Raw genomic sequence first — 57,671 nt, forward strand, 5'->3', positions numbered from 1 at the left:
AGAATTTATCTCCGCAATCAAAGAATTTTTCGATGTGACCCTACCAAAAGTTGCAGGTTCGCTGGTATCCAGAATTACGGATAATTTTCAGCTACTCAAACCTGCATCTTCAAGTTGAATGGGTATAAGACCTAACTCTAGTTCATCAGTCGGACGGTATTGGAACACTGCGTTAATAGCTGTACGTTCACGTTGTTGTTGGAATGTTGAAGGAACAATGTCACCCCAACCTACTAAAGACTCAATACCATTGCGTTGATAATTTGTTTCAGAAAATGCTGCTGATACAAGCGCACCAAACGTTTCTTCATCATTTTTCCAACTATAAAGACCAGAGATTTCAGGATCTGTTTCTTCTGAGATCGTGCCGTAGTCAGCTTTCACACTTCCAAAAAGAGTATTAGAGTCAAGATCTAAAGGCTTACGAGTGTTTACGATTACCGTACCACCGATACCACCTTCAACGAGATTCGCTTGAGATGACTTATAAACTTCAATACCACCGACCATTTCAGGTGGAAGTAATGTGTAGTTAAAGCTTCTATCGATAGACTGTTGATCATACCACCCTGTTGAAGCAACTGAGTGTCCATTTAGTAAAGTACGCGTTAATTGTGCAGATGCACCACGAATAGACACTTGCTGGCCTTGCCCAAAAGCACGGTTAACAGCAACACCTGAAATACGACCAAGTGCTTCACCTACATCGCTATCAGGAAACTTACCGACATCTTCTGCAGAAACAGCATCGACAACGCTGTCAGCAAAGCGCTTAGTATTCATTGAAGCTTCAAGTGAACGGCGAATACCGCGAACTTCAATTACTTCAACATCTTCTTGAACTTTAGTTTCTTCTGCTGCGTATGCAGCGCCAGTGAACCCAGCACTCATTACGAGGCCGATATTAACTGCTAATAAGCTTTTCTTAAAATTTTTAGCTAACACAGGATTCCCCTTGAATCATTTTGTTGGTTTTTTATATCACTTCTGCCCAGTGATGATGACAACGCTGTCATCTAGTAACAAACCATACACTCTAAATTACATTTGTGCTACATCTTTTTGGTTAATTTGTGCAAAAAATTTACAACGAAATAATCAAGTAATTGATATAACTAATATTTAATATTGAGTTTTTAAGAATTGTTACAAATAAACGGCGCAAATATAGCATGAGTGATATTACAGATGAAAAGACCAAAAGGATGAGTTTTTGAAAACAGCTAAAAATAACGTGCATTTTTGTAAGCTTAAGTTGCCACTGTGCAACTATTAACCATAACTAAAAGTTATATAAAAACTGTTATCTAACAGTTGATTAGCTTAAGAAACTAGCTTGTTTCTAAAAGCACTCTGTCATGTACAATTTATTTTTAACTTTTTCTGGGCAGAGTAAGCTAAAGGGGTTTGAGAATAACAATCAATAACAATGACAGCGTTGTCATTTTTAATTATATAGGGCCATTTTGTACTTGTCTAACACTTTATGGCGCTATTTTAAGAAAGTGCGTTGATACGAAATGGTTTGTTTAAAGTGAATATTTAACAACAAAAAAGCGAGCCTAAGCTCGCTTTAGATAAGTTGGTTTGATTAGGCGATTAAGGTGCCCAATAAACTTCAATATTGATATGTGGGTGATTTAATACTGCACGCAAAGGCATGTCAGCAACTGCACCGCCCTCTTTAGCCTGTTTATATACTGCAAGTTTTTCTTCACCACTAATTAATAGCTTAACAACTTTAGAATCTGCGATTGCAGATAAAGTTAGCGTCATACGCTCAGTGATCTTGCCAGTTACATCACTTTCAATGGCGTTAATTGCACACACTAAATCATCTGTGGCTAAGCCATGTTCAAGGCCTTCGGCGTGTGGGAAAAGTGATGCTGTGTGACCATCAGGACCCATACCTAAAATAGTCACGTCAAAAGGACGCTTTAATGCTTTATAGGCAGCTTCACAATCAGCTACACCATTTTGAGCCGTTAATGCGTCATTTTTCATCGTTACGAAATTAGCTGCAGCGCCATGGTTTTGTAACAGCGTGCTTTTGATAAATGCTTCATTACTTTTTTCATGATCAGCATCAACCCAACGCTCATCAACCATAGCTACATCAATGTTTGCCCAGTCAAGTTCAAGGTTTGATAAATGCTTATAAGCTGGTGCCGGCGATGAGCCACCCGATACCATCAGTACCGCGCGACCATCTTCTTTAATACCAGCAACAAGGCTTTGTTCAAGGCTTGAAGAAAGCTCAGCTGTTAATTCGTCTTTGTTTGCAAAGAATTTTTCAACAATTGTTGCCATCTTAATTACGCCTTATCGCCTGTATTAAACCATACATGATTGTTTTCTTCTAACAATTCATCAGCATCGTCCGGTCCCCAAGTACCTGCTCGGTATAACGAAGGGGCGCCTTTTTCTTGCCAGCGCTCAATAATTGGATCAATCCATTTCCAAGCTTGGCGCACTTCATCACGGTGAATAAACAGTGATGGATTATTTGCCGCAGCATCTAACATTAAGCGCTTATAAGCATCTGAATGGAAACCATTACTATAAGCCTGAGATAACTCAATGTTCATTGTTACTGGCTCTAACTGCATCTCAAGGTTATCAAGACGCTTAGACATCAATGTTAATTGAATTGTTTCTTCAGGTTGCAGACGAATAACGAGACGGTTTGGCTCAATATTGCCTACGTTGTCTGTATAAACATTGTGTGAAACCTTTTTATATTCAACAACGATTTCAGCACAACGCTTTTTCATACGCTTACCAGTACGAAGATAGAAAGGCACACCAGCCCAACGCCAATTATCAATATGCGCACGAATAGCAACGAATGTTTCAGTTTTACTTGCACCTTCGTTTAATTCTTCTAAGTAACCAGGGACGATTTTACCGTCTAAGTTACCTGGCACGTACTGACCACGTACGATGTTCGCATCAACATCTTCAGCCACTAATGGACGTAACGACTCAAGTACTTTTAATTTTTCAGTACGGATGCTATTGGCGTTTAATTTGTTTGGTGATTCCATTGCTACTAAGCAAAGTAACTGCAGCAAGTGGTTTTGCACCATATCACGTAATGCACCGGCTTTGTCGTAAAAACCAGCACGGCTTTCTAAACCAACCGTTTCTGACAAGCTGATTTGGATATTATCGATTGATTTAGCATCCCAAAGGTTTTCAAACAGTGAGTTTGAAAAACGCAGTGCCATTAAGTTTTGTACGGTTTCTTTACCTAAGTAATGGTCAATACGGAAAATCTGTTCTTCATTAAAGTATTCAGCAATTTTCGCGTTGATTGCTTCTGCTGACTCACCACAGTAACCAATTGGCTTTTCAACCACTACACGTGATGTTTCTGTGATTAACCCTTTTGAAGATAAAATTTCACAGCAGCTACCGTATACTGCAGGTGGTAATGAAAGGTAAAAAACACGAGACTTATCAGCATCGTGTTCATTTAAAATATCTCTTAGCTTATCCCAGTCATCATCGGCTTCAGTAACGTTTGAAACAACAGGAACTAAGTAAGATGCAAACGCTTTCCAGTCTTTTGCGTTGTATTCGCCTTTACCTAAAAATTCTTGCAAAGCTTTATGAGCCGTCTCGATATATTCTTTGCATTTGTTTTGGTCACGTACCGTAGGAAGGATGCGCGAACCTTGAGGTAAATTACCTTCTTGATAAGCGCGATACATTGCAGGAAGCAATTTGCGTAACGCAAGATCACCACCGCCCCCAAAAATTACGATATCAAATGGATTTAGCATATATCACTCTCTACATTGGCAATGCCGAATAAATTAACTCCATGACTCTCATGAAATTTGGCAATGCTCGTTGTTATCTGGTTGATCTGGCTTTGTTTGATAGTTCCATTAACAAAACCTGTTGAATTTGTTTTGTGAGTAGCTTACTCATTATTCTTGTATTGGCTGAAGTAAATGAGTCTTAGGGGCTCTGTAAATCCTCTCACAAAAATACAGGCCCTAAGAACTCCAGCGCTACCCGTTCAAAGGTATCCGTTTTGCAGCTATTGCTGCGAATCTGTTACTGCTTACGATGCGTTTTATAGTAAGCGATCAGTCCATTCGTTGAACTGTCATGCGGATGACTTACTGTGTCATCAAATAATTCAGCTTCAATTTTAGAAGCAAGTCCTTTACCTAGCTCTACACCCCACTGATCAAAAGAACAGATTTCTAAGATGATGCCTTGGCAGAAAATCTTGTGCTCATAAAGTGCAATTAAGCGACCAACTGTTTTTGCATCAACCTTGTCTAATAACATTGAGGTTGTTGGGCGATTACCCTGATGAATCTTGTGATTCAATAATTCTGCAATTTCTGCTTCAGATTTACCTTTTGCGGTTAAATCAGCAGTTACTTGCTCTGCATCAACACCGGCCATCATTGCTTCGGTTTGTGCAAAGAAGTTTGATAATAAGATATCATGGTGCTTACCAACATTAACTTGCGGCTCAATTGAGGCAATAAAGTCCGCTGGTACAATTACATTACCTTGGTGCAGACATTGGTAAAATGCGTGTTGGCCGTTAATACCAGTCATACCCCAAATAATAGGTACTGTTGTGTAAGACACTGTTTCACCATCAAAAGTAACGTGCTTACCGTTACTTTCCATCTCACCTTGCTGTAAATATGCAGGTAACATGTGTAATGCTTGGTCGTAAGGTAAAATAGCTTGCGCCGTATAACCTAAGAAACTCGTATTCCAAACACTTAAAAGCGCCATTAATAATGGTACGTTGTTTTCAAATTCAGCATTTTTAAAATGCTCATCAATTTCAAACGCACCCTCTAAGATTTCTTCAAATGCTTCAAAGCCTAAATACAAGGCAATTGGTAAGCCTATCGCACTCCATAATGAAAAGCGACCGCCTACCCAATCCCACATTGTGAATACGTTTTCATTAGCGATGCCAAAAGCTGCTGTTTTCTCTAAATTTGTACTAACAGCAACAAAGTGCTTAGCAATGTGCTCTTGAGCCTGTGCTGTTTGCAAAAACCATTCAACCGCTGATTTAGCATTAGTCATGGTTTCTGATGTTGTAAACGTTTTAGATGAAATAACAAATAACGTCGTTTCAGCGTCTAAACCTTGTAAAACTGATGCAATCTGAACACCATCAACATTTGATACGTAATGAACATTTAATGTGTCATCAGCGTAGGCTGCAAGCGCCTCAGTTGCCATTTGCGGGCCTAAATTTGAACCGCCTACACCAATTGCAACGACATCTTTCACCGCTTTACCTGTGTAGCCTAACCACTCGCCACTGCGAACCTTGCTAACGAACGCTTTCATTTTAGCAAGCTCAGCGTTTACTGCGTCTGTTACGTTTTCACCATCAACCATTATAGCTGTATTAGCACGGTTACGAAGTGCAGTATGAAGTACAGCACGGTCTTCAGTAATGTTAATTTTTTCACCACTGAACATTTTTTCGCGCCATGCGCTAATGTCACACTCTTTCGCTAAAGAGATTAATTGTTCAAAAACTGTTTTATCAATTTGTTGCTTCGAGTAATCGAATAATACGCCTGGGATCTGAGCTGAGAATTGCTCGAAACGCGTGCTATCTTTGGCAAATAAATCTTTAAGATGAATTTGTTTCATCTTCTTGGCACTTTCAGATAGTGCTTGCCAACTAGCTAATTGCGAACGGCTGCTCATATATATAATCCCCTCAAAACTTGCAACAAACTGATTTTTAACTATCTTTTTATTAATGTTGAATAAAGACAGCAATTAAAAACACGATGAAAATTAACACTAAGTTAAAATGACAACGCTGTCAATGTTCTACTTTTACATTTTATAGTCGAGATAATAGCGCAATTTTTCTCTTTTGACACCGGTATCATAAAAATTATCTCAATTATTTTACTGCTAATTTGGTAGAACATTAGATACACTAACTAACTTATATTAAATATTAATGTACCTATTAAGAAAAAGCGCTCTGGTGAACACTTTTCGATATTATTATAATACAAATATAACTAACTATAAAGTAACTGTATGAAAGTAACCATAAATGATGTAGCCAAACTCGCTGGTGTTTCAATGAAAACTGTTTCGCGAGTGATCAATAAAGAGCCATCTGTCAGAAAAAAAACGTACGACATAGTGATGGACGCTGTAAACACGTTGAACTATCAGCCAAACCTTGCAGCTCGTAACCTTGCAGGCACATCGTCTTTTACTGTTGGTCTAGTATATGACAACCCCAATGCATACTATGTTATCGACATGCAAAATGGGGTGCTATCACGCTGCAAAGAAGAAGGCTATGAGTTGGTTATTCATCCATGCAGCTATCTTGATGCGAATATGCAAGAAGACTTTAAAACCATGATCAAGCGCTCGCGTTTGGCAGGCCTTGTATTAACGCCACCTCTTTCAGAGCAAAACAGTATCATAGAAATGCTTGACGAAATGGGCATTCATTATGTGCGTGTGCTTTCTGGTCGTCCTACAGAGGAAGATCAAGACACCTGTATTTATGTAAATGACTACGCGGCAGCGTACGAAATTACTGCTCACCTACTCTCGCTTGGTCATAAAAATATCGGCTTTTTATGCGGCGACAAAGAACATAAATCAACAACTGAACGCTTAGAGGGTTATCAGGCTGCGCTAAGGGATCACAACATCCCATTGAATGATGATCTGATCTACGAAGGCCAATATTCTTTTGAATCTGGTGTTGAAGGTGCAAAAGCATTGCTTGGTGAGAATAACCCGAAAAACATTACAGCCTTACTTGGCGGAAACGATGAGATGGCTGCGGGTGCGTTATTTGCTTCACGATTAATGGGCATTGAAATTCCACAGCAACTCTCTATCACTGGTTTCGAAGACTCGCCATTCTCGCGTCAAACTTGGCCGAAACTAACAACAGCCCATCAAGCGAATGATGTGATTTCACAGCATGCCGCTCGGTTATTGTTTAGAAAAACCCGTGGTGCACGTAATCAAGATAAAGACATCATCACGACCTTTACCCCTTCATTAGTGGTACGGGAAAGCTCAGGCCCAACCTCAGCTTAATTTATTCAAGTTACGAAAAAGCCGCTATTTAGCGGCTTTTTTGTTTGATGAATGAATTGTTCTGATACCAATCAAAACAATGCTAAACCGCCATTTAAGTTATACACATTTTCAAAACCTAACTGCGACAAATTGTTTGCGGCTTGTTTTGAACGGTTACCACTACGACACACCAAAATGTAGTTATGTGCTTTATCAAGCTGCCCTTGGACTATAGCATTAGCCATACGGCTTAATGGAATGTTGATCACTTTGCTATCTGCAACTGTGAATAACTCAGCTAAATTATTCGCACCATGTTCATAAGGTTCGCGCGTATCGATAAGGTAAGTTGTCTTATCGTCTAACATTGCTTTAGCGTCGGTTGCTGCTAGCTGTTTCATCGGCGCACTTTCAAGTGTTTCAACATAGCCACATAAAGAGTGACTCTCTGCATGCTTTTGTTCATCCGCTTGTTGCTTTAACTCAACAAACTGAACATCTGATACTTGCTCATTTAATAGTTTTGCTAATAATGGCGTCGTTGCTTTTTGTGCGTGCCAATCCATTGCAAAGCATTGTTGATAATCATGACCTGAACAAATCACTGTTGAATCTGTGATTGCCATTGCAAGCTGTTTTAGTGATTGTGCCATTTTTGCTGCATCGCCACCGCTAATTGCCGTGTTACCTAAGCCACCTGGTAAGATTAAATCACCACAGAAACAATAGCTGACCTCACCACTTTGCGTATTTGCTAATAAATAGCTAACACTGTCTTCACTGTGACCCGGTGTCGCTACTTTAGTTAAGCGTGCATCGCTTAATTCGATGGTTGCTGAATCTTTAGGCCAGCCAAGTTCATCTATTTCATTAGCAACATAACGCTCTGCTAGCTCTTTTGATAATAAACAACGAGCCGATAAACGCTCTTGGTGATTATGGGTATCTAAAATCGCTTTTACTGTTAGACCTTGTGTTGCGACTATTTTCGCCATACGTGGAATAAGCTCGATAATAGGATCAATCACCACTGCGTTTTTATCGCTGTCGACATAAAGCCAACAGCACGCAGCTTGATGACGTAGCTGTGTTAAGCCAATCGCACAGACTTCTTGCTGAGGCGATGTGCTATCAGAGACAACTAGGCAGTTAGCTTCTAGAATCGGTTTTAAAGAACGGATTTTTTCACAGGCAAAGTCAATTTCTTGTTGGCTTGCAGCTGGGCCAAACGACATACGAATCGCATTTTCACTTTGCCAATTACTAGCGCCCATTGCATCAAGAACAAAGCTACGATTAGCACCAGAGCTACATGCAGAGCCACCGCTTACTCGGATGCCCGCAGCATCAAATAAGTCCATCACTTCTTTACTGGTTAGTTCATTAACTGCAAAGTTTAACGTAGTGGGCACTGAATGCTCAAAACTATGGTTAAAAGTAATGCTACCAAACGTATCTAAGAGAGCTGCATGTAACTGCTTACGATAATCATGCAACTGCTCAAGAGGCTTAAATGTCTGGTTTTGTTTATCAAGTAATAGTGAGAACAGTTTATTTAAACCAGCAATACCTGGTAGGTTCTCGGTGCCTGAGCGCATTCCGCTTTCTTGGCCGCCACCCGCTATAAATGGTGTGTACGCACTGCCTTTACGAATATACAGCACACCGATACCTTTCGGTGCATACAATTTATGACCAGAGAATGGCGCATAATCTATCGTTGTTTCGCTAAGTGCTAAATTGGTTTTTCCTAATGCTTGAACACAATCTACCATCCAGGCTACATTATTGTTCTCACTGCGAATTACTCGCTCAATGGCGGTTAAATCTTGGAACACACCGGTCTCGTTATTTACTGCCATAGTACAGATCATCAATGCATTAGCAGCATGTTCACGAATAAACTCAAGATCTAAAATACCGTTTTTATCAACTGGAATAGCTAAAACGCGTGCGTTGATATCAAGCACATTATTCCAATGCTTTAAGGTATTTGGCACCGCTTTATGTTCTGTAGCCCCATAAAGTAATACAGGGTTCTCGATTTGGTGATTTTTAGCAGCAATAAGCGTTGAAACAACCGCCGTTTGAATACCTTCGGTCGCACCTGAGGTAAATAAAATATCGCCATCGGTAGCACCTATCACTTCGCGTGCTTTGGTGCGTGTTTGTTCTAATAGGTGTTTAGCTTGAATACCTGTAATGTGAGAGCTCGATGGATTACCAAAGCAAACTTGCATCGTGTGCGAAACAACATCGGCAATGTCAGAAAGTACAGGAGTCGTTGCATTCGCATCTAAATAAATTTGTTGATTAGCATCGTCAGAAAGGAAAAAACTTGCCATGTAAAACGCACCATATTACTAAAAGATATATCTTATAACCTATTTTACAGTTTTCACGGCTAAATTATAATAATCAATTAGTCAGTAAAGTGCGTTTTCTATACTTTTTAAGACTAAGCTAGCGCTCAATCAACTCTTCTTTTTTAGATGACCATGCATTTATAAGTGCTTTTACTAATGAAGCTAGCGGGATTGCGAAGAACACCCCCCAAAATCCCCATAAACCACCAAAAAACAACACTGCAACAATTATAAACACCGGATTTAAGTCAACAGCTTCAGAGAACAGTAAAGGCACTAACACATTGCCATCAAGTGCTTGAATTACACCATAGATGATTAGAATGGTCCAAAACTGCGTTTCTAAACCAAATTGGAACAACGCCACCGCAGCCACAGGAATAGTCACCAGTGCCGCCCCCACAAAGGGTATCAATACAGATAGACCAACCAAAACACCTAACAAGGCCGCGTAACGTAGATCTAAAACGGCAAAGGCGATAAAAGAAGCTGTACCAACAATTAAAATTTCAAATACCTTGCCACGAATATAATTCATTATTTGCTGATTCATTTCTTGCCAAACTTGAATGATTAAGCGGCGCTGCTTAGGTAATAAACGTTCAGCACTTTGTGTAAGTTCTAACTTATCTTTAAGCATAAAGAACACAAGTAGCGGTACTAAAATCAAATAAATCAACCAAGCTGCCACATCTTTTATAGACGTTAATGACACTGATAGTACTAACTGACCAAACTCAATAGCTTTGGTTTCAACACTGGTAACAATTGATTTAACCTGATCTTCAGTGATCAAACTTGGGTAATCCTCAGGAAGATGTAAAAGCAGCGCTTTACCTTTTTCAATCATATAAGGGGTTTCTTGCACAAGGTTACTGGTTTGCTGCCAAAGCACAGGGCCCATGCCGACGATAATGGTGATCATTAAGCCACTAAACACTAACATGACAATAATTGTGGCAGTGAAGCGTTTTAAACCTAGCCTTTCTAAATGCGCTACAGGCCAATCCAGTAAATAAGCAATTACCAGCGCGACTAAAACAGGTACCAGTAAGGAGCCAAAAAAATAGAAAAATGCAAAGGTTGCAATTAACAGCAACAATAAGGTTACTGAATGGGGATCAGAAAATTTATTTTCGTACCAAGCTTTTACATATTCAAACACAAACGGGCTCCACGGTTAACACACCTAATTCTAGGTCAATTTCAAAATGGTAATGATGTTTTTCTAAAAAGCGCTGCATATCATCACTAGAGTGTGCAGCATTAAATGTAAAAGTGACGGGTTGATTAACAGATTGTGCCTTATTTAACCCTAATTTAAACTGAATAAATTGTTGTGGGCACTTATAGTCCCTCAAATCAACCATTAACATAGCGAATCAACTGCGTTATTAATATGAATAATAAGTATAAGATGTCAGCATCTTGGAAAAATAATCCTTTATAGTGAGAAGAACTCATTTTTTTCTTAAAACACGCAAAACAATAGTTTATCCTTAATCAATAACTGGTAGTAAAGGAAACACGATGCCTGGCTCGCATAATAAAGCGCAATTGCCTGCGAATCCAACTCTTAAAGAGATTAATTGGTATAAAAAACAAATAAACTGGGGGGAGTTGCCGCCATTTTACCATTTGGTAGCATCGTCAGTGAGTGAATCTGAAGGTATTTTAGATCATGGCTTTGACAATGCGGTAAAAAGATTAATAGATCCTAGAAATTGGAACCTTGAGCTACTAGGAGGCTACGAAACCGACATGGGTGAAATTGTCTGTGAGCAAAAGCCACGCATCGCATTGCACCAGAGCTTTACCGATCGAGGTTTCGAATTATGGGCCTACCCCTTTGCTAAAGATGTCACTGTTGACCAATACATCAAAGACAATCGATTTATGGAGTTTAGAGTCTGGGATCCGCATTCAATGAGGAACCTTATACGCTTTAATCAACTACACAAATTTATAGCTTTTTATTTTGAACGTGGCGATAAAGCTGATAAAGCCTTAATCTTACACGCACACAAAGTCGTACATAAAATCATAACTTTTTTACAACGGGAGTTGAACGTTGTTAAGCTAGACGGAGTCACAATAAAAGATTTCTATCAATTGTGTGAAAAAGATAGCCGAGCATGCAGCGACGAAATAGACATAGCAAAAGTCATGTTAGGTGAGCAAATCAACAAGGAATAAGATGCGACTAAAATCAGCCTTTATAACATTATGCAGTGCTTTACTAACATTTTCGATACTGCATAGTGAGCCGTTGAAGGCGCAAACTAATTTTAAGCTGCCCGATTTAGGGACCTCGGCTTTACAAGCCTTGCCTATTGAAAAAGAGCAAGCAATAGGCGAAGTAATGATGATGCAAATTCGTGGCTCATCACCCGTCGTCAATGATCCTGTGCTTGATGAATACCTAACGACATTAGGTCGTCGATTAGTTGCTAACGCAAACGATGTGCGTTTTCCCTTTTCATTTTTTTGGATAAACAACCCAGAAATAAATGCTTTTGCATTTTACGGGGGTCATGTGGGTGTTCACACAGGCCTCATCGCTCAAGCAGACAACGAAAGTCAGTTTGCCTCAGTGCTCGGCCATGAAATTGCCCACGTCACACAGCGCCATTTAGCGCGTCGTATTCAGCAGCAGCAAGATAACAGCGCACTTACTATTGCAGGTATGATTGCGGGGATATTAGCAACCGTTGTTGCTCCAGATGCTGGGATAGCGATTATTTCAGCAAACCAGACTCAAGCCGCATTTAGTCAACTTACTCATAGCCGTGCAGCTGAACAAGAAGCTGACCGCATCGGCATGCAAACTCTCAACAATGCAGGGTTTGATCCGCGCCAATCAAGCGAGTTTTTAACCAAGCTCGCTGCGCAAATTCGCTATAAATATAAGCCACCTGCATTTTTGCTTACCCACCCACTACCCGAAAGCCGGGTATCAGATGTGCGGTTACGTGCAGAGCAATACCCAAAGAGACATTACTCAGACAGTCTCGACTTCAACTTAGCCAAAAGCAGAGTTATAGCAAGGTATCACCAAAAACCTAAAGCGGCAGAAGATCTTTTCCGTAAGCTGATGCGTGATAATAGCGTACATAACGACACCGCCTTGAAATATGGATTGGGTATTAGTTTATTGGATCAAAAAAAGCTAGATGAAGCAGCCAGCATTCTTAATCCTCTGCTTGAGCAAGATCCAAAGAATTTATTTTATATCGATACCCACACCGACTTATTAATTGCCCAAGGTAAAGCCGATGAAGCGGTTGAGTTTTTAGCTAAGTTAGATATCGACAGACCTAACAATCAGGTTATCGCCCTTAACTACGCTAATGCCGCCATTGAAGCAAAACAATTTGATGTTGCTGAGCGTATTTTAAAGTCTTACTTACTCGCAAAGCCTGATCACAACCTTGCTAAAGAGCTCATTGCTGATGTGTACAAAAAACAAGAAAACATGGCCTCCTACCATGAAGCCCATGCAGATGTACTGGCCCAATATGGCGCTTATTTAAAAGCGGCCGATGAAATTCAAAAAGCGCTCAATTTTGTTGAGCCCGAAGAGTTAGTAAAACAGCAGCGCTTAAAAGCCCTACTCACGCAATACCGACAGTTACAAAAAGAGCTTGCGAGACTTTAAGTCTTGCACTGCTTGCCCTAAAATAAGCCAAATTATTAAAATCAGAGACCACGCTATGTCTGTAACTATTTACCACAACCCTCGTTGTTCTAAATCACGTGAAACCCTTGCCCTATTAGAAAGCAATAATGTGCAGCCAAGTGTTGTTGAATACCTTAAAACACCACTTAATGAACAACAAATTGCAACGCTTGTGACACAGCTAGGCTTTACCTCAGCGCGTGAGTTAATGCGCACAAAGGAAGATATCTACAAAGAGCTTGAACTGAAAAACGAGCAAGACGAGAACAAGTTAATTGCTGCGATGGCAGCCAATCCAAAACTAATCGAGCGCCCTATTGTTGAGAACAATGGCAAAGCTGCTCTAGGTCGTCCACCAGAAAACGTATTAAGCGTACTTTAATGGCTATAAACATTGTTGTGCTATACCACTCAAGCCATGGCTCTTTGGAAGCTATGGCACATGAGATAGCCGAGTCTATTGAGCAGCAAGGTGCTACAGCCCTACTACGCACATTTGTGCAGCGTCAGCCGCACGATATTGTGATCAGCAAAGATGATCTAATTAATTGCGATGGTTTGGCATTTGGCACCCCGACACGATTTGGCATGATGGCCTCACAAGCAAAGAGCTTCTGGGAAACCACCAGCGACTTATGGTTAAAAGGTCAATTAATCGACAAACCAGCTTGTGTGTTTTCGTCATCCAGTAGTATGCATGGTGGTAATGAAGCCACTCTATTAAATCTATCGCTGCCATTATTACACCACGGCATGATGTTGCTCGGTGTGCCTTATGAGGTGCCTGAATTACTCGCAACTGAAACTGGTGGAACGCCTTACGGGGCCAGTCATGTTGCTGGTAGCAACAACAGCAATGTATTAAGTAAAGACGAAATTAAAATATGCCAAAGTGTTGGAAAACGTTTGGCGCAAATTGCGAGTAAATTACAATGAGCGTGGACACTGAATTAAAACAGCCCGTAGCCAAAAAGCCTATCACTAAACGATTTCAACGTTTTGCGTTAATAGGTTATGTTGGCTTGTTAGTTTTGATGCCGATTTGGTTGTTTTTAATTGCCCCAAGAGAAGGACATAGCAATGCCTTTATCTTTGTAGTTTATATACTTCCCCTGCTGCTACCACTTAAAGGCATTATTCAAGATAAACCTTATACCTATGCATGGGCCAACTTTATCGTAATGTTCTATTTTATCCATGGTTTTACATTACTGTGGGTGGCACAAGAGCAGCTGATTTGGGTGTTACTTGAGTTAATTTTTGCTAGTTTGATGTTTATTGGCTGTACCTACTATGCACGCCACCGTGGACAAGAGCTTGGTCTTAAGATACGTAAATTAAAAGAAGAGCTGGCTGAAGAAAAAGCCGCTCACGAGCACGATAAATAATACCGATTCTTTTATCTAAAGATGAAACAAAAAACGGCAACCAAGGTTGCCGTTTTTTTATGTCATATTTGCTAATCGTTAACTAATCACACTAACTCAGCTAAGGTAGCTAAAGCGACGATACTTGCCAGACCAACTTGCCCGATTAAGCTAAGTAACGAGAACATTCTTAATAAGAAAAGTCCCCATGGATGGCGTATATGCGGGTAAAGTGCGCATCGCTTCAAACTGGTAGCAAAGAAAAAGCACAGAATAGAAACCAGCGTAAAGCTAAGTGTTAACTCACTTTTAATGGCAATACTGTCATCAAAGAAGAAAAACAATTGCACAGGAAATAGCAAGGTAACTATGGCGTGCAAGAGGTGCACTTTTTTAACGCGGTCAAACTGCCCTTCAGGCGAAAGCTCTTTAATCCCGAAGTCATGTTCAAGAACCTTGACTAAATTATCAGCTTTAATACTCACAGCTAACCGATAACAACTTAAGCCATCTTTATTACGTACTCTGAAGTCAAAACCATTTTTGAGTAACAAAACGAGTAAAGGCGCATTTTCAGCGAACACTGCGTAATGAAGAGCTGTGTTGCCTTTATTGTCTTGAATGGTTTTATCTTGGTGCTCAAGCAGGGTTTCAACAACATTGACATACCCTTTCTCTGTTGCCCACATAAAAGCTGTTTTACCATTCTCATCAGCTAGGGTGCCAGTAGCCCCTTGTTCAATAAAGCGCTTAGCCATGGTTTGTTTGGCGCTTTCATGGCTTAAGTGAGCAAGCAATGCTTGTTCTAAAAGAGACACCGAATCAACATCCGGAGAGATCAACTTAAGTAACGTGAAATAATCCTCACCGTGCGCAACTTTTTCAGCGGCTAACGCAGTTAACTGCTCTAAATCAGCCACAGAGTCAGGGATAAATCCGCTAAAACGTTCTCTAAAGTCTACTTCGGTCCAAAGAGTCAGCACATCTTCTGCAGACATTTTAGCCCCTTGCTCCAAGACATGCTCAATCACCGTAAAGTATCGGCGATTAAATAACTGTTGAATCAATGTAATGGGCGTTTTTACCGCTGATTGGGCAAATGCACTTGCGTATTTTTCTAAACGCTGGCACAACATCAGCACTAAGCTCTCAGGAGTATATTCATTTTCTAAAAAGTGCTGTTTCATCGCATTGATATAATTCAATGCAGCTTCGTCAAACTCAGAAATATGTTGAAAATAGCACTCTTCGAATGGATCTAGTGGAGTTAACCAAGAAAGATAATAAATAGGCGGAAGGACTGTCGCACAGACACCATCATCTTCATTGGTTGAACGACATGCAGGCCAAGCTTCTAAAGCGTCTAAAATATAAGCCCCGTTTTGCTCAGCTAATCCTTTGATCAGTAACGGGTACTCCTTTGGCCAAATTAGTACATTTTCCATTAAAACAACACAACTCCGCTCACGCATTATTAGGTGACTTATTAAGCTCTACGTTATAGCAAAAACTAACTGACACTGAGCTTAATAATGAAACAAAACAACGAGTATCTAATTCGATACTTCAAGATGAAAAAACTAGCTTGATTCTACCACAGAGGGCAATTGGTGCTAGCGCAAAGTAGGTGATTTTTAAAGAAAATAGAAAAGCAGTGGTACATTGGTAATACTCACTGCTTGGTTGGAGACTGCTACTTACTTGCTAACTCTTGAGTCACTTTATCAATGCCCACTTGGCTGATACGTTGAAGTACTTCTTTTTGCTTAGCACTTAATAAAGAAATACCTTCAGCAACAATATCGTATACCTTCCATTGCTTGTCTTTACCTTGGCGAAGTTTAAAGTGTAAATCAATAGTCGGCGCATTATCATCAATGATCTGAGTTTTTACCGTTGCATATCCGTCATCTATCAACTGTGATGGATCGAACACTACTTTTTGCCCAGTGTATTTCATCAATGCACCCGCATAAGTTACTGTTAAGTAATGCTCTACAGCTGCGATAAAATCGATTGCTTGCTCACGGCGCAACCCTTTTATGTGTTTACCCAACAACTTATATGATACGAACTTGGTATCCATATGGGGCAGCAAACGTTTTTCAACAATACTAGCCATTGCCTCAGTGCTAGCGTCACCTTTGGAGTTTACATTAGCAATATCAACAAATAAGTCTGCTGTGACTGTCTCTAACAATTGCTTTGGCGAACGGTCTTCGCTAGCAAACACGCTTGTAGTAAGTAACGTTGCAATTAGCAAAAGTGAGTTAACTAATTTGGTCATCATCGTATTCGCTTGTGATTGAAAATTTCCGCCAATATACCGATATTGAAACCACAAAAAAAGAAACAATACGTCAACGTTTTAATGCCAAATTGGCATCAATCGGTTTTTACCAAGTTTTTCAATGAATTGCTTAAAAAAGCGAGAATATGCACAAGTTCTGTGTGTTTACGCACATTGAAAAAGCAATGTCACCACCCCTATCTACTTGCTCAAAGTCATAGTAAGAATTACCGATATGAAATTAACACACTCACTAAAAGCGCTTGCATTAAGCACAGCATTACTATTAGCACCATCGATTGATGCCGCCCAAAATCATGGCTATGCCATTGATTACATTCAAGGTGAAGGTGATGTGAAAGGGTTAAAACTTGCCTATCAATACCATTTACCAAACGAAAAACTGCCTTTTGAACATGCTCGGGTATACTTCGAATCAAGCTTTAATGTTTGGCAGTATGGCAAAGACAACAGACATCAAACGAATATCGTGTTAGCTATTTCTCCAGTGATCCAATACCCGGCGTTTAATGTGAAAAACATACCTGTTCATGTGGAGTTTGGTATTGGGGTTTCACTGTTGGATGACACCCATTTTGCAGGCAAAAATGTTAGTACTCACTACCAGTTTGAGGACAGATTAGGATTAGTAGCAGACCTAGGAAACAACACAAGCTTAGCACTCAGGTATTTACACTATTCCAACGCCGGATTTAAAAGCCCTAACCCTGGACTTGATTTTATTTCACTGTCTTATGCCAAACGATTTTAAGTGCTACTATTGTGCTGCATATATTTACAGGATTTCAAGATGGAAACATGGCAAATTATAGGCATTTTTGTTGCAGTATTTGGTGTAGTAATTGGGAACCTTATGTTGCTAAAACATGCTGCGAAAATGGACTTCAAGGTACCTAAAGATGACACTGGTAAAGATAAAAAAAGCCCTGATGAATAATCAGGGCTTTTTTAAAAAGGCTTAGCTTATTTATACTAGCCAATGCGCCATTAAGACAATAACCGGTAATGTCACTAAGGTTCTCAAAATAAAGATGAAGAATAGCTCAATAATATTTACCGGAATTTTACTTCCTAAAAGCAAAGCACCGACTTCAGACATATAAATCAATTGGGTTACACTCATTGCTGCAATAATAAAACGTGTAACGTCACTTTCGATACTACCTGCAGCAAGAATTGATGGAATAAACATATCTGCAAAACCAACCATAATAGTTTGTGCTGCAGCTTCGGCTTCAGGTACTTGAAGAAGCTCTAAAAATGGTACAAATGGTTTACCCATATACTCAAATATTGGCGTGTATTCAGCAATGATCAGAGCAAATGTGCCCACCGCCATAACCACAGGTAATACTGCGAATACCATATCAAATGCGTTGTGAAGACCTTCTTTAATTGTACCTACAAATCCCGGCGCAGTGCGCGCTTTAGCAAATGCGACATCTAACGAATGCGAAATTAAGGTTTTACCTTCAGGTACCAACTCAGCATCTTTATCGGGCTCGCTACCATCAAAATATAAATCTTTCTTAAACCGTAATGGTGGTAAACGAGGCACAATTAGTGCTGCCACTAAACCGGCTAAACACACAGTTAAATAAAACGGTGCAAATAAGTGCTCAAGCTTTACTTGACCAATAACAACTAAACAAAAGGTAATTGATACAGCTGAGAAAGTGGTACCAATAATGGCAGCTTCGCGTTGTGTATAGTGTTTATCTTCATACTGACGAGCGGTCATCAAAATACCCACACTACCGTCACCTAACCAAGATGCCACACAGTTGACTGCACTTCGACCTGGCACACCAAAAAGTGGGCGCATAACTTTAGTTAATAAGGTACCCACTAGCTCAAGTAGACCGAAGTTTAATAATAACGGTAATAATAATCCCGCTAAAACAAACACAGAAAACAACACGGGCAATAAGTCGTTTAACACCAATGCACCGGTATTACTGGAAATAATCATTTCTGGCCCTTGTTTTGTATAAGTCAGAATAATAAATACCATACCCAGTAATCGAACACTCAGCCAAAGCCAACTAACATCAAATAAATGTTTAATTATAAAGTACTTAAGTAATGGCTGTGGTTTAAACAACTTTATCACTAAAGATAAAATACCGGTGATACAAACAATACTGGTAATCAAACCCAGTGCAAAAGGTGCAATCCATTGTTGCACTGCTTTTGCCATAACAGCAATTGGGATGGTCATTGCTTCACCTATGGGTACCGGCGTCATGAATAAGAAGACACCTATAAGTGAAGGAACGAAAAAGGTGAACAAGGTTCGCATGTCGATGCGATTTGTTGCGTTTAAGTTAGACATATTTTCAACCTGTAGAAACCACAAAAAGAGCGGCTAGGCTCTTTTTGTGGTGGTTTAATTTTTTTAATTATTAAATATTAATTCCACGCTGACGCAGCGCGTTTTCTAATGCTTGTTGTAAGTCATTCATTGTACCAGGCTCTAGCGTAGCACCTTGCGAGTCCATCCACGTTAAACTTGTACCACCATCATTAGTGCGGCTAACGAGAATTTGGTACTGGCCATCTTCAATTGGTAACTCAGCAACTTCTTCGCCCCAAATTGAATCCCAAACACTTGACTCTGGCTTTTTATAATCAGCAGTGATCAAACCACGCTCTTGGTCAATCTCAACAATTGTGAAAGATAAACGCTCTAAGAAACCAGAAAAACGATCGAATACCATGCTGTATTCTTGCTCAGTTACAAGCGCAGCGTTGCCTTTGTTATCAAAGCCCATTTCAAGAGAAATAATGCCTTGTTGCTTACGCATTTCCACTTCTAACTGACGGTAGCGGTAATCAAACTCAGCAATAATCTGGTTAAGAGCACGCACTTCTAGTTGTTGCTGTAAAAGTGGCGTCAATTGTTGCGAACCGCTTTTATAATCAACAAGTTTTGAGGTTAAAGAAGCTGTACGTTGATGCGACTTCTCTTCTATTGTAAATAAAAAGCGTTGTTGAGATACTTCTTTTTCACTTTCCCAAAACCAACCATCTTCAGGTTTAATAATTGTATACCAGCCTGTTTCGATGCTATTTGTTGCTTTGTCAGCTTTTTCTACAGAAGTGTTTTTCTCTGCTAATACCGCTTTTATAGAGTCCCAAATGAATGTATCTAGATCTTCAATACCATCATTTTTATCAAAATAAACCCGAGCTAATTTATCACCTTCTTCCACCCAAGTTCCTTGCGCGATGGTAATAACCTGTGCTGGCGGACGATAATTTTTTGCTTCAGGGTTGTTGTCGTATTGTGCAACATCCATTTTGTAAGTCGGATCTTGAGTCGGTTGCGCAAGGCCTGCTGGCGCTTTGACCGGTTCATTTGCACGATAATTACGCTTGTGGTGTGCTTCATCAGTGAACACACTGCATCCTGTTAAACTTACCATTACGCTTACAGCAAGCGCCTTTGAGATCCAATACTGCACAGATATTTCTCCTTAGCAAACCCTTAATTTTTTAACAAATATATGAGTGGGTAATGCCGATTTGGTTCACTGTAAAATCATTTATAACTTTACATTTATTGTTTTTATGCAAATAACCCGAGCAATTTGGGTTAACGCGTCATGTATATGTTTACTTATCGCCTTGCAAAATTTTAACTATGGTACTTTCTGATGCCCCTAAAAACAAGAAAGAGCACACTTTATTAACGGCTTAATTAATCGCAGCTACCGTTAACGATGTTAATTATGGTAAACTTCGCCGCCGTGCAGTATTAAACTCACGTGAAATCAAGGCTTATTGGCTTATACCCATTGGTATTATTTAATTACTAGGTACTTAAAATTCCATGACTGCTTTTTCAAATCATCAGATAGTGCTCACAGCGATTGGCGAAGACAGGCCCGGTATCGTTAGCGAATTAACTCAGCTAGTGAGTGATTGTCATTGCAATATTATTGACAGTCGCATTGCTATCTTGGGTAATGAATTTACTTTTATTATGTTATTAGCAGGCGATATGTCTGCAATTAGCCGAATCGAGCATACCTTGCCTACAAAAGGAATGGAACTTGGTTTATTAACCATGATGAAACGCACAGCAAGTCATATTGCATGTGAATTTTGTGCCGGATACACCCTTGAATATACGGGTATCGACACTCCGGGTACATTAAGCAAAGTTACTCGTTTTTTTGCTGACAACAACATCAGCATTTGTTCACTTAAGTCAGACACTTATGAAGAAGACAATGAACTAAAAATGCGCTGTGAACTAGAGTTTAATATCCCTGTCGACGTTGATATTGATAATTTTAAAGTGAGCTTTGAAGATCTTTCTCGTAGTTTGAACGTAGATTATATCTTTAGACGCATTCGTTAAGGAGCACAGTATGAAGAAAATTAATCCTCTACAAGCAGGTGACACAGCCCCTGCTTTTAGTCTACAAAATCAAAACGATGAAACAATCGTGTTAGCCGATTTATTAAAAGAGCTGCAAGTACTGGTTTATTTTTATCCGAAAGCATCAACACCAGGTTGTACTGTACAAGCAGAGAACTTACGTGACGAAAAAGCTGAGCTTGCTAAATTTAACACCCGTATCGTTGGTATAAGTCCAGACCCGATCAAGCGTTTAAAAAACTTTGAAACCAAAAAAGAGCTGAACTTTGATTTATTAGCTGATGAAGATCATGCCATAGCAGATGCTTTTGGTATTTGGGGCTATAAGAAGTTTATGGGTAAAGAATACGAAGGAATTCATCGTATTAGCTTCCTTGTAGGTCAAGACGGTAAAATCAAACACGTGTTTGATAAGTTCAAAACCAAAGACCATCATCAGGTTGTTTTAGATTATCTCGCGCAAAACTAATTTTTAAACAAAAAGCGTTACTTTTGGTAACGCTTTTTGCTAAAAATACTATCTTCACGTACAAAAAACCCAGCAATCGAGCTAGGTTTGTAATTTTAAAGCAGCAAAACAGATTATTAATCCATGATGTCTTCAGGCATATCGCCACGAATTTGCTGCCAAATCTCACCTGTTTGATGACCATATTTACGCATCATCGAAATTGCACCATCATGTTCACGTCGCTCAGCAAGTTCTGTTAGGTCTTTATAGAACTGACGTGCTAATTCGCGTGTACGTGAGTCAGAGAAGTAGTGACAGCCAATTTTAGAGTAAAAACCTTTAAAGCCATTTAGTATCAACACGTAAATACGGTTATTACCAGCCACAGCAAGCTCATGGTGAACTTTGTAATCATAATCAGCAAATGCCTGAGCGCTGTCTTCTAGCTCTTCGCTCTGCGAAAGAATTTCAATTACACGCTCAGGTGCTAATTTAATAGCTGCACGCGTGTAAATAGCACTGATATTGGTTCGTGCCGAAAGAAGTTGATCGGTAAGCTCTGGCATTTTATCTTCATCAAGACGTGCGAGTGTCTCTAAGATATTAAGACCAGACGTCTCCCAGAAATTATTAACACGTGTTGGTTTACCGTGTTGGATCGTTAGCCAGCCATCACGCGCTAAACGCTGAAGTACTTCACGTAAGGTTGTACGTGTTACACCAATCAGCTCTGACAATTCACGTTCTGCCGGAAGAATCGATCCCGGCGGAAAGTCACCATTCCAAATAGATTCAACAATGTATTCTTCAGCAAAACCTGCTGGGCTTTTCGCTTTAAAAATTCTCATTCATTTTCCACTTGAGTTAGCAACTTTTATTATCGCAATGTGCGAACAACCCACTGATTGTACCAGATGATCCGCAACTAACAAGTAAACTAAGTCCGGTGTGCATAAAAATCTATTATTTATAGCTAAATAAAAGCCCTTTCGGCCCAATAAGACACCAAAAGAATAATACTTTAAGTATAGTAAATATACCTAGTTAACAATTCAAATAAGCTCTAAGCTTAGTTAACTTGAAATAACAACAAGCACAAATAATAAGGTACAGCGATGCAGCAGCGGATTTTACCAGCGATCTTTAAAAATTTTTTGGGGACCTCGCCTCAATGGTATAAATACACCATTGTCGCCTTTTTACTAATAAACCCTATATTATTTCAACTTAACCCCTATCTTGCGGGTTGGGTTTTAGTGTTAGAGTTTATTTTTACTCTTGCTATGGCTTTAAAGTGTTACCCTCTTCAGCCTGGAGGCTTACTTGCCATTGAAGCCATGTTCATTGGGATGACGTCGGCTGGGCAAGTTGAGCATGAAATAGTACAAAATATTGATGTTATTTTGCTGCTTATCTTTATGGTGGCAGGTATTTACTTTATGAAAGACTTGCTTCTGTATATCTTCACAAAGCTTGTTGTTTCAGTGCGAAGTAAAACTGTATTGTCGCTGTCGTTCACGATTGCTGCAGCTTTTTTGTCTGCTTTCTTAGATGCGCTAACTGTTATGGCTGTTGTCATTGCTGTAGCGATGGGTTTTTACAGCATTTATCATAAAGTTGCTTCGGGAAAGGACTCGAGTAGTGAACATGATATTAATGATGATAATCAAGTACGCCCGGTCAATCGTCAAGAGCTTGAAGAATTCCGTGCTTTTCTCCGTAACTTATTAATGCATGCTTCTATAGGCACAGCTTTAGGAGGAGTGTGTACGATGGTAGGCGAACCACAAAACTTAATTATTGCTGAGCGAGCTGGCTGGCTATTCGGCGAGTTTTTCTTTCGCATGTTACCAATCACCCTGCCGGTTATGATTGCGGGTATATCCACAACTATTTTATTGGAAAAAACCAAAGCGTTTGGTTACGGTGCGAAACTGCCCGCCCCGATTCACACTATTTTATCTGATCATGCGAAGAAGCTTGAGAAAAAACGCACAACACGCGATAAGGTAAACCTAGCTATTCAAGCTGTTATTGCAGTTTGGCTTATCATTGGCCTTGCTTTACACCTTGCCACTGTTGGTCTAATTGGCTTGTCTGTGATTATTTTTGCCACAGCCAGTGCAGGAATTATAGAAGAGCATCAACTTGGCAAAGCCTTTGAAGAAGCATTGCCATTTACTGCTTTGTTGTGCGTATTCTTTTCTATTGTTGCCGTCATCATTGACCAACATTTATTTACCCCCGTAATTGCTTGGGTTCTGACCTTTGAAGGCCAATTGCAACTTGTTATGTTTTTTATTGCCAACGGTATTCTGTCGATGGTCAGTGATAATGTGTTTGTGGGTACTGTTTATATAAATGAAGTTGCAGCTGCACTCGAAGCTGGTCAAATTACTCGTGACCAGTTTGATTTATTAGCTGTAGCAATTAATACCGGTACCAACCTTCCAAGTGTTGCCACACCAAATGGACAAGCTGCGTTCTTATTCTTACTTACTTCAACGTTAGCCCCTGTGTTGAGGCTATCTTATGGGCGCATGGTTTATATGGCGCTACCTTATACCATAGTGTTGACAGTTGTCGGTTTAAGCATGACCTTATTCAGCCTTTCTGATATGACTGATTTACTGTATCAATGGGGTCTAATTAATCACCACACAGGTGCTTTACCAGGCTCCTTAGGTGGCCATTAGGGCAATTATTGCCAACAACACATTTGAAACTAAAAAGCCCGCTTGATGCGGGCTTTTGGTTTAATTAAACAAAATTATTAATCTAACACTTTCGCATCGTTTGCTTTATTAAGTAAGCTACGGCTTTGTGTTAAGAAATGTGCAGTTGCATCAGAGAAATATTCTTTTGCGTTAGCAAAGGCATTTATTAATGACTCTTTATCACCAGCTTTTAGCTTCTCAAGAGTGTCTGCAAAGGTGTCTTGATAACTCGCAAGTAACGGCTCTACATCATCAAATTGCGCCAGCATGATGTCAGAGTACAACTCTGGTGACTGGGCAAATAAACGCCCTACCATCATTAACTCTAACTGATAAATAGGTGAAGAGCAGCTACGTAGCTCTGCTAAAGTATGGCTTTGTTTAGCTAAGAATTGTCCGTACACAAACGTTGTTAAGTGGCGCATTACTTGGATGATTTGCATCGCTTCATCATGCTTTTTGGCATCCATTTCAACTACTTGACAACCCCAGATCTGTAATTGTGCCATTAGCCCTTTTGCTACTTCATGATTTCGCCCTTCACACACTACGACCGTTTGTTTTACCCAGTGCGAAATATCTGGACCAAACATTGGGTGTAAACCCACCACAGGGCCGCTGTGAGCCGCCATGAGGGCTTTTAAAGGCTTTTGTTTAACTGAGGTAATATCAACTAATAAACAGTCATCATCGAGTGTTGGTAATGCAGCAACGACTTGCTCAAGTGCATTAATTGGCACACTTACAAGTACAAGTTTTGCACCAGCTAATATCGCTTCGCTGTCGGCTTGTTGCTCTTTATCTAAAATTCGTACATCGTATCCTGAGCGAATGAATTGTTGTGCAAACAATTGACCCATCGCACCTTGCCCACCGACAATCACAATAGGAGATAACTGAGGAGCTGAACAAGCCAAACTCCCTTGTTGATTTTGATATGCTTCACGCATCATACGACGCAGAATATCTTCAACTAACTCAGGGTTAACCCCTTGTGCAATCGCTTCTTGTCTTCGCGCTTCAAGTAAATCAGCTTCGCGATCCGGCGCATGCAAAGGGGCGCCAATTTGCTGCTTAATTGCACCAATTTTAGCCGTTATACTGTTTCTTTTTGCCAACAAGGAAACTAACTGCGCATCGCATTCGTCAATTCCTGTCCTTAATTCATCAAGCTCATTCACTGTTACCACGTTAATACACCTCAAACCCAAAAACGTACAAAAATATATACAAAAAAGTAAAGCTTTCAATACGAATTATAGTAACAGGATAAACAGCAAAGCACAAAGCCCTAACACTTCTACACGGCTTGAATCACAAGGGAATATTTAAATTAGAAAGAGATATTAAGAAGTGCTGACAACTAAATTTGAAAGTCGTACCTAGATATTTTTTGCTATAAAAACCAAAACGGGTTGCAACCTAAGGCTGCAACCCGTTTTATTTTGCGTTGTAAAACAGCGCGTATTAGTTAAGTTTTTCTCTAATACGTGCAGATTTACCAGAACGCTCACGTAGATAGTAAAGTTTCGCACGGCGAACAGCACCGCGACGTTTAACTGAGATACTATCGATAAGAGGGCTGTGCGTTTGGAATACACGCTCAACACCTTCACCGCTCGAAATTTTACGAACTGTGAATGCTGAGTGAAGACCACGATTACGCTTAGCGATTACAACACCTTCAAAGGCCTGTAGACGCTCTTTGTTACCTTCTTTTACACGTACCTGTACAACAACTGTATCACCAGCGCCGAATGCTGGTACGTCTGATTTAAGCTGCTCTTCTTCAAGCGCTTTAATAATATTTTGGTTTACTTTTGCCATTATATTTCTCACTTTCCTAGGTGTAACTGTCTTCTAGCCACAAGCTTGTTGGTACTCTTGCTGGAACTCAGCAAGAAGTGCCGCTTGCTCCTCAGTCAGAGCTAGGTTATGCAACAAGTCAGGACGACGTAGCCAAGTTCTGCCAAGTGATTGTTTTAAACGCCACTTTGCAATTTCTTGGTGGTTACCACTGAGTAATACAGCGGGAACCTGCTTATCATCCAATGTCTCTGGCCGTGTATAATGAGGACAATCAAGCAAGCCATCCGAAAATGAATCTTGCTCAGCTGACTGGTTATGCCCTAACACCCCTGGTACTAATCGTGCTACTGCATCAATTAGCGTCATAGCGGGTAGTTCACCACCACTTAATATAAAATCGCCTATTGACCATTCTTCGTCAACGTACGACTCTATAATTCGCTCGTCTATACCTTCATAGCGACCGGCAATTAGAATCAACTTATCTGAGTTGGCAAGCTCGCTTGCCCCTTGTTGATCTAATTTGCGCCCTTGCGGGGACATATAAATTACTTTTGCACCATCACCTGCCGCTTTTTTTGCGTCAAGAATGGCTTGTTTCAATGGTTCAACCATCATTAACATGCCTGGACCACCGCCATAAGGGCGATCATCCACGGTCCTATGCTTATCAGTTGCATAGTCACGTGGGTTCCAGCAATTAAAGTCGATTAGACCATTTTTAACTGCACGACCTGTAACCCCTTGGGTAGTTATCGCATCAAACATGTCCGGGAAAAGGCTAATCACCCCTACCCATAGTGAACTTGTTTGTGACATTAAAACCCTGGATCCCAGTCTACGGTAATTTCTCTTGCATCATGTTTAACTTCTTTGATAACAGAGTCTGTTAAAAAAGGAATCAAACGTTCTGCTTGGCCAAATGCATCTTTTTTGTTTGCTTTCACAACCAAAACATCATTTGACCCTGTCTCCATTAGGTCATCAACAATGCCTAAGTCGTAGCCTTTATCGGTTACAACTGACATGCCGATGAGATCTCGCCAATAGAATTCACCTTGCGGTAATTCTGGAAGCTGCGCTGCATCCACGGAAATTTCTACATTGGTCAAAGCCATTGCTTCGTCTCTGTCGTTTACTTGCGCAACTTTAGCGATAAAGCCTTTGTTGTGGCGACGCCAGTCGACCACTTCTAAGGTCTGCCATTTACCTTGTTGCCCTATCAACCATGGGCTGAAATCGAAGATCCCTTCGGGATCATCAGTAAATGAATGCACCTTAAGCCAGCCCTTTATACCATACGGGGCACCGAGCTTTCCTACTGTAATATACGAGGTGTTCTCTTGACTCATGGTTACTCTTACGCCTATTAAGCCGCTTTACGAGCGTCTTTAACTAATTTAGCTACGCGATCTGAAAGAGATGCACCTTGACCTACCCAGTGTTCAACACGAGATAAATCTAAACGTACTTTTTCTTCCTGACCAGAAGCGATTGGGTTAAAGAAACCTACTTTCTCGATGAAGCGACCGTCACGCGAGAAACGGCTATCCGCAACCACAATTTGATAGAAAGGGCGTTTTTTAGCGCCACCACGTTGCAAACGAATAGTTACCATACCGTCCTCTACATTAGATTGACTGTTTTCATTAATAAGATTTACTCCCCAGTACGGGAAGCTGGGGAATTGTACGAGTTTTTTGCAACATTGCAAGTAAGAACTGCTGCAAAATGTAAGTTTAGTTGATTAAACACTGATCTGGGCTTTAAATCTTACACTCAGCTAACAACTACGCATAATTTATCTACAAAAAAAGGAGCTATATGCCCCTTTTTTGTACACGCTTTATAATAAGCTCAATTAAAATTTAGGACCGCCACCCATCATACCCGGTGGTAACATACCTTTCATACCGCGCATCATTTTCTTCATGCCGCCCTTGCCTTTCATCTTCTTCATCATTTTTTGCATTTGCGTAAATTGCTTAAGCAGTTTATTGATCTCTTGTACTTGGGTACCAGAACCAGCAGCAATACGTTTTTTACGAGAGCCTTTAATGATTTCAGGACGTGCACGTTCTTTTGGTGTCATTGAGTTAATGATCGCTTCCATTTGCACGAAAGTTTTATCGCCCATTTGACCTTTTACAGCATCTGGAAGGTTTTGCATGCCCGGCAGCTTATCAAGCATCGACATCATGCCGCCCATGTTCTTCATCTGACGAAGTTGCTCTGCAAAGTCATCTAATGTGAAACCGTCGCCTTTAAATACTTTCTCGGCAACTTTAGCAGCTTTCTCTTTATCTACTTTCATCTCGACTTCTTCGATTAATGAAAGTACATCACCCATACCTAGGATACGAGAAGCAATACGGTCAGGGTGGAATGGCTCAAGTGCATCTGTACGCTCACCCACACCCATAAACTTAATTGGTTTACCGGTAATATGACGAATCGATAAGGCAGCACCACCACGAGCATCACCATCGGTCTTGGTTAAGATCACACCACTTAAAGGCAGTGCTTCATCAAATGCTTTTGCTGTATTTGCCGCATCTTGACCTGTCATCGCGTCAACCACGAATAAGGTTTCGATTGGATTAATGGCACTATGAAGTGCTTTGATCTCGTCCATCATGTCGTTATCGACGTGTAAACGACCCGCGGTATCGACTAATACCACATCAATGAATTTCTTCTTCGCGTGCGAAATAGCGCTGTTGGCAATATCTACAGGCTTTTGTGAAATGTCGCTTGGGAAGAACTCAACACCCACTTCATCAGCCAGTGTTTCAAGCTGTTTGATTGCTGCCGGACGATAAACGTCGGCACTCACAACTAATACAGATTTCTTTTTACGCTCTTTTAAGAATTTAGCTAGTTTACCAACACTGGTTGTTTTACCCGCACCTTGCAAACCTGCCATCATCACTACTGCTGGCGGCTGTGCATTAAGGCTAAGCTCTTCGTTGGCTTCGCCCATGGCTTTTTCAAGTTCTTCACGAACAATCTTAATAAAGACTTGGCCTGGGCTTAAGCTTTTCGTTACTTCAACACCAACGGCACGTTCTTTAACTTGCTTAACGAACTCACGAACAACAGGTAAGGCAACGTCCGCTTCCAAAAATGCCATGCGGACTTCGCGTAATGTATCTTTAATATTGTCTTCAGTTAGGCGTCCGCGGCCACTGATATTTTTTAAGGTTTTACCTAAGCGTTCTTGGAGATTCTCAAACATGTAAAGTTTCCGATAAAACGAGTTTCACCTAAATTGCTTGTAAAACGTACAGTTTATTCGGCAATAAAGGCAATATTAAAATTTAATTCCTAGCAGTATACCGTAAATGATGGCCGACAATACAGTATTCAAGTGCGCTGTTTGAGTTTCTTTTTACAAACTCTATGCTTTTGCCTTGCTATAAAATACAATGGCATCAATGAGACAAGGATTTATCGAATAAATTAAGTGGCCATAATACGATGATTATTAGTTTAACAATTATTGCTAGTTTGTTTTATGTGTTAGCGACATCGCATGTGCTTTCACGCCTTTTTCACAAACAAGGTCCAAGCCAGAAACTCACCGTGATTTTGAGCACCGTTGCTATTCTTGCTCATATGCTACTGCTGGTGAATTCTGTTTTTCGCGCTGATGGCCAAGACCTAAGCATTGTAAACGTTGCCTTATTGACCTGCTGGGTTATTGTGGTGTCGGTTACGGCCGTGTCACTTAAATTTCCTGCGACCCTTTTGTTACCTGTAGTCTACGGTTTTGCAGCCATACTAACGCTCGCCAGCTTATTTATTCCACATCACGTTATTTTACAATCAATAAATGTTGAGCTCGGCTTGGTAACACATATTTCGTTATCTCTATTAGCTTACTGTGTACTAATCATCGCCACTTTATATGCTGTGCAGTTTTATTTTATCGACAAGCGTTTAAAACGCAAAGACTTGGCGATTGTACATAGCCATCTTCCGCCATTAATGGTGGTTGAGCGTCAGCTGTACCAATTACTGACGTTAGGTACTATCTTACTTACCTTTGCACTGCTTTCTGGGTTTATCTTCTTAGAGGGAATGTTTGCAAGTGAGTTTATCCATAAAACAGTGTTATCGTTAGTAGCCTGGTTGATTTTTACTGTGGTCACTGTTGGACATTTGCGTAAAGGCTGGCGTGGTAAGCCTGTTGTGTTTTCGATCATGATAGCCGCATTTGTCTTGTCACTTGCTTATTTTGGCAGCCGTTTCATTCAAGAAGTGATTCTAAATAAGTTTTAACTTGACTCAGCAAGCTGTCTCTAGCTTAATATGCACTGATTTATAAAAAAAGGATCCATCGTTGGACGACATATCGACTAGTACCCTGTTTATTGTATTGGGATTATTGATACTTATTTCTGCTTATTTTTCTGGTTCTGAAACTGGGATTATGTCAATTAACCGCATTCGCCTGCGTCATCTTGCTAAAGAAGATCACCGTGCAGCGAAGCGCGTCAGCAAACTGTTAAGTCGCCCTGACAGACTTATTGGTCTGATCTTGATTGGTAACAACTTAGTTAATATTGCCGCAGCACAGGTTGCAACAATCATTGGTATTCGCCTGTATGGTGATCTTGGTATCGCAATTGCTACCGGTGCACTAACGCTGGTTGTTTTAATCTTTGCCGAAGTAACACCAAAGACACTTGCCGCGCTTTATCCAGAGAAAGTCGCTTTTCCAAGCTCAATCGTGCTCAAAGGGCTGTTAAAAATACTTTTCCCATTTGTGGTTATCGTTAACTGGATGACCAACGGCATGTTGCGTTTGTTTGGTATTACCACAGCACAAATTGAAGAACATAGCCTAAGTAAAGAAGAATTAAAAACCGTGGTGAACGAATCAGGTGCTCTTTTACCTGCCCGCCACCAAAGCATGCTAACTTCAATTTTAGATTTAGAACAAGTTACGGTTGAAGATATCATGATCCCACGCAACGAAATCGTTGCGATTGATATTAATGACGATTGGAAACTTATCAGCCGCCAGCTTACTCATGCACAGCACACACGCGTACTGTTATATCGTGACCAAATTGATGATGCTGTTGGCTTTATTCACTCACGTGATGCACTGCGCCTATTAACTAAAGAACAATTTGATAAACCGTCATTGTTACGTGCAGTTCGTGAAATTTACTTCATTCCTGAAGGCACATCACTAAACACGCAACTACTTAAGTTCCAGCAATCGAAAGAGCGTATTGGTTTAGTGGTTGATGAATATGGCGATATTCAAGGCTTAGTAACACTTGAAGATATCTTAGAAGAAGTAGTGGGTGATTTCACAACAACGCAAACGCGTACACCAAGTGAGGAAGTCACCGAGCAAGATGATGGCTCAGTACTTGTAGATGGCGGTGCTAATATTCGCGATTTAAATAAAGAAATGGGTTGGGAGCTACCAATTGATGGCCCGAAGACCCTAAGTGGTTTAATAGTTGAATATTTAGAAGATATCCCAGACTCAAACCTCAGTTTGCGTATTGCTGGCTATCCAATCGAAGTTCTCGAAGTTAAAGAAAACATGGTTAAACTTGTTAAAGTACTGCCAAGTAAGCGTACTACTTAATCATCATTAATTTTCAACAAAAAGGAGTGGTCATCCACTCCTTTTTTGTATCTAAATTCTTATTTCCTTTCTGAAGTTTCATATTTACAACGTACGCTCCCGCAAACCGCTAGTGTTTCGGCTACTATTAGTAGCTATTTAACTGCCGCATTTAATAAGGAGCAATCATGGACGAAATATCGATCGAAAACATTTATAATCAAGCAATTGAGCTACTGCTACTCTATGGACCTAAATTCATTCTCGCTATTGTTGTTCTAATAGTTGGGTGGTGGCTCATCGGTCGTATCTCAAATATGGCCGAAAAATCAATGACCAAGGTTAAGTTTGAAGTGGGACTTACACACTTTTTGGTGTCATTTATTTCGGTCATTTTAAAAGTACTTCTGCTGATTTCAGTTGCGTCAATGATAGGAATTGAAACGACTTCATTTATTGCAATGCTTGGTGCAGCCGGTTTGGCCGTTGGTATGGCCTTACAAGGCAGTCTTGCTAACTTTGCAGGTGGTGTGCTTATCCTGTTCTTTAAGCCTTTTAAAGTGGGTGATGTTATTGAAGCCCAAGGCTATATGGGCACAGTAGTTGAAATTCAAATTTTTGTTACCGTTTTACTTACCTATGATAATGAAAAAATTATTATTCCTAATGGCACTCTTTCAAATGGTTGCGTTAAGAATAAGTTCTCAGAGCCATTACACCGGGTTGCGATTGAATTTGGTATCAGCTACGGCGATGACGTACATAAAGCCCGTGATGTGTTAATGAAGGTATTAAATGACTATGATCTAGTTTTGAAAAATATCGAAGAGAAAAAGCCGGTTGTACATGTCAGTCAACATGGTGAGAGCCATATTGGTATGCTCGTTTGGGCTTGGGTTGAAACAGACAATTATTGGCCGGTCTATTTTGGTTTATACGAACGTGTGAAAATAGCATTTGATGCTGAAGATATTACCATTCCGTTCCCACAACGCGATGTGCATATACACCAGTTCCCTGGTAAATAACCATTAAAAAGCCCGCATATTGATGCGGGCTTTTTAATATGAAAACCTTAACTAAATAAGCGTTCAAACCAGTTTTTATCTAGATCAGCTTCGCACTTTTTAAGTTGTGCGCCATACCGGCTAGCTCGGTGTTTTACTTTATTGGCAACACTCATCAACCACTTTTTACTTTTATAAGTACCGCGTTTATAGCCGCCCCACCCTTCATGGTAATTCAAGTACTGCGCGTAGGCGTCCCATTTTGATATTCCGTTTACTTTATGAGTTTTATAAACAAACCAAGCCATAAAGTCTATCGCATCATCAAAATCGTCTCTGTCTGCCCCACTATTACCAGTTTCGCGAATGTAATCTGACCAAGTTGGCGTTTTTGCTTGCGAGTATCCATACGCTGAACTGGCTCGGCCAATAGGAATGACCCATAAGAAATATTCCATAGGTGGCGCTGCATCATGGCGAAATGAGCTTTCTTGATACATCATACTCATGAGTACGTGTTTAGGTGAGCCCCACTTTTCTTGCGCATCACGCGCATCGTAGTACCAGTCAGGCTTTTCCTCAAAAATCTTACAAATATCATGAGGTTGCTCTGGAGGAGCCGTTGCGCAACCCGCCATTAAAGCGGCCAGCGATAAAATAATTAAACTTTTTTTCATTTTTTTATGTATCTCGCTGAACTTTTTCTCATCAGGTCAGTCTGAACTTATGAATGCAGCAGTATAGCATTGTTTCATCCCTGAAGAATCTTTGACGCAGCCTCCCTAGGCTGCGTTTTTTTATGTACTCACCTTACTAAGCTTTAGCAAAATAATCATCTAAAAACGCAGTAAAAGATAGCTTGTCAGCTGCTTTTACTTCTCGCTCTTTAAGCACTGAATCAGATGCCTGTTTAGTCAAAAATGCATGATCATAAAATTGATAATCAGCCTCGACATGGTTTTGCTTGTATTTTTGCGCAAGTGTTAAGGCAAAAAGACCATTATCTTGATTTTCTTTTGCAAGTGCACTGACATACCGACCAGAGAAAGTTTTATTAGGGTTTTTGACCCAACTTGCAAGCTCTGCGATTGTTTCGCTGTAATAGCTCACACTATATGCGTTATCCATATAGTTAGCCACAGCAGCTAGATTAGTAAATATAGATTCAGCCCAGTCAACAAGCAGAACCTTTTCACCTTGCTTATTCAACGTAAGCTCAGGGTCTCGGCCTTCATTTACAACCGCATCAAGGTTAGCTGTACTTAACTTTTGTTCCTGCCAATCCATTTCTGGAGACTCAGACAATAAACAATAGGTCAAAAATACGTCTAAAAAGCGAATTTGCTGTAAATCAATACCGGTTTCACTGAATGGGTTAACATCTAGCGCGCGTACTTCTATATACTCGATCCCACCTCGTAATAAGGCATCAGTAGGTGTTTCTCCTGAGGCAGCATTACGTTTAGGACGTATCGGTGAGTAAAATTCATTTTCAATTTGTAGAATATTTTTGTTCAGTTGTTTTGGCTGCTCACTACGGTAGTCATCAAGGTGGCCATATAGGTCTGATGGCGTATGAATCGCTTCTTTTAAACCTGCTACATATTCTTCTAATGAATTGTACATAACTCGTAAAGACGATTGTGCGCTATTAGTATAACCAAGGTTGCCTAATCGCAGTGCCGTACCGACTTCTAAATAAAGTGTGCCTTTACCTAGTTTCTTAAACGGTAAGTCTGTTTGACGACCCTGCAAGAAAGAATTACACAACGCAGGCGAAGCGCCAAATAAGAAACTAATTAACCATAACTCGCGCTTAAAGTTGCGAATGAGCCCTAAGTAACCATTCGAAATTGAATCTGCAAGTGTGTCTTGGCTGCCGTTTAAACTATACAGGCTTTGCCATAAGCTTTCAGGAAAGGAAATATTGAAATGAACACCCGCAATCGCTTGCATCATACTACCATAGCGATTTTTCAACCCTTCTCGGTAAAGAGTTTTCATACGGCCGATATTTGAATCACCAAACTGAGCTAGTACGATATCATCTTGGTGCTCAATAAAGCATGGCATACTAATCGGCCACAGTAGTTCGTCACCCATTTGAGATAAGGTGAACTTTTGTAAGTCTTTAAGTTGAGCTAGGGTTTCCTCGGCTGAGGTGCTCACTGGAGTAATAAATTCTAATAACGATTCTGAAAAGTCAGTGGTGACATGATCATTAGTTAAAGCGCTACCAACGCCTTGTGGATGACCTTGCCCTGAGATAACACCATTTGGTTTGATCCTTAATGCTTCTCGCTCGATACCACGTTTAATCCCATTAATTGCGTTAGGAAATTGTGCCGTTAACGCTTCTAGCGTTTTATTTAAATCATGTTTTATCAAAAATGCTTCCTCGAGCCGCGTGGCTGTAATCCTAAGGGTATGGGGGCAAAAAATAATTACTCAAGTGCGAAAAATAACATTCAATTACCACCTCACCACTTGAAGCACAATCTTGCCATTGTGAATAGCATTATACAATTGCTTTAGTGGCACTTAATTAATGCTAAATCTATTCATCTGTATAATTTTTATCACTAACTTGTGAACATTAGACCTTTTGCCTAATATGAAAAGGTGAGGCTAAACACAATAATTCTCGCAAGATATTGTTTTAGATCAAGGGAAAGGTGAAATTTTTAAAACTTTAACAGTTATCAATATGTTCCCCCTTCCCTTACATTTTTCTGAGACTATAATCCGCACACCATAAAAAAGTACATTTCAAGGACTCATATGCGTCGTGGGCAAGAAATAATCAATCAAGAAGTGACATACTCCGAACATCAAGAGCTTGTCTCTACAACAGATTTACGCGGCATCATCACATACGTAAATAAGGAATTTTGTACCATTGCTGGTTATACCGAAGAGGAGTTACTCGGGAAAAACCACAATATAGTACGCCACCCTGATATGCCAAAAGCGGCATTTAAAGAGATGTGGGAAAAACTAAAGCAAGGCCATTCATGGCGTGGCATGGTAAAAAACCTCTGTAAAGATGGTCGCTACTATTGGGTTGATGCGTTTGTTACACCTATATACGAACACGGTCAGCTCGTTGGCTATCAGTCAGTGCGAACAAAACCATCTGAACAGTTAAAAACTCGTGCAATGGCGCTTTACACTAAAATTAATAACGGCAAGTCTGTCGCGTCATTTCGTGAGAATATTTCGCTAAGACAAACATTTTCTACGGTATTATTAGTTGCTGGCATTGTTGCTTTGGCGCTTACTACGTCATGGATTGTTGCCTTAGCTGCAGCTGCCCTCATTGCAGCACTTTTTGTACTCAATTATGACGAACTCATTGTAACGCCTAGCCATTTAAAACAGCAGCGTGCTGAGTTTGACTCGGTATCTCGCTATGTGTATTCGGGCTCCCACCCATTTAGTATTGCGACTTATAATCAGCAAATGTTATTTGCTAAGCTACGAACCGTACTTGGCCGTGTTAAAGACTCTACTTACTCATTTAAAGATATTGCCACCAACCTAGATAAGCAATCATCACTAACAGAGCAAGGAATTGCAGCACAGGGTCATCGTTTAAGTGATATTGCTGCTGCGATGAGTCAGATGAGTACAACTATTGGTGAAATATCTGCAAACACTCACCACACTGCTGAGAAAGTCAATACAACGTACCAAAGCTGTAATGATATAAAACTTCATATTGAAGAAAATAGCTCTATGGTGTCTGATCTGGCTAACCAAGTTGAGCAAGCAGCGAGCACCGCTAACTCTCTTGCCAGCGAAGCAGACAAGATTGGCCAAGTAATGAGTGAGATTGAAGGTATTGCTGAACAAACAAATTTATTAGCGCTCAACGCAGCAATTGAAGCAGCTCGCGCTGGTGAACATGGTCGTGGTTTTGCGGTTGTAGCTGATGAGGTACGTGCGCTTTCATCACGCACTCAAAATGCTACATCACAAATTCACAGCTCAATAAAAGAAATTCAAGATACCTTGTTTAGCTGGTCGAAAGTAATGCAGTCAACTAAAACGCAAGCTGATAGTTGTGTTAATACAACGGCCCATACTAAAACTGAGTTAGCGAGTATTTTTGCGCAAATAAATGAAATTTCAGGTCTTGCTGCAGAAATTTCGACAGCAGCTGAAGAGCAACAAGTTGTGAGCGCTGATATTCGCGAAAATGTCGACAGCATCAAAGAACACAGTGAGGAAAACTTAAAACTTAGCTACAACGTCGCTAAAGACGCTGCAGGGCTGGTTGAAGGTTCACGCAAAGTAAATGATATGCTGTTAACGTTTAAAGTTTAAACTTAGTTAATACAAAAAAGCCGCATTGTATTAATGCGGCTTTTTGCTTTTAAAGCATATTAACGACTTGAGAAAACAAGGCCATTTTCATCGGCGTCAATATGAATAATGGCACCAGGTTGATAATCGCCCCCTAACAAGCGCTGTGCTAATGGGTTTTCAATGGTATGTTGAATAGCACGTTTTAGCGGTCTTGCACCATAAACAGGATCAAAGCCACTTTCAGCGATACGATCTAATGCTGCATCCGTTACTTCAAGAATGTAGCCTTTTTCTGTTAAGCGCTCGCGTAGCTTGCTTAATTGAATATCGGCGATTTCTTTAATATGCTCATTAGCAAGCGGATGGAATACCACAGTTTCGTCGATTCGGTTAATAAACTCAGGACGGAACTGACTCACCAATACGCCCATTACTTTTTCTTTTAACGTCGCATAATCATTTGAACCGGCTTGCTCTTGAATAATATCTGAGCCTAAGTTAGAGGTCATAATGATCACCGTATTTTTAAAATCAACGGTACGACCCTGACCATCCGTTAAGCGACCATCATCAAGTACTTGCAGCAAAATGTTAAATACATCTGGGTGCGCTTTTTCGACCTCATCCAATAAAATAACTGAATACGGACGACGGCGTACAGCTTCAGTTAAATAGCCACCCTCTTCGTAGCCGACATAACCTGGAGGCGCACCCACTAAACGTGCCACTGAGTGCTTCTCCATAAACTCTGACATATCAATGCGCACCATGGCATCTTCGGTGTCAAACATGAAGCTAGCAAGAGCTTTAGTCAGCTCTGTTTTACCCACCCCTGTTGGACCTAAAAATAAGAATGAACCGATTGGACGATTAGGATCAGCAAGTCCTGCGCGAGAGCGACGTATTGCATTAGCAACAGCCACAACAGCCTCATCTTGTCCAATCACTTTATGGTGTAACTGATCTTCCATTTGCAGTAACTTTTCACGCTCACCTTGCAACATTTTCGATACTGGAATACCTGTCCAACGCGATAAAATTTCCGCAATTTCATCCTCACCGACCTGATTTTTAAGCAAACTCATTTCTTGCATTTCGGCTTGTGAAGCAAGGTCTAGTTTGCGCTCAAGCTCAGGAATTCGACCATATTGCAGCTCAGACATGCGTTGTAAGTCGCTGGCACGACGTGCCACTTCTAAATCTAGACGCGCCTGTTCAAGCTCAGCTTTGATTACTTGCGTGCCTTGCAATGAGGCCTTCTCAGCATTCCACACTTCGTCTAATTCACGGTATTGAGCTTCAAGTTCAGTGATCAATTCTTGCATTTCGGTGCGGCGTTTTTGGCTCGCTTCATCTTTTTCTTTCGCCAACGCATTGTCTTCAAGCTTTAACTGAATAATACGTCGCTCAAGTTTATCTAAAGACTCTGGTTTTGAGTCAATTTGCAAACGAATTGAAGAACCCGCTTCATCAATTAAATCAATCGCCTTATCTGGTAATTGGCGATCGCTGATGTAACGATGCGACAGCTGCGCCGCAGCAACGATAGCGGGATCGGTAATATCAACTGAATGATGCAGCTCATAACGCTCCTTTAAACCACGTAAAATTGCGATGGTGTCTTCAACCGACGGTTCATCAACAAATACTTTTTGGAAGCGGCGTTCAAGTGCAGCATCTTTTTCGATGTATTGACGATACTCATCAAGTGTTGTGGCACCAACGCAATGTAACTCACCACGGGCAAGTGCAGGCTTTAACATATTACCCGCATCCATCGCGCCATCTGTTTTCCCAGCGCCTACCATAGTATGGATTTCATCGATAAAGAGGATGACTTGGCCTTCTTCTTTGGCAAGTTCATTCAAAACTGATTTTAAACGCTCTTCAAATTCACCACGGTATTTAGCACCGGCAACCAACGCACCTAAATCGAGCGATAATACTCGCTTGTTTTTTAAGCCCTCAGGTACTTCACCGTTGATAATTCGCTGCGCAAGACCTTCAGCAATCGCCGTTTTACCTACACCCGGCTCACCAATTAACACCGGATTATTTTTAGTGCGGCGTTGTAATACTTGAATAGTGCGACGAATTTCGTCATCACGGCCAATAACAGGGTCAAGCTTGCCTTGCTCTGCTCGCTCAGTTAAATCGATGGTGAACTTTTTTAATGCCTGACGGGTTTCTTCAGCATTGGGATCATCAACTTTTTGGCCACCACGAATAGCTTCGATTGCGGCTTCAATTTTGCTAGAAGTAATATTCAGTGCTTTGAAAATATCCCCGAGTGGACCTTTATCGTCACACGCAGCAAGGACAAATAACTCACTCGAAATGAATTTATCTTTGCGCTTTTGGGCATATTTGTCACACAAGTTGATTAACGAAATCAGGTTATTTGACAGCTGAACATCACCGCCAATACCTTCAACTTTAAACAGCTTCTCAATTTCTTGTGATAACTTGGTGTTTAACTCATCTGCACTGACGCCTGCTTGTGCAAGTAGCGCGCGCACACTTGAACCATTTTGCTGTAGCAATGAATACATTAAATGCACAGGCTCAATAAATTGATGGTCGCGCCCAAGTGCTAATGACTGCGCATCTGAAAGCGCAGATTGAAATTTACTTGTAAATCTATCTAAACGCATAAGGGTTTACCTATTAAAAAATCTAATTGCTTAATTAATGGGTATGCTTAGTGATTTGTTCAAGTAAAGAAGAAAATTTAATCGCAAAAAAGGCGTATTAATTGCGCCAGATCAAGCTAGCCATGCGGCCAGTTTGCCCGTCGCGGCGATAAGAGAAAAACTGTGATTTATCAGTGACGGTACAATGCTCACCACCGTAAACGTTTATTACACCTAATTGTGTTAATTGTTGACGTGCGAGCAGGTAAATATCCGCTAAATACTTATTGCCCTTAACTTTAAATGCTCTTTGATGCTCAGGATTCAATTCACAAAAGCATTCTTTTACTTCTGGGCCCACTTCAAATTGTGATGGGCCAATAGCAGGGCCAAGCCAAACAATTATCTCGCTTGGTTTTGCTTTAAAATGTGCCACTGTATTAGCTAAAATGCCCTGAGCTAAGCCTCGCCATCCGCCGTGTGCTGCAGCAACTTCATTACCCGAAGCCGAGCAAAATAGTACGGGTAAGCAATCTGCGGTCATTATCGCAAGCGGTTGTTTTACTGAACGAGTATAAAGTGCGTCAGCAGAGCGCAACTCACTTAGCTCAGACCTTTCATCAATCACCACCACTTCGCTGCTATGTGTTTGGTTCAACCACACAGCAGGGTTTGGCAGCTGATTTGTAAGTAACGCGCGATTTGCAAGTACGGCTTGCTCATCATCACCAACATGTAAACCCATATTAAAACTATCAAAGGGTGCAACGGATACACCGCCCTGTCGGGTGGTACTCAGTGCGCTAACAGTTTTTGGGGCTGTCCATGCTGGTGTGATCATAATGCTTAAAACTCGATATTTGGGTTTGCTTTAGTATCAGCACGAAGAGCTTCTGTCATCGCTGCCATATCATCTGGAATTGGCGCTTGCCATGTCATTAACTCACCCGTTATTGGATGCGCGATAGAAAGCTTAACTGCATGTAATGCTTGGCGTTTAAAGTCGCGTAACATTTGGAACAGTTCAGGTGTTGCGCCCTTAGGCGGACGCGGGCGACCACCATAAAGTTGATCGCCAACTAATGGGTGATTCAAATAAGCCATGTGCACACGAATTTGGTGAGTTCGACCTGTTTCTAAGCGTAAACGTAAGCGCGTGTGAGCACGGAATTTTTCTGCAACACGGTAGTGCGTTATCGCTGGTTTGCCCATTTCATGAACAGCCATATGAGTACGCTTTGTAGCATGACGGCCAATTGGTTTTTCAACCATACCACCTGCAGTCATAGTGCCATTACAAATTGCTTCGTATTCACGGGTGAAGTTTTCGCGCTTTTGCAATGCCGTCACTAAATGTGTTTGCGCGGGAATAGTTTTAGCAACCACCATTAAACCTGTGGTGTCTTTATCTAGACGATGAACAATACCGGCACGTGGCACATTGATAATGTCTGGGTAATGATGAAGTAAAGCATTTAAAACAGTACCATCAGGGTTACCTGCACCAGGGTGAACAACTAGCCCCATCGGTTTATTGATAACTAATATATCATCGTCTTCATAAACGATGTTTAATTTGATATTTTGTGCCTTATATTCTCGAGGAGCCTCAATGGTTGTTTCTACACTGACCATTTCGCCACCGAGTAATTTTTCGCGAGGCGTGTTCAATATTTCGCCGTTTACCGTGATTTTGTCATCCAAAATCCATGTTTTTATCCGTGAACGCGAATAATCAGGGAACAATTGCGCCAATACTTGGTCTAGACGTTTACCGCCAAGGTCTATTGGAACCTCGGCTTGGAGAGAAATTTGCTCTGACATTAGTAACTTTACCCAATTTACCAGTGCAAGCTGTGCTCGACTGGGTTAGAATCGCTTTATTAAGCATTGTATAATACGTATAGTTTACTCGGTTTTCCTCTGTTGGCCTAGCCGAAGACATCGAAGGTAATAAATAAAATGATAAATAAAATAGGGAAACGTGCGTTCGCCATTGTTTTTTCAGTTACAGTACTTGGTTTAGGGGCTTGCTCGTCAGCACCAGATCAAGAAGATATCCAACGCGTTCCTAATAAATCTGCGCAAGCTTTATATGAAGATGCGAAACAAACATTAGATTCAGGCTTATACGCTCGAGCAATTGAGTTGTTGAGTGCTATTGACTCTCGCTATCCTTTTGGTCCGCTATCAAAGCAAGTACAAATGGACCTAGTGTATGCTCACTATCAAGCAGGTAATACTGAACAAGCACTTGCAACTATTGACCGCTTTATTCGCTTGAACCCAAACCACAAAGATTTAGATTACATGTACTACATGCGTGGCTTAGTGAACATTAAAGCAGACCAAAATGCTTTCCAAGAGTATTTTGGCGTAGACCGTGCGGATAGAGATGCAAATCGTACCCGTGTTGCTTTCACTGACTTATCAACATTATTAAAACGCTATCCCAATAGCGCTTATGCGCCAGAAGCAAAAAAACGCTTAGTGTGGCTTCTCAACAAAATGGCGCGCTACGAGTTAAAAGTGGCTGAATATTACTATGAACGCGAAGCATATCTTGCTGCCGCTAACCGTGGCAAATATGTAGTTGAGCATTACTCACAAAGCAGCTACTTAGATCAAGCTTTAGAAATCATGGAAAAAAGTTACGACAAACTCGGCTTACCTGAGCTAAGCGCGCACGCTAAAGCAACGCGTGAAGCGAATAAACGTTAATCCATCACATTTACATTAAAAAAGGCGCCATAGGCGCCTTTTTTAATGTTTGCGATCGAATATACCCAAACCACCTCAAGGTGCGAGTTTCAGTTGGAATTAAAAGCGATTTAGGCAAGGCATTGATTGCAAGTAATAGTGGTTCTATTGTTAAAATCAATAACGCAGTATAAATCGCTTTTAAACCAACCCTTTGGGCGCTCACAGGCACTTACTCTCATCGTTGTTACTTCTTAAAAGGGACTACCATTCTTGCAAAGTAACGCCTTGATATTAAGCACCTGTGAATCGCTGAATTCTGCATCTTGAGGTGGCTTGGGTATACTAATTAAATCGCATCTTCATCTTCTTCGGCGGTTCGAATACGTACTACACGTTCCACATCAGTGACAAAGATTTTACCATCGCCAATTTTACCTGTTTGCGATGTTTTAACGATCACTTCAATCGCTCTATCAACATCTTCATCGCTAAGTACAATATCAAGTTTAACTTTCGGTAAAAAATCAACCATGTACTCAGCACCGCGGTAAAGCTCAGTGTGCCCCTTTTGACGGCCAAAGCCCTTAACTTCGCTAACCGTCATTCCTGTGATACCCACATCTGACAACGCTTCACGAACATCATCAAGCTTAAAGGGTTTTATAATTGCTTCTATTTTTTTCATAGTAACCAGTTAGTTTAAAACATATTTGCCTCGATTTTAGACAATCCATGTCAGCATAGCAAACAAACTGAACAAATAGGTGCACTATAAACAAAGCGTGATATTATTATTAAACTACTTGTAAGTGAGGTACAAGCAATGAAAAACAACAGGAAACATAAAGGCTTCACGCTTTTAGAATTAATGATAGCAGTTGCGATTGTAGGCATTGTTGCCACAATTGCGTTATGGGACAGCTCAGATACATTAGAAAGAAATAGAGCAGAAAATTACTTACTCGACTTGCAGCGTGTTATAAGCTTTGCTCGGGCTAAAGCTGTTAGTACAGATACCCAAGTAACAATATGCAAAGGGTGGCATAGCCGTTTAAAAGATAACCAAGTGAGTATCTGCCACCCACTATCAAAAAATAACGCCCAAGAACAAGTTATCTTTATGTTTAGTAACGATAAAGAAAGATTTCCACGTAATGTAATTCAATGGTTCGAACCTTATTATGGTGACGAGGTCTACAGAGTGCTTCCTCCGCCTAGCAATAAGGATGTGATCACTTATAATGGTGGCGAACAAATTATTTTCGATACCAGTGGCAGTATACTTACTCAAGTGGGAACTTTTGTATACTGTCCAAACCCTAATAATAATGACAATAATAAAGCCCTTCAAATAAACCAATCAGGTAGTGCGTTTTATCTTGGTGATACAAACCTCAAATGTAATTAAATAAACACTTGACACAATTATAGGTACATCTATATTTAAATAAAACATATCAATAGGGAGTCTTCAAGGATGAAGACACATCTCTTTTATCGTCGAGTACTCGGCGCAACACTCATTGAGGTTTTAATAGTGGTATCGATTGTTTCGATACTTTTAAACCTAGCATTGTTCGAGTTAAAACCTTTCTTAGCGCAAAACCGTCTAGATAATCAAATACATCTTATTAAACGCGCAGTCGCTATTAGCCGCTTAAATGCACAAGCAAACAATGCGTATGTCACGTTTTGTGCATTACACAATAACCAGTGTAACTATCAATTCTGGCATAAAAAACTCACTGTCTTTATCGATCATGGACAGATTGGCGTGTTTGATAGTAATGACACTAAAATAGTACAGTTTGAGGCAATCAATAAGCTTGATATGCTCACTTATAACAAACGCAATGCACTAACCTTTTTACCTAATGGAAGACTGATGGGACTCAATAATGGGACTTTTGTTTATTGTCCTGAATACAAAGAAGCAAGCCTAAGTGGGCTTGCTATATCGGTAAATAATGTTGGCAGGGTGAAAGTAATAGATACTGATAAATGTCAGCAATAAGCTAATTAGCGACCCCAGCAAACATCAGGAGACGCTGCTGAGCCTCCATGACGCTGAATACCACGGTCGTCTATTGTTAGTCTCGAGCATTCAGAATCTTTGGCAGGAGGGCCTGCAATAGCTACAGCTGATGCAAAAAACACTGCACGTCCAACAGAGTTATTTACAGTAAGTCTTAACTCATAGTAACCATTTTCTGTTTTTGTATCTAAACCCAACTGGTCAAATGTGGTAGCGTATTGACGATTATCCGCAAAGTATTGCTCCTGCTTATTTGCTATATCTAATAAAGCAGTAACAGCTTCACTTCTTGCTGCACGCTTAACATATTCGAAATAATTAGGTAGCGCAATACTTGCTATAATTCCTAAAATAGCAACCGTAATCATTAGTTCAATTAAGGTAAAACCTAACTGCTTATTTTTCTTTCTTGATCTTATATATTTTATACCCATCAAATATTTCTCAAAGACTCGCTATACATTTAATTATAATAGGTTCAGTTTTTTATGATTGCAATTAACTTTATTTTTATACCTTTCTAAAAGGTATAAAAATGTAGCAATAAAACCACAATCAAACTTTATCACTGCACCGAATAATTAAATTAATTAATTTTTACTAGTAGGTTAGATCGAGTTTTTCTTGTTTATAAATATACATCTGTTGGGTTTTAAAACCAAAACCAATTGGTACTTTATCACTAACAAGTTTTATTTTACCGTTTTCAATTGTTAACCCAGGGCCTAAGATTTCTTGTACTTTGAATGGGTTTTGAGCCCCCTTAACTCCAGGTCCAATCGATAAAAACTGGCTTTGTTCTCTCACTTTTTCGCTAGTATTGTCATCACAAAAACCATCGCTATTTCCATCGACACAACTATCACCAACGCCAAAATAAAGTTGAGGCGTGTCTGGAACATCGTTCGAAGTTGTGAATTTTAAACTGTCATAGACTTTGGTGCCATAATGTAAATGAAAAGCATAAAGACCGCCAGAACCACCAGTCAATGAACATTGGTTTGCAGTGGCTGTCGCAGGAGAAAAGCTAGTAAAATAAGCTACACCACCAATAACCGTACTTGCAGCTAGTGACTTTTCTCCCGAGGCCGGCAAGTTATAGTACCAACCTTTAAACTCCCCGAGCGTTACTTCTAGTTCTGTGAATTTTTCGACATCGTCAATAGCTTTGCCAAAAGGATCCGAATCTACATTCATTAAGTCTGCTTGAGTGATCACGTCAGGTACATCAGCACCTTTAAATGATTTTGTCACGGTATTAATATCACGGATCATAAAAAGTTGATCGTTGGCTGTCGAAGAAAGAGGCTTAGCGCGGTTTCCGCTACCAATTAATACTGCGTCAAATGGCGTATCAATTCGCGTTTTAATCGTTTTCCCTTCAAAAGTGGTTTCTGATACTTTGCTGAACATTGTACGAGCAATCATTGGTTTATAGAAAAAACGACGATCTTGAGTAGACAAAGCACCACCTAGGCTCGCTAATTTAAAATGCGTCCATGGTTTTTGTGAATCATTAGGGTTATTTGAGGGCATATCAACACGCCATATATCTCCACCTGTATCCGCTGCATACAATCTATCTACATAGCCATCATAATCTGAATCAAGAATGCTAATATCAGAAGCAATGCTGTGCTTTCCTAAAAAGCCATTTTCAGTTGGAGTCAGAGCCCAAATTTTCTTACCTGTTTGCGCATCAACAATAAATATACCCCGCCCTTTACTATCATTGGAGCGCGAAACATTATCTTTATTTGTGTCATATCCGCCCCCAAAAACTAATACAGGGCGGTCCTCATAACCTGCTAAATTAATGTAGGTTACGATTGGCTTTGACCAGGTTTGACCAAGCTCTAAAAAGTCACCAGTTCCCCCTTTGATAGGCTCATCCCACAATAATTTAGGAGAATTAGGATTTGTAATATCAAGGCCATAATAATAATTACCGCCTCGTCTTAAACCAAAGAATGCCCAAACACGATCACTATCATTAACAACACCGTCTCCATTTTTATCATCAAAGAAAACAGAGATAGGTCCGTCTACACCATAGACTTTTGTGTCTGCTTGATTATCACGTAGCGGCTTAATAATTTTATATAGACTTCTAGGTATAAATGCCCAACTTTCGCTTAATACATCATTTTTATCTTGGAACATATGCAAGTACCCAGCATTAGTGCCAATTAAAATTCGGATATCATCATTACCGTAATCAATCGTTACAGGTTTTGAATGCAATGGATCACCGAATATGTCATTACGCGAATCACTGGTAGATCCATCTTTATCTTCATCATCTACATCTACACCACGCGACCAGAAAGCAAGATCATACAACTCTTGTCTGGTTGCCCCACTAACACCGAATGCTTCAGCTGCCTTTTCAACACTACCGTAGTAATCTATTGCATTCCAACCAGAAAAATGACGTAGTACATTCCCTTTTAGATTTGATAATATAACCCGCCTTCCCTGTGCATAAGGAACGCTATCTTGAAGTGCCAAATATGCGTTCACCCCACCGAGTTCTACTGAGCTACCATCTGCTCCTTCGCCACTTGGTAACCAAAATGTTTTCGCATTTTTATCAATTAGGCCATCTTCATTTAAAGCAGGTTTTCCATCTTTATCAGTGATTTTGTCGCCAGACACTTTTAATTTTTTCAAATTTCCGCGCCAACGAGCTCCTGTTTTAGGATAAAACATCGCATAATAAATCGACTCTCTGCTACGTGTTTGGTCAACATTGTTACTCGCAACAGAAGGAGAGGTAAAACTATCGTTCACTTCCCTAATTTGAGTTATCGTATTTTTTAGTGCATCAGAAAGCTGATCAGCAGTATTTGCGTGAAGGTATTTCCCCCCCCCTAACTTTGCTGTCTCAGACAGTAAACGCTTACCGTTTTCGCTCATACCACTTCCAAATCCGATAGTATAAACGCGGCCTGTCTCATGGATCTCACTAGTCGAAGGAAATAAGTCAACTTTAACATTTTCCGAGCCATGAATTATTTGCGCAAGCTTGTGGAGGTATACACCCGCGATACGATCTGAGTCGCCCAAATAGCGGCCAAAATACGATTGATACAGATTACTGATAGTGCCATCTTGTTCATTATCCGAACCTGAGCTAGGATCGCCATCAGTCATGTAGATGACATTTACAGAATGGTCACAGCGTTTAACTTCTTCTGTATTATCAAAGGGAGAGATGTATGAATAGGTATAGTAACGATTCCACCATGGACCTGAAACCGTTTTGTTCTCAATTGAATTATCACGTAGCGCCTCAGCCACCTTTGCACCGTAGTAAAGGCTTTTCCCAGTGATATACAAATAAGCTTCCCAGAGTGTTTCGGTTAAGGGCGTCCCTCCATTAGCAGGTAATGTAGCAATCGTTTGCTTTAGAAAAGAGTTAGAAGAACCGATACCCGCAAGAACATATCCCCCATCAAGTCCATTAAAACGCATTAAGCCAAAATCTATATCGTCATTTCCATCAATTAAATTAGTTATAGCATCTTGAGCGATACCTAACCGGCTATCAGGGCAAAGAATATATCGCCCATACGAAAAACCACAGTTAAAACCTGAGCTTGTTGAGAATGCCATACTACCTGAGGTATCGAAAACTATCAGAACACGGGGTTTCTCATCGAGCTTTACATTATGATTAACGTACAGTTCAATGTCTTCAGCATGGGCCATTGAGCTGAAAATAACAGCACTACCAAGCAAGATTTTGCTGATTAATTTTCCTATATTCATTACAACCCCCACTAAACACTAACGTTCAAAACCAATAACCTAATTGAAAAAAGTTATCTCGAAAGCTCAAGAGTAAGTTACCTTCTAACAAAACGATGAGTAAATACTTGTAGCTGACGTAATGCAAATAAATTTAAAATTGATACAAGTTAAATTATAACTAATTATTTTGAATTAAAACATAAGTGCTACAAATAAATTAATTATTTGCACCATTTTTTCTTAGAATTTCACTAAAAATAACTAGAGCTTTGGCTATTCACTGAATTCAATACATATTTTGCAGTGTATTGCTTTAACTATTAACAAAAATAATAAAAAAGAGCCAACTTTAAAAGAAAGGTAAGCGAAAGGGATTGCTTTCTACAAAGTAAAGTAACACATTGAATCTTAATGGAAATTTATGGACTTACAATTATAAAAAGGACACCGCTTTAAAATTGGTGCCCTTATTACAGCTGCATTATACAAGTATAAAGCTGCGACTAAATAATATGATAAAAACATTGCATATACTATTATTGAGTTCGGTCATACTTCTCTTGTTTATATATATAAGTTTGTTGAACTTTAAATCCAAGAACCTCATCACTCAGTAATTTAATTTTACCATTTACGGTATGTAAGCCAGGGCCCAATACCCCTTTGGCAACAAACGGATCTTTTTGGCCAACAATCCCGGTACCAATCAACATAAACTGACTTTCACCTTTATCCGATTCACCAAAGAATAGTTGCGGAGTATCAGGTACATCATTCCCTGTTTGGAACTTAAGTTCATCATATACTTTGGTTCCATAATGTAGGTGAAAAGCATAAAGACCACCAGTACCGCTACCTAGACTACACTGGTCGACAACATTGGTTGTCGAGCCTGGTGCAAAACTTGTAAAGTAAGCAACACCTCCTACAACGGTACTCGCAGCTAATGATTTCTCACCTTGAAGCGGCAAATTATAGTACCAACCATTAAAGCGCGCTAATTCAACCTCAAGCTTGACAAAGCCATCAACATTATCAAGTTTCTTAGCAAAAGGATCTGAACTTACATTCATTAAATCTGATTGTGTGATAGTGTTCGGGACTTTACTCCCTGTAAAAGACTTAGTCACAGTATTTATATCGCGGATCATAAATAACTGATCATTCACCGCTGATGAAAGCGGATTTGCTCTATTCCCGCTGCCAACTAATACGGCATCAAACGGAGTATCAACGCGAGTTACTGTGGATTTACCATTTACAACAACTTCAGATACTTTGCTATATACACTTCTCGCAATAGTCGGTTTATAAAAAAAGCGCCGGTCATTGTTAGCCCGAGTGCCCCCAAGACTAGCAAGTTTAAAGTGCGTCCAGTTCCGTGAGTTTTGCGTAGGCATGTCGACTCGCCAAACATCACCACCTGTATCAGTGGCATACAAACGATCTATATACCCGTCGTAATCAGAGTCTAAAAGAGCAATATCAGATGCGATACTGTGTTTACCTTGAAAACCATTTTCAGAAGGAGTCAATGCCCAGACTTTTTTACCTGTCTCAGCATCAACAATGTAAATTCCTCGCCCCTTAGAGTCATTAGTTCGTCGACTATTATCTTTATTAGTATCATAGCCAGCTCCAAAGATAAGCACTGGCCGATTTTTATATCCATATAAATTAATATAGGCTACTTGTGCTTTTGACCAGCTTTGTGCCAACTCTTTGAAATCACCTGAGCCACCGACAATTGGTCCACCCCACATTAATTTGGGTGAATTAGGGTTAGTTATATCTAAAGCGTAATACTCATTTCCGCCACGTCTTAAGCCAAAAAATGTCCAAACCCTGTCTGTTCCTGCATCTACGACACCATTTTTGTTTTTATCGTCAAAAAAGATAGAAATAGGTCCATCAACACCATAGACTTTTGTATTTTTATCATTGTCTCTTAATGGTTTGATAATTTTATATAAACTTCTTGGAATAAACGCCCAACTTTCATTTAAAATATCTTTTCTGTCACGAAACATATGTAAATAGCCTGCATTCGTGCCTATTAAGATACGTACGTCATTATAGCCATAATCAATAGTGACGGGTTTTGAATGAAGTGGATCACCAAAGACATCTTCACGAGTATCCGTTGTTAGGCCATCATTATCTTCATCATAAATATCTACACCACGTGACCAAAATGCTAAATCGTATATCTCTTGTCTAGTCGCGCCTTTAGCCCCAAAAGCTTCTGCTGCTTTATCTACACTTCCATAGTAGTTTATAGCATTCCAACCACTAAAATGGCGTAATATGTCATCCTTTAAGTTTGATAATATCACTCGTCTGCCTTGAGCATATGGAATGCTATCTTGCTTAGCTAAATAAGCATTAACCCCACCTAGCTTAACATCATTGCCATCTGGTTTTTCGTTGTCAGCTGCCCAGAAAGTATGAACATTAGAGGCAATGTTTCCGTTATCATCTAAAGCAGAAACCCCGCCTAAACCAACTATCTTATCACCAGATACCTTAAGTTTTTTTAAATTACCTCGCCAACGAGCACTTGTGCTAGGGTAAAACATCGTATTATACAGTGCATCTCTACTACGAGTTTGATCAGTATTGTTTGATGCAATAGAAGGTGAAGCAAAGGATCCTGCTTCTTCTCTTAGAGCAGCAAAAGCAAGCTTTAATGCATCGGAGAGCTCTTTTGGATTACTTGCCAAAATGTAACTCCCTCCCCCCTCTTTTGCAGTTTTCTTCAATATAGCCTGTCCTCTCTCAGTAAGACCATTACCAAAGCCAATAGTATTTATGATTGCTTCATCAGGAATTTTTTTAGTTTTAGGGTACAAATCTATATCAACATCTTCTGTACCATGCATTACCCTTGCTAAAACTGACAAATAGATACTATTACCATAATCATCTAGTAAAGCATTGGCTGGTTCAGAAAAGTAACTTTGATGTAATTGCTCAATCTGGAGGTTTCTGTCGTAATCATTTTGAGGTGAGCCATCTGTAATCAAGAGAATATGTACTTTATTGTCGCACCTTGCATTTTTTGTAATACTTGAATCAAAAGGAGAAATATAATTTAATCCCTTTTCTGCGCTAGTATCACGAGATATAGGCGGGATCAAAAGTGCAAAATCAACATTTTTCCCAGTTAGGTATTGGTAAGCCTCCCACAAGGTTTCGGTTATAGGTGTTGAGCCACCTGCATTTGTTTCGCTGATCAGAGATATAAGCGTTTCATGATCGGTTCCAATTTTTGCTTTTAAATATCCACCTTGACTCGGTGCAAAACGAATAAAGCCAAAGGCCATATCTGGATTATTATTAATTGTATCTATAATAGTGGCCTTTGCTACCTCCATGCGACTATCAGGACAAGGAATCCAATACCCAAGCTCTGGATGGAAACATTTTGCGCCCGTGTTGGCTGATTGCATCATACTTCCTGATGTATCAAGTATGAATAAAACCCGCGTTTTCTCGTGAAGCTCTTTATCGTAATCCACAAACAATTCGGTATCATCAGCATTTGCTGCGCTTAGAAACCCAAGCGTGCAAACATATATAAATACATATTTAAAGTTAACGACCTTCATTACAATTCCCTCTCTAGCCACCCGTGTTTAAACTTGCCATTTCTTGAGCGACGCCCGTTTTAACAGTTAATGTATGAATACTTTTTTTACCATAGGTAATTGTGGTATTCACTTCGACCATGTTGCATGACACACCAGAGGTGAAGTTGTACTTGCGTGGACATGGCAAATCCAATTCGCCATTATTTAAATTAATCATTTTATTCGTGGAGTCACCGATCGCGCCCAAATCGAAGCCACCCTCAGGTATTTGCTCAGGCTTTTTAAAAAAAGCACTATTTCTTCCAGCAGCAGCTTGATTTGCAATCACCTTCAGCACTGTGCCCATAACTTCATTTTCAGCAACTTCTCGCTCTTGTACCGCGGCTGTTATTTTGGCATCAATACTACTGCTATTCATTAAAGTTACTGCAATCCCTGTTACTGCAACAACCATAATTAGAGCAAGGATCAATACTATGCCCTGTTGCTTTTTAGGAGGGTTTAAATGCGCCACAAATTTGCTCCCACATTGTTTAATCTAATGGTTGTTGTAAAAATTGCGCGTCGATATTTATCATTGAATTTAAGTGTTCTACCACTAGCCCCTTCTCCTAACTCATAGGTTTGATTTTTAATTTGTAAGTCGCCATCTGGCATCAGAGATCTAGCAAGTAAAAATACTTGTACTGTCAAAATTCCACGCCTATTCTCCCAATCAGTAGCCGTCATTTGATTAATACTTTTATAGGTATCAACTCGACTATCATTAGTGGTGTCTAAGCCAAAAACAAACCGCATATTTTCAACTCCCTCCATAACAGTTTCTGTATACATACCGTTTCCTGGGGTCAGTCGTTTTCGTTTCAGAACAGGAATAACAACACGTTTTTTATTGATATAAATAGTTTCTTTAGAAACATAATAAACATTATGGCGGTAGCGCCACACCGTTGCGTTGACATTTATTGTTGCTGCATTCACAGGTCCACGAGTAAACAATGCAAATTCTTGCTCTGCAACAAAATAATAAGAATTATTGCTTGTGTACTTAGGCTCATTTTGAAATCCTTCTAAAAACTTTAATTGTAATACATCCGTATTTGCTGCAGCGTCACGAATACAGCCCAGCGCAGAGGAGCCTGCAGCCTGCACTGCATAAATTGAACGAAAATTAGTACTAGAAGCTAGGTCAGGGAAACTACCGTTATTTAAACCAGCAGAGCAGTCAGGACTTGGATTTGCAACTAGACTAAGTTTCGTATTAGCAGCAGAAAAGGAATCCTCGTAAAAAGTGCCCCAAAAACCAACTTGCTCAATATCCCGCTGTAGTATATTGAGGGCTAATCTGCCAGTTTCTTGCAGCTCGCCAATCATCATCGTGTCTTTAGTTGTGGCTTTCATACTTACATAAGTAAACATTACACCACCTAAAACAATACCACCTATGAATAAGGCAACCATCATTTCAATTAATGTAAAACCTTTATACTTATTCATCTTACGACCTTAAATAAATATAGCTGTCAAGAACGACAAGGCGACGACGGTCATTTACTGAACCACATCCGGTTTTTAAGTTTTCTGCGCTTGCTTTAAACTCTTGTCGACCACGCCAACTAACAATCACTTCAATATTATACTCACTTGGAAGGCCCCCTGAGACTGCAGTGGCTTTAATGCACACCCTTGCTTCATCCAGAGCTCCGGTGTTTTCACGTGCCTGAATTGCTCGCACCCATTGCTGTTTATCAAGTGCAGCGATTTGCTGTGGAGAGCATGTAGCCTGATAACAGCTAGAGACTTTACCTAATGCTGTTTGGCTATGAAACTGCCCACTATATAGCGCTGAAAAAGTAGCCGTATCATTTGCTCTCATGCGGTGGATAATATCATTCCCTAACGCAATTGCAGCCGAGCGCTGCATAGCATCAAAACTTGCTTGCTTTGCTTTCGCTTGAAGCGCGATAGCACCTAATAAACCAAGGCTCAATATAATAAATGCAATGAGCACCTCGATTAAGGTAAAGCCCTGTTGATGAGAGTTATTTTTCATAATGAACGTGGCTAATAAATTGACATACCTTAAGCATAAGAAGCCTAAAAAGAATAGCAATAGGTGTATGTATAAACGGTCAATATGTTAGATGAACGGTCAGTGAAACTCTCGCTCCTAGTTACCCAATGCAGCTTTTACCGCTTTTAATTCCCGACGACTAACAGTTAAAGGCTCTTCTAGTTGGTTCATAATTAAAGTATGCCCACCAGGCTGTCGGCTGTTTAAACTATAAATATGTTGCTTATTTACAAGGGTATTACGATGTATTCGCAATAATTGTAAAGGGAAAGTACGCTCGAGTTGTTTAAGGCTCTGTTCAATGATTGCTTCGCCCCCTTCAAATACGACACGAGTATATTTTTGTTCCGCAATGCAACAAATCACATTCTCAATATTTACTCTGCGCAATACACCACCGAGCTGATAACTTATGTAGCTTTTAGCAGAGTCACTTAATTGAGTTCGATTAAGCTTGCTAAGTTGCGATAATGTTTGATTAAGCGAAGACTCAGAAACTGGTTTTACTAAATAACCATCAGCACAGAGTTGGAATGCCTCTAGTGCGTGCTCAGGGTGAGCTGTAAGAAATACGATGGCAGGTGGTATAGTTAATTGCTTTAATGTCGCAGCAACCTCGAGCCCATTAAGCTTGGGCATATTGATATCGAGTAGCACGACATCAGGCTGTAACTGTTTACAATATTCAATTGCCTGTTCGCCATTACAGGCATCACCAATCACTGTATAATTACTATGCTCTGACAATAATCGTGAAATACGTGCTCGAGCTAGCGGTTCATCATCAACAATTAATACTTTTATCATGCTGTTTTCTGCCTTGGTAATACAAGTTTTACCCTAAATATTCCATCGCGATGAGTGGTTGTTATTGTTGCCTTTCGTTGATAAAACAGTGATAAGCGTTCACGAATATTATCAAGTGCCATACCATTACCCGACCTTTCATTCATGATGTTCTTCACTACTGGGTTAGTAATAATGAATGTGTATGTTTTATCAGACTGGTGCATTTCGACATTTATTTCACCGTGCTCTGCTGTCTCGATCCCATAAAATACTGCATTCTCAATAAGAGGTTGGAGAGTCAAACATGGGATATCGATATCAGGTAGTTTATCAAGTAACTGCCAGTTTACTGTTAGCCGTTCTCCGTAACGCCAACGCTCTAGTGCTATATATTGTTGACATAGTGTTATTTCATCGGTAAGTAAAATAGCTTTACCACTTTTCATAGCAGCCTGAGAGAGTGCAGCTAATGCAAGAATAGCTTGTTCTGCGGCCACCACATCATAGTGGGTTAGCTCAGCAGCAGTATTCAAACTATTAAATAGGAAATGAGGACGAATGCGGGCTTGAAGCGCATCTAATTTGGCTTTAGCCAGAGCTTTTGTTTGCTGCTCCTTTTGATTATGCATCAGCAAAAATTGAACAAAAAGCACTGTAACCAAAAAAATTATCAGTAGATTACTCACAATAAAGTGCGTCTTAGATACCATTTCAAAGATATCTGCGAATACGTTAAGTACTGCAAAGCTATACAAGTATGTAAAAATCAGTAAAACAATTACTAAGATAGATAACTGTACTGCCTGAGATAATTTAGCAAGTACAAACCGTGAGAGATAAAGACAAGAAAGACTTGATAAGAAAATAAGGTGCAAAAAGAAACTAAAAATGGCCAGACGTAACCATACATCACCAAAACTTAACGGTGAAAACGCCAATAAAACAGCAATAACTTGACTGACGATAAGTATGGCGAGTACACCACGGGATTGGAAAAGAGCCGCAATCAGCAAGCCGTGTGAATTTGGCTGTTTGCTCATGGGCTCCTCTTTTAACTGTTGACTACTATTTGCTTAGATTAGCGTAGCTCAACAGGAACGGCAAATACTATGTTCTCTTCTTCACCAGGATTTTCAACAACTTGATTACCACCTAGTTCTTTTAAACGAGTAATAACCTGTTGAACTAAAACTTCTGGCGCAGATGCCCCAGCAGTCACGCCTACGGCATTTACATTGTTAAACCAATCCGCCTCAACATTACTTGCATCATCAATTAAATAAGCAGTGGTGCCCATTTTGTCAGCAAGCTCACGTAAACGATTTGAGTTAGAACTATTTTTAGCCCCTACTACAAGCAGTACATCCACTTTATCAGCTAAGTCACGAACCGCATCTTGACGGTTTTGCGTAGCATAACAAATGTCGTCTTTACGCGGACCATCAATGGCCGGAAACTTAGTACGTAGTGCATCAATCACATCTGCCGTATCATCAACAGATAACGTGGTCTGGCTACAGTAAAAAAGGTTTTCAGGATTTTTAACAGATAAAACGGCAACATCTTCAGGGGTTTCTACTAAGTAAATACCGCCCGCTTCGTTGTCGTACTGACCCATAGTACCTTCAACCTCAGGATGGCCATGGTGACCAATCAATACACACTCAATACCTTTACGGCTGGCTCGGGTTACTTCCATATGTACTTTTGTTACCAGTGGGCAGGTTGCATCGAACACTTTAAGGTCGCGACGTTTTGCTTCACTTCGAACGGCTTGCGATACACCATGCGCACTGAAGATAACAATACTATCGTCAGGAACCTGATCTAGCTCTTCAACAAAAACTGCACCGCGATTTTTTAAGCCATCAACAACATATCGATTGTGAACCACTTCATGACGCACATAGATTGGCTTTTCAAAGATATCGAGTGCGCGCTCCACAATACTAATTGCACGGTCGACACCAGCGCAAAAACCACGTGGATTCGCTAATAAAATATCCATTAACCTGTTACCTCTAAAATATCGACTTCAAAGGTTAAGCGCTGCCCTGCAAGTGGGTGATTAAAGTCAATTGTGACCGACTCACCTTGAACTTCACGAACAAGACCTGGTAACTCAGTGCCATCAGGCTGAGTAAAGGCAATAATGTTACCTACTTCAGCAGGGGTATCCGCACCAAACTTACTGCGATCTACATAATAAATGTTATCTGGATTTGGCTGACCAAATGCATCTTCAGGCTCTAATGCAAATGACTTGCTGTCACCGGCGGCTAAACCTAGTAAACATTTTTCAAAGTTTTCTGTCAGGCTACCATCACCCATTCGCAATTTTGCAGGTTTATTATGTACCTTAGTTGAGTCGGCTGCAGAGCCATCTTCTAACTTAATTGAGAAATGAAAGATCACTTCAGAGTTTTCACCAATTACAGCTTGGCTCATGCTTGTTGCTCCTTCGGACTTTCGCCTGTGAAGGCATCAAATAATAGTAATGCGGCACCGATACAAATTGCGCAATCGGCAATATTGAAAACAGGAAAGTGCCAGTTTTCGTAATATACATGCAAAAAATCAATAACATAGCCATAAGCAATGCGGTCATACAAATTGCCAATTGCACCGGCTAATACTAACGCATATGCAGAACATAATACCTTGTTCGTCGCGGGTAAGCGTTTAAGCCACCATACTAAAAGAACACTGATCGTTACCGCTATTATGCTAAAAAACCAACGCTGCCAACCACCTGAATCACTTAAAAAGCTAAATGCCGCACCATAGTTATGTACGTAGGTAAAATTAAAGAAAGGCAGAATATCTATCGACTCTTTGTAGGCCATGGTGTTAACAACAAGTGTTTTTGTCGCATGGTCTACTACTAAAAGTAGTAGACTCAGCCATAGCCAAACTAAGCCACTTTTTCCGGCTAGTTTGCTCACAAACAACTCCTACGCGAACTGACGCTGTTCACCATCGCCGTCAACATTGCTAACACAACGACCAC

The 57,671-nt window shown here is 40.2% G+C and carries 52 protein-coding genes and 2 pseudogenes (1 of these 54 running past the window's edge); 19 read left to right on the forward strand and 35 right to left on the reverse strand.

All coding sequences use genetic code 11. From position 1 onward, the window contains the following. Positions 1 to 118, forward strand: a pseudogene (locus tag L1267_RS04990) (IS630 family transposase); the annotation flags it as partial. Here L1267_RS04990 and L1267_RS04995 read toward each other — a convergent pair. The 4 genes and pseudogenes from L1267_RS04995 to pgi form a co-directional block, all read right to left on the reverse strand. Next, positions 109 to 945: pseudogene (locus tag L1267_RS04995) on the reverse strand (TonB-dependent receptor plug domain-containing protein); the annotation flags it as partial. The pseudogenes L1267_RS04990 and L1267_RS04995 overlap by 10 nt on opposite strands. Before the next feature lie 654 nt (positions 946 to 1,599). Continuing rightward, positions 1,600 to 2,310: a 6-phosphogluconolactonase gene (gene pgl / locus L1267_RS05000; RefSeq protein ID WP_135925482.1), complete on the reverse strand. Its 711-nt coding sequence runs from the start codon at positions 2,308 to 2,310 to the stop codon at positions 1,600 to 1,602. 5 nt (positions 2,311 to 2,315) lie between these two features. Beyond that, the gene (gene zwf, locus L1267_RS05005; protein WP_135925485.1) at positions 2,316 to 3,788 is read right to left on the reverse strand and encodes a glucose-6-phosphate dehydrogenase; all 1,473 of its coding nucleotides are present in this window, start codon (positions 3,786 to 3,788) and stop codon (positions 2,316 to 2,318) included. A 280-nt stretch (positions 3,789 to 4,068) separates the two neighbouring features. Then, positions 4,069 to 5,715, reverse strand: coding sequence for a glucose-6-phosphate isomerase (gene pgi / locus L1267_RS05010; RefSeq protein ID WP_235382259.1), 1,647 nt, complete (start codon positions 5,713 to 5,715; stop codon positions 4,069 to 4,071). A 348-nt stretch (positions 5,716 to 6,063) separates the two neighbouring features. Here pgi and L1267_RS05015 point away from each other — a divergent pair, with 348 nt between their 5' ends. Next, a complete protein-coding gene (locus L1267_RS05015; protein WP_135925490.1) occupies positions 6,064 to 7,095 on the forward strand; it encodes a LacI family DNA-binding transcriptional regulator in 1,032 nt (343 codons plus the stop codon). Positions 7,096 to 7,166: 71 nt separating this feature from the next. Here L1267_RS05015 and L1267_RS05020 read toward each other — a convergent pair whose 3' ends face one another. Continuing rightward, positions 7,167 to 9,422, reverse strand: coding sequence for an aminotransferase class V-fold PLP-dependent enzyme (locus tag L1267_RS05020; RefSeq protein ID WP_235382260.1), 2,256 nt, complete (start codon positions 9,420 to 9,422; stop codon positions 7,167 to 7,169). Between the two features lie 118 nt (positions 9,423 to 9,540). Continuing rightward, complete coding sequence (locus L1267_RS05025) at positions 9,541 to 10,608, reverse strand: AI-2E family transporter (protein WP_135925495.1); 1,068 nt, start codon at positions 10,606 to 10,608, stop codon at positions 9,541 to 9,543. A gap of 365 nt (positions 10,609 to 10,973) precedes the next feature. Between L1267_RS05025 and L1267_RS05030 the strand changes: the two genes are divergently transcribed. From L1267_RS05030 to L1267_RS05050, 5 genes are read left to right on the forward strand one after another with little or no spacing between them, the layout of a single operon-like run. Beyond that, a complete protein-coding gene (locus L1267_RS05030; protein ID WP_135925500.1) occupies positions 10,974 to 11,639 on the forward strand; it encodes a hypothetical protein in 666 nt (221 codons plus the stop codon). 1 nt (position 11,640) lies between these two features. Next, entirely contained in the window at positions 11,641 to 13,101 is a 1,461-nt protein-coding gene (locus L1267_RS05035) for a M48 family metalloprotease (protein WP_135925502.1), read from the forward strand. Positions 13,102 to 13,156: 55 nt separating this feature from the next. Beyond that, entirely contained in the window at positions 13,157 to 13,504 is a 348-nt protein-coding gene (gene arsC / locus L1267_RS05040) for an arsenate reductase (glutaredoxin) (protein WP_135925505.1), read from the forward strand. Further along, the gene (wrbA, locus tag L1267_RS05045; RefSeq protein WP_135925508.1) at positions 13,504 to 14,058 is read left to right on the forward strand and encodes an NAD(P)H:quinone oxidoreductase; all 555 of its coding nucleotides are present in this window, start codon (positions 13,504 to 13,506) and stop codon (positions 14,056 to 14,058) included. Before arsC ends, wrbA begins: the two co-directional genes overlap by 1 nt. Positions 14,059 to 14,060: 2 nt before the next feature. Beyond that, positions 14,061 to 14,510: a DUF2069 domain-containing protein gene (locus tag L1267_RS05050; RefSeq protein ID WP_442960551.1), complete on the forward strand. Its 450-nt coding sequence runs from the start codon at positions 14,061 to 14,063 to the stop codon at positions 14,508 to 14,510. 86 nt (positions 14,511 to 14,596) lie between these two features. Here the strand turns inward: L1267_RS05050 and L1267_RS05055 are convergent, their stop codons facing one another. Both L1267_RS05055 and L1267_RS05060 read right to left on the reverse strand, forming a co-directional pair. After that, the gene (locus tag L1267_RS05055) at positions 14,597 to 15,934 is read right to left on the reverse strand and encodes an ankyrin repeat domain-containing protein (protein WP_135925513.1); all 1,338 of its coding nucleotides are present in this window, start codon (positions 15,932 to 15,934) and stop codon (positions 14,597 to 14,599) included. A gap of 248 nt (positions 15,935 to 16,182) precedes the next feature. Beyond that, a complete protein-coding gene (locus tag L1267_RS05060; protein WP_235382321.1) occupies positions 16,183 to 16,776 on the reverse strand; it encodes an MlaC/ttg2D family ABC transporter substrate-binding protein in 594 nt (197 codons plus the stop codon). 238 nt (positions 16,777 to 17,014) lie between these two features. On the opposite strand from L1267_RS05060, the gene L1267_RS05065 reads away from it, so the two are divergent. Together L1267_RS05065 and L1267_RS05070 are read left to right on the forward strand one after the other, a co-directional pair. Continuing rightward, positions 17,015 to 17,551, forward strand: a complete 537-nt coding sequence (locus tag L1267_RS05065) for an acyloxyacyl hydrolase (protein ID WP_235382262.1) — start codon at positions 17,015 to 17,017, stop codon at positions 17,549 to 17,551. A gap of 39 nt (positions 17,552 to 17,590) precedes the next feature. After that, on the forward strand, positions 17,591 to 17,737 hold the full coding sequence (locus L1267_RS05070; RefSeq protein WP_138556844.1) for a DUF2897 family protein: 147 nt from the start codon (positions 17,591 to 17,593) through the stop codon (positions 17,735 to 17,737). Between the two features lie 30 nt (positions 17,738 to 17,767). Here L1267_RS05070 and L1267_RS05075 read toward each other — a convergent pair whose 3' ends face one another. Beyond that, entirely contained in the window at positions 17,768 to 19,135 is a 1,368-nt protein-coding gene (locus tag L1267_RS05075; RefSeq protein ID WP_235382263.1) for a YjiH family protein, read from the reverse strand. A gap of 70 nt (positions 19,136 to 19,205) precedes the next feature. After that, a complete protein-coding gene (gene bamC / locus L1267_RS05080; RefSeq protein WP_135925523.1) occupies positions 19,206 to 20,267 on the reverse strand; it encodes an outer membrane protein assembly factor BamC in 1,062 nt (353 codons plus the stop codon). A 368-nt stretch (positions 20,268 to 20,635) separates the two neighbouring features. Here bamC and L1267_RS05085 point away from each other — a divergent pair, with 368 nt between their 5' ends. Both L1267_RS05085 and bcp read left to right on the forward strand, forming a co-directional pair. Then, positions 20,636 to 21,169, forward strand: a complete 534-nt coding sequence (locus L1267_RS05085) for a glycine cleavage system protein R (RefSeq protein WP_135925526.1) — start codon at positions 20,636 to 20,638, stop codon at positions 21,167 to 21,169. Between the two features lie 10 nt (positions 21,170 to 21,179). Then, positions 21,180 to 21,659 carry a thioredoxin-dependent thiol peroxidase gene (bcp, locus tag L1267_RS05090; RefSeq protein ID WP_235382264.1) on the forward strand — a complete coding sequence of 160 codons (480 nt, stop codon included), beginning with the start codon at positions 21,180 to 21,182 and terminating at the stop codon, positions 21,657 to 21,659. A gap of 116 nt (positions 21,660 to 21,775) precedes the next feature. Here bcp and fadR read toward each other — a convergent pair whose 3' ends face one another. Continuing rightward, complete coding sequence (gene fadR, locus L1267_RS05095; RefSeq protein WP_054561887.1) at positions 21,776 to 22,489, reverse strand: fatty acid metabolism transcriptional regulator FadR; 714 nt, start codon at positions 22,487 to 22,489, stop codon at positions 21,776 to 21,778. 267 nt (positions 22,490 to 22,756) lie between these two features. On the opposite strand from fadR, the gene nhaB reads away from it, so the two are divergent. Next, on the forward strand, positions 22,757 to 24,337 hold the full coding sequence (nhaB, locus tag L1267_RS05100; RefSeq protein ID WP_135925530.1) for a sodium/proton antiporter NhaB: 1,581 nt from the start codon (positions 22,757 to 22,759) through the stop codon (positions 24,335 to 24,337). A gap of 77 nt (positions 24,338 to 24,414) precedes the next feature. On the opposite strand, the gene tyrA is transcribed toward nhaB, so the two are convergent. The 6 genes from tyrA to ffh form a co-directional block, all read right to left on the reverse strand. Next, positions 24,415 to 25,548 (reverse strand): bifunctional chorismate mutase/prephenate dehydrogenase, encoded by a 1,134-nt coding sequence (gene tyrA / locus L1267_RS05105; protein WP_138556842.1) that lies wholly within the window; start codon positions 25,546 to 25,548, stop codon positions 24,415 to 24,417. A 277-nt stretch (positions 25,549 to 25,825) separates the two neighbouring features. Beyond that, positions 25,826 to 26,185, reverse strand: a complete 360-nt coding sequence (gene rplS / locus L1267_RS05110; RefSeq protein ID WP_130051062.1) for a 50S ribosomal protein L19 — start codon at positions 26,183 to 26,185, stop codon at positions 25,826 to 25,828. Between the two features lie 33 nt (positions 26,186 to 26,218). Beyond that, positions 26,219 to 26,986, reverse strand: a complete 768-nt coding sequence (gene trmD / locus L1267_RS05115) for a tRNA (guanosine(37)-N1)-methyltransferase TrmD (protein WP_135925535.1) — start codon at positions 26,984 to 26,986, stop codon at positions 26,219 to 26,221. Beyond that, positions 26,986 to 27,519, reverse strand: a complete 534-nt coding sequence (rimM, locus tag L1267_RS05120; RefSeq protein ID WP_235382265.1) for a ribosome maturation factor RimM — start codon at positions 27,517 to 27,519, stop codon at positions 26,986 to 26,988. Before rimM ends, trmD begins: the two co-directional genes overlap by 1 nt. Positions 27,520 to 27,536: 17 nt before the next feature. Then, the gene (rpsP, locus tag L1267_RS05125) at positions 27,537 to 27,785 is read right to left on the reverse strand and encodes a 30S ribosomal protein S16 (protein ID WP_036967110.1); all 249 of its coding nucleotides are present in this window, start codon (positions 27,783 to 27,785) and stop codon (positions 27,537 to 27,539) included. Between the two features lie 243 nt (positions 27,786 to 28,028). Beyond that, positions 28,029 to 29,405 (reverse strand): signal recognition particle protein, encoded by a 1,377-nt coding sequence (gene ffh / locus L1267_RS05130; RefSeq protein WP_135925540.1) that lies wholly within the window; start codon positions 29,403 to 29,405, stop codon positions 28,029 to 28,031. Positions 29,406 to 29,647: 242 nt separating this feature from the next. Here ffh and L1267_RS05135 point away from each other — a divergent pair, with 242 nt between their 5' ends. From L1267_RS05135 to L1267_RS05145, 3 genes are all read left to right on the forward strand, one after another. Beyond that, complete coding sequence (locus tag L1267_RS05135; RefSeq protein WP_135925543.1) at positions 29,648 to 30,451, forward strand: cytochrome C assembly family protein; 804 nt, start codon at positions 29,648 to 29,650, stop codon at positions 30,449 to 30,451. A gap of 61 nt (positions 30,452 to 30,512) precedes the next feature. Continuing rightward, positions 30,513 to 31,781 (forward strand): HlyC/CorC family transporter, encoded by a 1,269-nt coding sequence (locus L1267_RS05140; protein WP_135925545.1) that lies wholly within the window; start codon positions 30,513 to 30,515, stop codon positions 31,779 to 31,781. Between the two features lie 167 nt (positions 31,782 to 31,948). Continuing rightward, positions 31,949 to 32,788 carry a mechanosensitive ion channel family protein gene (locus tag L1267_RS05145; RefSeq protein WP_135925547.1) on the forward strand — a complete coding sequence of 280 codons (840 nt, stop codon included), beginning with the start codon at positions 31,949 to 31,951 and terminating at the stop codon, positions 32,786 to 32,788. A 47-nt stretch (positions 32,789 to 32,835) separates the two neighbouring features. On the opposite strand, the gene L1267_RS05150 is transcribed toward L1267_RS05145, so the two are convergent. Next, entirely contained in the window at positions 32,836 to 33,444 is a 609-nt protein-coding gene (locus L1267_RS05150) for a transglycosylase SLT domain-containing protein (protein ID WP_135925550.1), read from the reverse strand. A gap of 136 nt (positions 33,445 to 33,580) precedes the next feature. Next, positions 33,581 to 35,155, reverse strand: a complete 1,575-nt coding sequence (gshA, locus tag L1267_RS05155; RefSeq protein WP_235382266.1) for a glutamate--cysteine ligase — start codon at positions 35,153 to 35,155, stop codon at positions 33,581 to 33,583. A gap of 393 nt (positions 35,156 to 35,548) precedes the next feature. Between gshA and L1267_RS05160 the strand changes: the two genes are divergently transcribed. After that, positions 35,549 to 37,096: a methyl-accepting chemotaxis protein gene (locus tag L1267_RS05160; protein WP_235382267.1), complete on the forward strand. Its 1,548-nt coding sequence runs from the start codon at positions 35,549 to 35,551 to the stop codon at positions 37,094 to 37,096. Positions 37,097 to 37,155: 59 nt separating this feature from the next. On the opposite strand, the gene clpB is transcribed toward L1267_RS05160, so the two are convergent. The 3 genes from clpB to rluD all read right to left on the reverse strand — a co-directional run bounded on the left by clpB (position 37,156) and on the right by rluD (position 41,535). Continuing rightward, a complete protein-coding gene (gene clpB / locus L1267_RS05165; RefSeq protein ID WP_138556840.1) occupies positions 37,156 to 39,732 on the reverse strand; it encodes an ATP-dependent chaperone ClpB in 2,577 nt (858 codons plus the stop codon). A gap of 97 nt (positions 39,733 to 39,829) precedes the next feature. Next, complete coding sequence (gene pgeF, locus L1267_RS05170; protein ID WP_235382268.1) at positions 39,830 to 40,552, reverse strand: peptidoglycan editing factor PgeF; 723 nt, start codon at positions 40,550 to 40,552, stop codon at positions 39,830 to 39,832. Between the two features lie 5 nt (positions 40,553 to 40,557). Beyond that, the gene (gene rluD, locus L1267_RS05175; protein ID WP_135925561.1) at positions 40,558 to 41,535 is read right to left on the reverse strand and encodes a 23S rRNA pseudouridine(1911/1915/1917) synthase RluD; all 978 of its coding nucleotides are present in this window, start codon (positions 41,533 to 41,535) and stop codon (positions 40,558 to 40,560) included. 138 nt (positions 41,536 to 41,673) lie between these two features. Here rluD and L1267_RS05180 point away from each other — a divergent pair, with 138 nt between their 5' ends. Then, on the forward strand, positions 41,674 to 42,432 hold the full coding sequence (locus tag L1267_RS05180) for an outer membrane protein assembly factor BamD (protein ID WP_135925563.1): 759 nt from the start codon (positions 41,674 to 41,676) through the stop codon (positions 42,430 to 42,432). A 328-nt stretch (positions 42,433 to 42,760) separates the two neighbouring features. On the opposite strand, the gene L1267_RS05185 is transcribed toward L1267_RS05180, so the two are convergent. Further along, positions 42,761 to 43,099, reverse strand: a complete 339-nt coding sequence (locus L1267_RS05185) for a P-II family nitrogen regulator (protein WP_135925568.1) — start codon at positions 43,097 to 43,099, stop codon at positions 42,761 to 42,763. A 138-nt stretch (positions 43,100 to 43,237) separates the two neighbouring features. Between L1267_RS05185 and L1267_RS05190 the strand changes: the two genes are divergently transcribed. Beyond that, positions 43,238 to 43,822, forward strand: coding sequence for a pilus assembly FimT family protein (locus tag L1267_RS05190; protein ID WP_235382269.1), 585 nt, complete (start codon positions 43,238 to 43,240; stop codon positions 43,820 to 43,822). 69 nt (positions 43,823 to 43,891) lie between these two features. Then, the gene (locus L1267_RS05195; protein ID WP_235382270.1) at positions 43,892 to 44,428 is read left to right on the forward strand and encodes a GspH/FimT family pseudopilin; all 537 of its coding nucleotides are present in this window, start codon (positions 43,892 to 43,894) and stop codon (positions 44,426 to 44,428) included. A gap of 5 nt (positions 44,429 to 44,433) precedes the next feature. On the opposite strand, the gene L1267_RS05200 is transcribed toward L1267_RS05195, so the two are convergent. The 12 genes from L1267_RS05200 to ileS form a co-directional block, all read right to left on the reverse strand. Next, complete coding sequence (locus L1267_RS05200; protein WP_235382271.1) at positions 44,434 to 44,883, reverse strand: type IV pilin protein; 450 nt, start codon at positions 44,881 to 44,883, stop codon at positions 44,434 to 44,436. Between the two features lie 166 nt (positions 44,884 to 45,049). After that, positions 45,050 to 48,223 (reverse strand): pilus assembly protein, encoded by a 3,174-nt coding sequence (locus L1267_RS05205; RefSeq protein WP_235382272.1) that lies wholly within the window; start codon positions 48,221 to 48,223, stop codon positions 45,050 to 45,052. A 518-nt stretch (positions 48,224 to 48,741) separates the two neighbouring features. Beyond that, complete coding sequence (locus L1267_RS05210; protein ID WP_235382273.1) at positions 48,742 to 51,816, reverse strand: PilC/PilY family type IV pilus protein; 3,075 nt, start codon at positions 51,814 to 51,816, stop codon at positions 48,742 to 48,744. Between the two features lie 13 nt (positions 51,817 to 51,829). Next, positions 51,830 to 52,312, reverse strand: a complete 483-nt coding sequence (locus L1267_RS05215; RefSeq protein WP_235382274.1) for a pilus assembly PilX N-terminal domain-containing protein — start codon at positions 52,310 to 52,312, stop codon at positions 51,830 to 51,832. Then, the gene (locus L1267_RS05220; protein WP_235382275.1) at positions 52,300 to 53,295 is read right to left on the reverse strand and encodes a PilW family protein; all 996 of its coding nucleotides are present in this window, start codon (positions 53,293 to 53,295) and stop codon (positions 52,300 to 52,302) included. The genes L1267_RS05215 and L1267_RS05220 overlap by 13 nt, the downstream gene beginning before the upstream one ends. 1 nt (position 53,296) lies before the next feature. Then, complete coding sequence (gene pilV, locus L1267_RS05225) at positions 53,297 to 53,851, reverse strand: type IV pilus modification protein PilV (RefSeq protein ID WP_135925587.1); 555 nt, start codon at positions 53,849 to 53,851, stop codon at positions 53,297 to 53,299. 117 nt (positions 53,852 to 53,968) lie between these two features. Beyond that, positions 53,969 to 54,679: a LytR/AlgR family response regulator transcription factor gene (locus L1267_RS05230; protein WP_268842577.1), complete on the reverse strand. Its 711-nt coding sequence runs from the start codon at positions 54,677 to 54,679 to the stop codon at positions 53,969 to 53,971. Beyond that, positions 54,676 to 55,701 (reverse strand): sensor histidine kinase, encoded by a 1,026-nt coding sequence (locus L1267_RS05235; protein ID WP_235382276.1) that lies wholly within the window; start codon positions 55,699 to 55,701, stop codon positions 54,676 to 54,678. Before L1267_RS05235 ends, L1267_RS05230 begins: the two co-directional genes overlap by 4 nt. Before the next feature lie 38 nt (positions 55,702 to 55,739). Then, on the reverse strand, positions 55,740 to 56,669 hold the full coding sequence (gene ispH / locus L1267_RS05240) for a 4-hydroxy-3-methylbut-2-enyl diphosphate reductase (protein WP_138556832.1): 930 nt from the start codon (positions 56,667 to 56,669) through the stop codon (positions 55,740 to 55,742). Continuing rightward, positions 56,669 to 57,109 carry an FKBP-type peptidyl-prolyl cis-trans isomerase gene (gene fkpB / locus L1267_RS05245; protein ID WP_135925593.1) on the reverse strand — a complete coding sequence of 147 codons (441 nt, stop codon included), beginning with the start codon at positions 57,107 to 57,109 and terminating at the stop codon, positions 56,669 to 56,671. Before fkpB ends, ispH begins: the two co-directional genes overlap by 1 nt. Next, on the reverse strand, positions 57,106 to 57,606 hold the full coding sequence (gene lspA / locus L1267_RS05250; protein WP_135925595.1) for a signal peptidase II: 501 nt from the start codon (positions 57,604 to 57,606) through the stop codon (positions 57,106 to 57,108). Before lspA ends, fkpB begins: the two co-directional genes overlap by 4 nt. A 9-nt stretch (positions 57,607 to 57,615) precedes the next feature. Next, positions 57,616 to 57,671 carry the 3' end of an isoleucine--tRNA ligase gene (gene ileS, locus L1267_RS05255; protein ID WP_235382277.1) on the reverse strand. It continues 2,770 nt past the right edge of the window, so 56 of the gene's 2,826 nt are visible here — the last part of the coding sequence; its start codon lies beyond the right edge, outside the window; the stop codon is at positions 57,616 to 57,618.

It is taken from the genome of Pseudoalteromonas sp. OFAV1, assembly GCF_021532595.1.
Taxonomy (GTDB): Bacteria; Pseudomonadota; Gammaproteobacteria; order Enterobacterales; family Alteromonadaceae; genus Pseudoalteromonas; species Pseudoalteromonas lipolytica_C.

What these genes read in the sequence shown, in the direction of transcription:
- L1267_RS05210 (WP_235382273.1), bottom strand. Translation starts at nt 51,816, where the DNA reads ATGAAGGTCGTTAACTTTAAATATGTATTTATATATGTTTGCACGCTT.
- fadR (WP_054561887.1), bottom strand. Translation starts at nt 22,489, where the DNA reads ATGAGAATTTTTAAAGCGAAAAGCCCAGCAGGTTTTGCTGAAGAATAC.
- L1267_RS05145 (WP_135925547.1), top strand. Translation starts at nt 31,949, where the DNA reads ATGGACGAAATATCGATCGAAAACATTTATAATCAAGCAATTGAGCTA.
- L1267_RS05015 (WP_135925490.1), top strand. Translation starts at nt 6,064, where the DNA reads ATGAAAGTAACCATAAATGATGTAGCCAAACTCGCTGGTGTTTCAATG.
- L1267_RS05055 (WP_135925513.1), bottom strand. Translation starts at nt 15,934, where the DNA reads ATGGAAAATGTACTAATTTGGCCAAAGGAGTACCCGTTACTGATCAAA.
- rimM (WP_235382265.1), bottom strand. Translation starts at nt 27,519, where the DNA reads ATGAGTCAAGAGAACACCTCGTATATTACAGTAGGAAAGCTCGGTGCC.
- fkpB (WP_135925593.1), bottom strand. Translation starts at nt 57,109, where the DNA reads ATGAGCCAAGCTGTAATTGGTGAAAACTCTGAAGTGATCTTTCATTTC.
- L1267_RS05200 (WP_235382271.1), bottom strand. Translation starts at nt 44,883, where the DNA reads ATGGGTATAAAATATATAAGATCAAGAAAGAAAAATAAGCAGTTAGGT.
- L1267_RS05035 (WP_135925502.1), top strand. Translation starts at nt 11,641, where the DNA reads ATGCGACTAAAATCAGCCTTTATAACATTATGCAGTGCTTTACTAACA.
- L1267_RS05230 (WP_268842577.1), bottom strand. Translation starts at nt 54,679, where the DNA reads ATGATAAAAGTATTAATTGTTGATGATGAACCGCTAGCTCGAGCACGT.
- L1267_RS05180 (WP_135925563.1), top strand. Translation starts at nt 41,674, where the DNA reads ATGATAAATAAAATAGGGAAACGTGCGTTCGCCATTGTTTTTTCAGTT.
- L1267_RS05075 (WP_235382263.1), bottom strand. Translation starts at nt 19,135, where the DNA reads ATGTCTAACTTAAACGCAACAAATCGCATCGACATGCGAACCTTGTTC.
- L1267_RS05135 (WP_135925543.1), top strand. Translation starts at nt 29,648, where the DNA reads ATGATTATTAGTTTAACAATTATTGCTAGTTTGTTTTATGTGTTAGCG.
- L1267_RS05185 (WP_135925568.1), bottom strand. Translation starts at nt 43,099, where the DNA reads ATGAAAAAAATAGAAGCAATTATAAAACCCTTTAAGCTTGATGATGTT.
- L1267_RS05060 (WP_235382321.1), bottom strand. Translation starts at nt 16,776, where the DNA reads ATGACCAAATTAGTTAACTCACTTTTGCTAATTGCAACGTTACTTACT.
- clpB (WP_138556840.1), bottom strand. Translation starts at nt 39,732, where the DNA reads ATGCGTTTAGATAGATTTACAAGTAAATTTCAATCTGCGCTTTCAGAT.
- L1267_RS05065 (WP_235382262.1), top strand. Translation starts at nt 17,015, where the DNA reads ATGAAATTAACACACTCACTAAAAGCGCTTGCATTAAGCACAGCATTA.
- pgl (WP_135925482.1), bottom strand. Translation starts at nt 2,310, where the DNA reads ATGGCAACAATTGTTGAAAAATTCTTTGCAAACAAAGACGAATTAACA.
- L1267_RS05205 (WP_235382272.1), bottom strand. Translation starts at nt 48,223, where the DNA reads ATGAATATAGGAAAATTAATCAGCAAAATCTTGCTTGGTAGTGCTGTT.
- wrbA (WP_135925508.1), top strand. Translation starts at nt 13,504, where the DNA reads ATGGCTATAAACATTGTTGTGCTATACCACTCAAGCCATGGCTCTTTG.
- rpsP (WP_036967110.1), bottom strand. Translation starts at nt 27,785, where the DNA reads ATGGTAACTATTCGTTTGCAACGTGGTGGCGCTAAAAAACGCCCTTTC.
- L1267_RS05085 (WP_135925526.1), top strand. Translation starts at nt 20,636, where the DNA reads ATGACTGCTTTTTCAAATCATCAGATAGTGCTCACAGCGATTGGCGAA.
- pgeF (WP_235382268.1), bottom strand. Translation starts at nt 40,552, where the DNA reads ATGATCACACCAGCATGGACAGCCCCAAAAACTGTTAGCGCACTGAGT.
- rluD (WP_135925561.1), bottom strand. Translation starts at nt 41,535, where the DNA reads ATGTCAGAGCAAATTTCTCTCCAAGCCGAGGTTCCAATAGACCTTGGC.
- rplS (WP_130051062.1), bottom strand. Translation starts at nt 26,185, where the DNA reads ATGGCAAAAGTAAACCAAAATATTATTAAAGCGCTTGAAGAAGAGCAG.
- L1267_RS05160 (WP_235382267.1), top strand. Translation starts at nt 35,549, where the DNA reads ATGCGTCGTGGGCAAGAAATAATCAATCAAGAAGTGACATACTCCGAA.
- L1267_RS05235 (WP_235382276.1), bottom strand. Translation starts at nt 55,701, where the DNA reads ATGAGCAAACAGCCAAATTCACACGGCTTGCTGATTGCGGCTCTTTTC.
- nhaB (WP_135925530.1), top strand. Translation starts at nt 22,757, where the DNA reads ATGCAGCAGCGGATTTTACCAGCGATCTTTAAAAATTTTTTGGGGACC.
- L1267_RS05020 (WP_235382260.1), bottom strand. Translation starts at nt 9,422, where the DNA reads ATGGCAAGTTTTTTCCTTTCTGACGATGCTAATCAACAAATTTATTTA.
- bcp (WP_235382264.1), top strand. Translation starts at nt 21,180, where the DNA reads ATGAAGAAAATTAATCCTCTACAAGCAGGTGACACAGCCCCTGCTTTT.
- L1267_RS05220 (WP_235382275.1), bottom strand. Translation starts at nt 53,295, where the DNA reads ATGAATAAGTATAAAGGTTTTACATTAATTGAAATGATGGTTGCCTTA.
- zwf (WP_135925485.1), bottom strand. Translation starts at nt 3,788, where the DNA reads ATGCTAAATCCATTTGATATCGTAATTTTTGGGGGCGGTGGTGATCTT.
- L1267_RS05070 (WP_138556844.1), top strand. Translation starts at nt 17,591, where the DNA reads ATGGAAACATGGCAAATTATAGGCATTTTTGTTGCAGTATTTGGTGTA.
- ispH (WP_138556832.1), bottom strand. Translation starts at nt 56,669, where the DNA reads ATGGATATTTTATTAGCGAATCCACGTGGTTTTTGCGCTGGTGTCGAC.
- L1267_RS05195 (WP_235382270.1), top strand. Translation starts at nt 43,892, where the DNA reads ATGAAGACACATCTCTTTTATCGTCGAGTACTCGGCGCAACACTCATT.
- pgi (WP_235382259.1), bottom strand. Translation starts at nt 5,715, where the DNA reads ATGAGCAGCCGTTCGCAATTAGCTAGTTGGCAAGCACTATCTGAAAGT.
- pilV (WP_135925587.1), bottom strand. Translation starts at nt 53,851, where the DNA reads ATGAAAAATAACTCTCATCAACAGGGCTTTACCTTAATCGAGGTGCTC.
- L1267_RS05030 (WP_135925500.1), top strand. Translation starts at nt 10,974, where the DNA reads ATGCCTGGCTCGCATAATAAAGCGCAATTGCCTGCGAATCCAACTCTT.
- ffh (WP_135925540.1), bottom strand. Translation starts at nt 29,405, where the DNA reads ATGTTTGAGAATCTCCAAGAACGCTTAGGTAAAACCTTAAAAAATATC.
- arsC (WP_135925505.1), top strand. Translation starts at nt 13,157, where the DNA reads ATGTCTGTAACTATTTACCACAACCCTCGTTGTTCTAAATCACGTGAA.
- L1267_RS05190 (WP_235382269.1), top strand. Translation starts at nt 43,238, where the DNA reads ATGAAAAACAACAGGAAACATAAAGGCTTCACGCTTTTAGAATTAATG.
- trmD (WP_135925535.1), bottom strand. Translation starts at nt 26,986, where the DNA reads ATGTCACAAACAAGTTCACTATGGGTAGGGGTGATTAGCCTTTTCCCG.
- L1267_RS05150 (WP_135925550.1), bottom strand. Translation starts at nt 33,444, where the DNA reads ATGAAAAAAAGTTTAATTATTTTATCGCTGGCCGCTTTAATGGCGGGT.